Source organism: Desulfitibacter alkalitolerans DSM 16504 (assembly GCF_000620305.1).
In the GTDB taxonomy this organism is placed as follows: domain Bacteria; phylum Bacillota; class DSM-16504; order Desulfitibacterales; family Desulfitibacteraceae; genus Desulfitibacter; species Desulfitibacter alkalitolerans.
Genome location: NZ_KK211104.1, coordinates 1 through 57671, shown reverse-complemented (window position 1 = coordinate 57671; position 57671 = coordinate 1). Strand labels below are relative to the sequence as shown.

General features: G+C 38.6%; 56 protein-coding genes, 1 pseudogene and 1 other annotated feature. Of the genes and pseudogenes, 47 read left to right on the top strand and 10 right to left on the bottom strand.

The genetic code is table 11. From position 1 onward, the window contains the following. Positions 1-587: 587 nt before the first annotated feature. The 12 genes from K364_RS0118320 to K364_RS0118265 all read left to right on the top strand — a co-directional run bounded on the left by K364_RS0118320 (position 588) and on the right by K364_RS0118265 (position 14458). Positions 588-1262, top strand: a complete 675-nt coding sequence (locus K364_RS0118320) for a FadR/GntR family transcriptional regulator (protein WP_028309233.1) — start codon at positions 588-590, stop codon at positions 1260-1262. 155 nt (positions 1263-1417) lie between these two features. Continuing rightward, positions 1418-2482: a uroporphyrinogen decarboxylase family protein gene (locus tag K364_RS0118315; protein WP_028309232.1), complete on the top strand. Its 1065-nt coding sequence runs from the start codon at positions 1418-1420 to the stop codon at positions 2480-2482. 48 nt (positions 2483-2530) lie between these two features. Further along, on the top strand, positions 2531-4258 hold the full coding sequence (gene ilvD, locus K364_RS0118310) for a dihydroxy-acid dehydratase (protein ID WP_035270215.1): 1728 nt from the start codon (positions 2531-2533) through the stop codon (positions 4256-4258). Between the two features lie 34 nt (positions 4259-4292). Then, positions 4293-5594 carry a nickel pincer cofactor-dependent isomerase, group 22 gene (locus tag K364_RS0118305; protein ID WP_051534209.1) on the top strand — a complete coding sequence of 434 codons (1302 nt, stop codon included), beginning with the start codon at positions 4293-4295 and terminating at the stop codon, positions 5592-5594. A gap of 124 nt (positions 5595-5718) precedes the next feature. Then, positions 5719-6774 carry a TRAP transporter substrate-binding protein gene (locus K364_RS0118300; RefSeq protein WP_028309229.1) on the top strand — a complete coding sequence of 352 codons (1056 nt, stop codon included), beginning with the start codon at positions 5719-5721 and terminating at the stop codon, positions 6772-6774. A gap of 100 nt (positions 6775-6874) precedes the next feature. Further along, the gene (locus K364_RS24705; RefSeq protein ID WP_051534208.1) at positions 6875-7384 is read left to right on the top strand and encodes a TRAP transporter small permease; all 510 of its coding nucleotides are present in this window, start codon (positions 6875-6877) and stop codon (positions 7382-7384) included. Positions 7385-7399: 15 nt separating this feature from the next. Continuing rightward, positions 7400-8680 (top strand): TRAP transporter large permease, encoded by a 1281-nt coding sequence (locus K364_RS0118290; protein WP_028309228.1) that lies wholly within the window; start codon positions 7400-7402, stop codon positions 8678-8680. A gap of 55 nt (positions 8681-8735) precedes the next feature. Next, positions 8736-9824 (top strand): iron-containing alcohol dehydrogenase family protein, encoded by a 1089-nt coding sequence (locus K364_RS0118285; RefSeq protein WP_051534207.1) that lies wholly within the window; start codon positions 8736-8738, stop codon positions 9822-9824. Between the two features lie 189 nt (positions 9825-10013). Next, on the top strand, positions 10014-11687 hold the full coding sequence (ilvD, locus tag K364_RS0118280) for a dihydroxy-acid dehydratase (RefSeq protein ID WP_028309226.1): 1674 nt from the start codon (positions 10014-10016) through the stop codon (positions 11685-11687). A 29-nt stretch (positions 11688-11716) separates the two neighbouring features. Continuing rightward, positions 11717-12487: an HpcH/HpaI aldolase family protein gene (locus K364_RS0118275; protein WP_028309225.1), complete on the top strand. Its 771-nt coding sequence runs from the start codon at positions 11717-11719 to the stop codon at positions 12485-12487. Between the two features lie 15 nt (positions 12488-12502). Further along, positions 12503-13570: a uroporphyrinogen decarboxylase/cobalamine-independent methonine synthase family protein gene (locus tag K364_RS0118270; RefSeq protein ID WP_028309224.1), complete on the top strand. Its 1068-nt coding sequence runs from the start codon at positions 12503-12505 to the stop codon at positions 13568-13570. Positions 13571-13678: 108 nt separating this feature from the next. After that, entirely contained in the window at positions 13679-14458 is a 780-nt protein-coding gene (locus K364_RS0118265) for an IclR family transcriptional regulator (protein ID WP_028309223.1), read from the top strand. Here the strand turns inward: K364_RS0118265 and K364_RS24700 are convergent. Continuing rightward, complete coding sequence (locus K364_RS24700; RefSeq protein WP_051534206.1) at positions 14451-15764, bottom strand: spore germination protein; 1314 nt, start codon at positions 15762-15764, stop codon at positions 14451-14453. The two genes, K364_RS0118265 and K364_RS24700, sit on opposite strands and share 8 nt — an antisense overlap. 400 nt (positions 15765-16164) lie before the next feature. Here K364_RS24700 and K364_RS0118255 point away from each other — a divergent pair, with 400 nt between their 5' ends. The 8 genes from K364_RS0118255 (at position 16165) to K364_RS0118220 (ending at position 23358) form a co-directional block, all read left to right on the top strand. Next, on the top strand, positions 16165-16488 hold the full coding sequence (locus K364_RS0118255) for a UxaA family hydrolase (RefSeq protein WP_028309222.1): 324 nt from the start codon (positions 16165-16167) through the stop codon (positions 16486-16488). Continuing rightward, entirely contained in the window at positions 16488-17660 is a 1173-nt protein-coding gene (locus K364_RS0118250) for a UxaA family hydrolase (RefSeq protein WP_051534205.1), read from the top strand. Before K364_RS0118255 ends, K364_RS0118250 begins: the two co-directional genes overlap by 1 nt. Positions 17661-17746: 86 nt before the next feature. Then, positions 17747-18487, top strand: coding sequence for a FadR/GntR family transcriptional regulator (locus K364_RS24695; RefSeq protein ID WP_051534204.1), 741 nt, complete (start codon positions 17747-17749; stop codon positions 18485-18487). Between the two features lie 95 nt (positions 18488-18582). Continuing rightward, on the top strand, positions 18583-19602 hold the full coding sequence (locus K364_RS24690) for a tripartite tricarboxylate transporter substrate binding protein (RefSeq protein ID WP_051534203.1): 1020 nt from the start codon (positions 18583-18585) through the stop codon (positions 19600-19602). 70 nt (positions 19603-19672) lie between these two features. After that, the gene (locus K364_RS0118235; protein WP_028309220.1) at positions 19673-21211 is read left to right on the top strand and encodes a tripartite tricarboxylate transporter permease; all 1539 of its coding nucleotides are present in this window, start codon (positions 19673-19675) and stop codon (positions 21209-21211) included. Beyond that, positions 21201-21638 carry a tripartite tricarboxylate transporter TctB family protein gene (locus tag K364_RS0118230; protein ID WP_028309219.1) on the top strand — a complete coding sequence of 146 codons (438 nt, stop codon included), beginning with the start codon at positions 21201-21203 and terminating at the stop codon, positions 21636-21638. The genes K364_RS0118235 and K364_RS0118230 overlap by 11 nt, the downstream gene beginning before the upstream one ends. A 148-nt stretch (positions 21639-21786) precedes the next feature. Then, the gene (locus tag K364_RS0118225) at positions 21787-22317 is read left to right on the top strand and encodes a cysteine hydrolase family protein (RefSeq protein WP_028309218.1); all 531 of its coding nucleotides are present in this window, start codon (positions 21787-21789) and stop codon (positions 22315-22317) included. Between the two features lie 30 nt (positions 22318-22347). Continuing rightward, on the top strand, positions 22348-23358 hold the full coding sequence (locus tag K364_RS0118220; RefSeq protein ID WP_028309217.1) for a DUF3048 domain-containing protein: 1011 nt from the start codon (positions 22348-22350) through the stop codon (positions 23356-23358). A 173-nt stretch (positions 23359-23531) separates the two neighbouring features. Here the strand turns inward: K364_RS0118220 and K364_RS0118215 are convergent, their stop codons facing one another. The 3 genes from K364_RS0118215 to K364_RS0118205 form a co-directional block, all read right to left on the bottom strand. Next, positions 23532-23912: a DUF4363 family protein gene (locus tag K364_RS0118215; RefSeq protein ID WP_028309216.1), complete on the bottom strand. Its 381-nt coding sequence runs from the start codon at positions 23910-23912 to the stop codon at positions 23532-23534. A 43-nt stretch (positions 23913-23955) separates the two neighbouring features. Beyond that, a complete protein-coding gene (locus K364_RS0118210) occupies positions 23956-24654 on the bottom strand; it encodes a DUF421 domain-containing protein (protein ID WP_028309215.1) in 699 nt (232 codons plus the stop codon). A gap of 99 nt (positions 24655-24753) precedes the next feature. Next, positions 24754-25503, bottom strand: a complete 750-nt coding sequence (locus tag K364_RS0118205) for an MBL fold metallo-hydrolase (protein WP_156946527.1) — start codon at positions 25501-25503, stop codon at positions 24754-24756. Between the two features lie 220 nt (positions 25504-25723). Between K364_RS0118205 and K364_RS0118200 the strand changes: the two genes are divergently transcribed. The 3 genes from K364_RS0118200 to K364_RS0118190 all read left to right on the top strand — a co-directional run bounded on the left by K364_RS0118200 (position 25724) and on the right by K364_RS0118190 (position 27011). Beyond that, positions 25724-26083 carry a hypothetical protein gene (locus tag K364_RS0118200; RefSeq protein WP_028309213.1) on the top strand — a complete coding sequence of 120 codons (360 nt, stop codon included), beginning with the start codon at positions 25724-25726 and terminating at the stop codon, positions 26081-26083. Continuing rightward, positions 26068-26496, top strand: a complete 429-nt coding sequence (locus tag K364_RS0118195; RefSeq protein WP_028309212.1) for a HEPN domain-containing protein — start codon at positions 26068-26070, stop codon at positions 26494-26496. Before K364_RS0118200 ends, K364_RS0118195 begins: the two co-directional genes overlap by 16 nt. A 110-nt stretch (positions 26497-26606) precedes the next feature. After that, entirely contained in the window at positions 26607-27011 is a 405-nt protein-coding gene (locus K364_RS0118190) for a DUF4342 domain-containing protein (RefSeq protein ID WP_028309211.1), read from the top strand. Between the two features lie 65 nt (positions 27012-27076). Here the strand turns inward: K364_RS0118190 and K364_RS26825 are convergent, their stop codons facing one another. After that, positions 27077-27232, bottom strand: a complete 156-nt coding sequence (locus tag K364_RS26825; RefSeq protein WP_156946526.1) for a hypothetical protein — start codon at positions 27230-27232, stop codon at positions 27077-27079. Positions 27233-27498: 266 nt separating this feature from the next. Between K364_RS26825 and K364_RS0118180 the strand changes: the two genes are divergently transcribed. From K364_RS0118180 to K364_RS0118145, 8 genes are all read left to right on the top strand, one after another. Further along, a complete protein-coding gene (locus K364_RS0118180) occupies positions 27499-28410 on the top strand; it encodes an MBL fold metallo-hydrolase (RefSeq protein ID WP_028309210.1) in 912 nt (303 codons plus the stop codon). Positions 28411-28449: 39 nt separating this feature from the next. Further along, entirely contained in the window at positions 28450-29817 is a 1368-nt protein-coding gene (locus tag K364_RS0118175; protein ID WP_028309209.1) for a sigma-54-dependent Fis family transcriptional regulator, read from the top strand. Between the two features lie 14 nt (positions 29818-29831). Next, positions 29832-30431: a molybdenum cofactor guanylyltransferase gene (gene mobA, locus K364_RS0118170; protein WP_035270182.1), complete on the top strand. Its 600-nt coding sequence runs from the start codon at positions 29832-29834 to the stop codon at positions 30429-30431. A 78-nt stretch (positions 30432-30509) separates the two neighbouring features. Beyond that, a complete protein-coding gene (locus K364_RS0118165; RefSeq protein ID WP_028309207.1) occupies positions 30510-30731 on the top strand; it encodes a NifU family protein in 222 nt (73 codons plus the stop codon). 141 nt (positions 30732-30872) lie between these two features. Continuing rightward, entirely contained in the window at positions 30873-32057 is a 1185-nt protein-coding gene (locus K364_RS0118160) for an HD-GYP domain-containing protein (RefSeq protein WP_084296049.1), read from the top strand. Positions 32058-32107: 50 nt separating this feature from the next. Further along, positions 32108-32326 (top strand): FmdB family zinc ribbon protein, encoded by a 219-nt coding sequence (locus K364_RS0118155; RefSeq protein ID WP_028309205.1) that lies wholly within the window; start codon positions 32108-32110, stop codon positions 32324-32326. Next, a complete protein-coding gene (locus K364_RS0118150; protein WP_035270178.1) occupies positions 32320-32940 on the top strand; it encodes a nucleotidyltransferase family protein in 621 nt (206 codons plus the stop codon). Before K364_RS0118155 ends, K364_RS0118150 begins: the two co-directional genes overlap by 7 nt. A gap of 5 nt (positions 32941-32945) precedes the next feature. Beyond that, complete coding sequence (locus K364_RS0118145; RefSeq protein WP_035270173.1) at positions 32946-33575, top strand: DUF3786 domain-containing protein; 630 nt, start codon at positions 32946-32948, stop codon at positions 33573-33575. Positions 33576-33616: 41 nt separating this feature from the next. Here K364_RS0118145 and K364_RS27665 read toward each other — a convergent pair whose 3' ends face one another. Next, positions 33617-33748 (bottom strand): hypothetical protein, encoded by a 132-nt coding sequence (locus K364_RS27665; protein WP_277995615.1) that lies wholly within the window; start codon positions 33746-33748, stop codon positions 33617-33619. A 186-nt stretch (positions 33749-33934) separates the two neighbouring features. Then, positions 33935-34175: a binding site (T-box leader), on the top strand. Between the two features lie 101 nt (positions 34176-34276). Between K364_RS27665 and ilvD (K364_RS0118135) the strand changes: the two genes are divergently transcribed. The 8 genes from ilvD (K364_RS0118135) to cimA all read left to right on the top strand — a co-directional run bounded on the left by ilvD (K364_RS0118135) (position 34277) and on the right by cimA (position 44568). Further along, positions 34277-35935: a dihydroxy-acid dehydratase gene (gene ilvD, locus K364_RS0118135; RefSeq protein ID WP_028309202.1), complete on the top strand. Its 1659-nt coding sequence runs from the start codon at positions 34277-34279 to the stop codon at positions 35933-35935. 187 nt (positions 35936-36122) lie between these two features. Next, the gene (ilvB, locus tag K364_RS0118130) at positions 36123-37841 is read left to right on the top strand and encodes a biosynthetic-type acetolactate synthase large subunit (protein WP_207640888.1); all 1719 of its coding nucleotides are present in this window, start codon (positions 36123-36125) and stop codon (positions 37839-37841) included. A gap of 4 nt (positions 37842-37845) precedes the next feature. Next, positions 37846-38349, top strand: a complete 504-nt coding sequence (gene ilvN, locus K364_RS0118125; protein WP_028309200.1) for an acetolactate synthase small subunit — start codon at positions 37846-37848, stop codon at positions 38347-38349. Positions 38350-38369: 20 nt separating this feature from the next. Then, the gene (gene ilvB, locus K364_RS0118120) at positions 38370-40034 is read left to right on the top strand and encodes a biosynthetic-type acetolactate synthase large subunit (RefSeq protein WP_028309199.1); all 1665 of its coding nucleotides are present in this window, start codon (positions 38370-38372) and stop codon (positions 40032-40034) included. Positions 40035-40156: 122 nt separating this feature from the next. Continuing rightward, positions 40157-41428: a 3-isopropylmalate dehydratase large subunit gene (gene leuC, locus K364_RS0118115; protein WP_028309198.1), complete on the top strand. Its 1272-nt coding sequence runs from the start codon at positions 40157-40159 to the stop codon at positions 41426-41428. Further along, positions 41419-41919, top strand: a complete 501-nt coding sequence (gene leuD, locus K364_RS0118110; RefSeq protein ID WP_028309197.1) for a 3-isopropylmalate dehydratase small subunit — start codon at positions 41419-41421, stop codon at positions 41917-41919. Before leuC ends, leuD begins: the two co-directional genes overlap by 10 nt. Then, a complete protein-coding gene (leuB, locus tag K364_RS0118105) occupies positions 41912-42982 on the top strand; it encodes a 3-isopropylmalate dehydrogenase (RefSeq protein WP_028309196.1) in 1071 nt (356 codons plus the stop codon). Before leuD ends, leuB begins: the two co-directional genes overlap by 8 nt. 5 nt (positions 42983-42987) lie before the next feature. Further along, positions 42988-44568 (top strand): citramalate synthase, encoded by a 1581-nt coding sequence (gene cimA / locus K364_RS0118100; RefSeq protein WP_028309195.1) that lies wholly within the window; start codon positions 42988-42990, stop codon positions 44566-44568. A gap of 194 nt (positions 44569-44762) precedes the next feature. On the opposite strand, the gene K364_RS0118095 is transcribed toward cimA, so the two are convergent. Both K364_RS0118095 and K364_RS0118090 read right to left on the bottom strand, forming a co-directional pair. After that, entirely contained in the window at positions 44763-45422 is a 660-nt protein-coding gene (locus K364_RS0118095; RefSeq protein ID WP_028309194.1) for a DUF881 domain-containing protein, read from the bottom strand. A gap of 2 nt (positions 45423-45424) precedes the next feature. Further along, a complete protein-coding gene (locus K364_RS0118090) occupies positions 45425-46150 on the bottom strand; it encodes a DUF881 domain-containing protein (protein WP_028309193.1) in 726 nt (241 codons plus the stop codon). Between the two features lie 144 nt (positions 46151-46294). On the opposite strand from K364_RS0118090, the gene cdaA reads away from it, so the two are divergent. The 7 genes and pseudogenes from cdaA to K364_RS0118050 all read left to right on the top strand — a co-directional run bounded on the left by cdaA (position 46295) and on the right by K364_RS0118050 (position 54113). Then, positions 46295-47128, top strand: coding sequence for a diadenylate cyclase CdaA (cdaA, locus tag K364_RS0118085; protein WP_156946525.1), 834 nt, complete (start codon positions 46295-46297; stop codon positions 47126-47128). Between the two features lie 19 nt (positions 47129-47147). Next, the gene (locus K364_RS0118080; protein WP_028309191.1) at positions 47148-48071 is read left to right on the top strand and encodes a CdaR family protein; all 924 of its coding nucleotides are present in this window, start codon (positions 47148-47150) and stop codon (positions 48069-48071) included. Continuing rightward, complete coding sequence (locus K364_RS0118075; protein ID WP_028309190.1) at positions 48061-49728, top strand: NAD(P)/FAD-dependent oxidoreductase; 1668 nt, start codon at positions 48061-48063, stop codon at positions 49726-49728. The genes K364_RS0118080 and K364_RS0118075 overlap by 11 nt, the downstream gene beginning before the upstream one ends. Positions 49729-49730: 2 nt before the next feature. Beyond that, complete coding sequence (gene glmM / locus K364_RS0118070; RefSeq protein WP_028309189.1) at positions 49731-51080, top strand: phosphoglucosamine mutase; 1350 nt, start codon at positions 49731-49733, stop codon at positions 51078-51080. Between the two features lie 362 nt (positions 51081-51442). Further along, the gene (glmS, locus tag K364_RS0118060; RefSeq protein WP_028309188.1) at positions 51443-53278 is read left to right on the top strand and encodes a glutamine--fructose-6-phosphate transaminase (isomerizing); all 1836 of its coding nucleotides are present in this window, start codon (positions 51443-51445) and stop codon (positions 53276-53278) included. A gap of 266 nt (positions 53279-53544) precedes the next feature. Continuing rightward, positions 53545-53804, top strand: a pseudogene (locus tag K364_RS28000) (DUF4160 domain-containing protein). 15 nt (positions 53805-53819) lie between these two features. Next, a complete protein-coding gene (locus K364_RS0118050) occupies positions 53820-54113 on the top strand; it encodes a DUF2442 domain-containing protein (RefSeq protein WP_028309187.1) in 294 nt (97 codons plus the stop codon). A 150-nt stretch (positions 54114-54263) separates the two neighbouring features. Here K364_RS0118050 and K364_RS0118045 read toward each other — a convergent pair whose 3' ends face one another. Together K364_RS0118045 and K364_RS0118040 are read right to left on the bottom strand one after the other, a co-directional pair. Next, entirely contained in the window at positions 54264-55853 is a 1590-nt protein-coding gene (locus K364_RS0118045; protein WP_051534201.1) for a sigma-54 interaction domain-containing protein, read from the bottom strand. Between the two features lie 135 nt (positions 55854-55988). Further along, on the bottom strand, positions 55989-56432 hold the full coding sequence (locus K364_RS0118040; protein ID WP_028309185.1) for a hypothetical protein: 444 nt from the start codon (positions 56430-56432) through the stop codon (positions 55989-55991). Positions 56433-56699: 267 nt separating this feature from the next. On the opposite strand from K364_RS0118040, the gene K364_RS0118035 reads away from it, so the two are divergent. After that, complete coding sequence (locus tag K364_RS0118035; RefSeq protein WP_028307233.1) at positions 56700-57224, top strand: hypothetical protein; 525 nt, start codon at positions 56700-56702, stop codon at positions 57222-57224. The last annotated feature ends 447 nt before the right edge of the window (positions 57225-57671 follow it).

The following is a 57671-nucleotide window of genomic DNA, read 5'->3' as shown; positions in this document are numbered from 1 at the left end:
TTACTAACAGTACAATATCCTCGTCTGATAATCTGTGGGTGCGCATCGCTTCTAGCAGGTTTGAGGATGTTTCTTTTTTCTTATGAATAGTCTTTTGTAGGGATGTTTTATTGTCTGCAAAATGGGGTTAAAACCCTCGGCTTTTGCCAGAATCTTTAGGTCAACAAATTAATTGCAAGTATTGTCATCCTAGAAATACTTAAACTAGAGGTGATAAAATTGCAAAGGATACAGGAAGTCATCGTATGCAATATTTGACCTGAAATACCATTTGATCTGGATACAACAATATATTTCGTGTCACCATTTTGTATGTTATCATCTAAAAGTAATTTAGTTGAACATAGCAGCTTCCAGTAGATTATAGCAACTTGTATGACAACATAGGCTAGAGTATATATAGCATTGTTGAAAAAATACAAAAGAAAAACGGGATTTTACATAATAAAAACTATATATTAAGCACCTTTTCCTTTAAAAATTTAATATTGACAAACTATTTTGAAATAAATATAATCAAAATTGACAAGCATGTCATACAACTTTTTATGTCAGACAGAATATGTAAGCAAGAAAGGAGGGTAATAATGGAAAACAATTTGCAGGCTAGTGAAAAAGTCTACAAAAGTATTGTTAGCAAAATATTAAATGAGGACTGGACTCCTGGAGCTAAAATAACTTCAGAAAATCAATTGTCCAAGGAATTAGGGGTCAGCAGGATGTCTGTTAGGGAAGCTCTGGAAAAACTGGTGGCCTTAAATGTTTTACAGAAAAAAAAGGGCGGGGGCACATATGTCAATGATTTAAAGCCTTCCATGTATTTAAATGGACTAATTCCCATGATTCTTTTAAATAAAGATAATTTGCAGGATATACTTGAGTTTAGAATGATTATTGAGGTTGATAGTGCAAGTCTTTGTGCTGAAAGATGTGATATGGAACATATAAACTTAATGAAAAAATATTATGAAGAAATGCATCAATACAAGGAACGGCCTGAAAGCTTTTACGAAGCAGATTTTAATTTTCACATGGCTATTGCAAAGGGAACAAAAAATTCACTGATAATAAAAGTAAATGATATAATGACTGATTTACTAATGTTTCATCACAAACAGATTCACCAGTACCTAGGACCTCATGGAGGGCTTAAGGAACATATAAATATTATTAATGCCATAGAAAATCGAGATGGAGAACTAGCTTCCATTTTTATGAAGCGCCATATTAAAAGAACACTAGATGAAATAAGACAAATATAAAAGATTAGCAGCCAATATTTATATAATAGACCATTTAATTTCAATTAAAAAATTTTTTTATAATAATAGAAGGATTTTAAATTCACAGATAGAATACTAGGGTTTAATATAATGAATGTGAGTTTCGCAATATGGAACAAAAGGGAGGTCATGTCTTGAATAATCTAACTTCATATGACCGTGTATTAAAAGCCATAAAACTGGAAAAACCTGATGTAGTACCTGTTGCCCCATATATGGGCAATTATGGTGCCAAAATAGCAGACATTCCAATTTCTATATATTGTACTGACGGACATAAAATGGCTGAAGCCCAGTATAAGGCCTGGGAAATCCTGGGTCAGGATATGCTGGTTGTCCAAAGTGACAACTACTATATAGCTGAAGGATTTGGCATTACAGTAGATTTTCACTATGACTCCACACCCACCCTAAAAAAACCTGTTATTAATGATTTAGAAGATATTAACAAGCTAAAAGTACCGAACCCTTTAACGGATGGGAGAATGCCGGTATATTTACAGGCTATCGGTATTCTAGCGAAAAAAATAAATGGCAAAGCAGCCATACGTGGTACTGGTACGGGTCCTTTTTCGTTAGCTTCTCATTTGATGGGTACTGAAAGGTTTTTACTTGAACTTGCCATGGTGCAGCATGATCCTGACGGAAAGAATGCCAAACTTTTAAGAAAATTGATGGAACTAACCACTGAAGCTTTGATAAAGTTTGCTAAAGCTGAACTTGACGCTGGGGCACATATAGTTCAATGTGGAGACTCCTTGGCTTCAATAGATGTAATTTCACCTAAAATGTATGAAGAATGGGCATATCCCTATGAACAGCAGTTTTTTAATGAAATAAACCAATATGCAAAGCAATATGACGGATCCGCAATCTTACATATTTGCGGTAATACAACAAAAGTTATAGAACTTATGGCTAGTACAGGTGCTCCCATATTAGAAATCGATTATAAAGTGGATATACAAGCTGCCAAGGAGGCTGTCGGTCATAAAGTATGCTTATTAGGAAATATTCATCCTACCCAAGTTTTATTGCAAGGTAGTCCTGAGCTTGTAAAACTGGAAGCAGAAAGATGTATAGATAAGGCTGGCAGAAATGGTGGATTTATTCTGGGCTCAGGTTGTGAGGTTGCAATAGATACACCAGTTGAAAACATGAAAGCTATGATACAGGCTGCTAGGGACTATAAGTACTAAGTTTAAACTAAATTGATGAGCATGCCTTATATAATTAGGAGGTAGATCATGAAACTAAATTCCCAAGAGCTTAGAAAAAAAGGCTGGGAAATTGACCCTTTAAGATTAGGTATGGATTGGACTGAAGAAGATCTTGATAAACCTCAAGTTCTGATAGAGTCAACCTATGGACATAGTCATCCAGGCAGTTTTCACCTTGACAAGCTTGTAGAATACGCTTCAGCAGGTGTTTTAGAAAGCGGAGGCAAACCTTCGGCCTTTTATGTTACAGATATTTGTGACGGTATAGCTCAAGGCCATGATGGAATGAATTATTCACTCCTATCAAGAGAATTAATAGCTGGAATGGTTGAGGTTCATGTTAAAGCAAACGTTCTAGATGGCTGTATCTTTATCTCATCCTGTGATAAGTCTGTCCCTGCACACCTTATAGCTGCAGCCAGATTAGATAAGCCTATAATCCATATGCCAGGAGGCACCATGGTGGCTGGTCCTGACAATCTGACTTTAGAACAGACGGCGACCTATGGCGTTTTAAGGGAGAAGAATAAAATTTCTGAAGAGGAATATAAGTATTACAAAAAAGAAGCATGTCCAACATGTGGTGCATGTCAATTCATGGGTACAGCTAGTACCATGCAGGTGATGTCAGAGGCTTTAGGGTTAGCTTTGCCAGGTACAGCCTTGATACCAGTTTATTTAAATGCCCAAAAATATGCAGTTAGACAAGCAGCCCGTCAGATTATGGAACTTATAAAAAATAATATAACCACTAGAATGATTTTAACTGAAAAGGCTTTCCATAATGCTTTAATAATGCATGCAGCCATTGGGGGCTCAACCAATGCCTTTTTGCATATACCTGCAATAGCAAGAGAGGTAGGCATTACAATTAAACCTGAAACCTTTAATGAGATTAATAAAATAACTCCCTATCTAGTAAACGTACGTCCATCAGGTCAATTTGCTACTGAGTATTTTTGGTATGCTGGAGGAGCCCCTGCGGTAATGCTTCAGCTGCGTGATTTTTTGCATTTGGATACCCTCACTGTAACAGGCAAGACATTAGGTGAAAACCTTGAAAATCTTGAAAAAAATGGCTTTATTAAAAGAAATAATGCATTTCTAAGAAAATATAATTTAAAGCCAGAAGATGTAATAAGCTCTATTGAAAAACCTATTAATGATAAGGGCGCAGTAGCAGTTTTAACAGGGAACCTGGCACCAGATGGTTCAGTAGTTAAGCATATTGCCATTGCTCCAGAAATGAAGAAGCATACAGGACCAGCAAAACCTTTTGATTCTGAGGAGGCTGCACAAGAAGCAATTAGGGCAGGAAGGATTAACCCTGGTGATGTATTAATAATTAGATATGAAGGTCCACAAGGTGCTGGGATGCCAGAAATGTTCTATACTACTGAGGCTTTGGCTGCAGATGAAAAGTTGGTTTCAACCACAGCTTTAATTACAGATGGGCGTTTTTCTGGTGCTACTAGAGGACCTGCCATAGGTCATGTATCACCCGAAGCTCTTGCTGGTGGGCCTATTGCTCTTGTTGAGGAAAATGATCTTATAGAAATAGACATTGAGAATTATTCATTAAATATTGTAGGTGTGTCAGGTCAACTTAAGACGTTAGAAGAAATTGAAGGTATACTTATGGATCGTAAAGCAAAGTGGCAGGCCCCAGAAATAAAACATACGGGTATCCTAGATGTTTTTAGAAAACTAGCAGCATCTCCAATGAGTGGAGCATATTTGGATACGGATAGGTAATAAAAATATAATTTACCATGGAGGAGCTTTTGATATGCATGATCATTTGGATATAAAAATTGAGGGAGGCTACGATTTAAAATTACCCCAACTTGTCCCAATAAAACAAAAGTTCAAAGTTAATAAAATAGAAGATATTTCTCAGGCAGTTGGTAAGGAGTTTGCCAAAGAAGCAGTAAAAAAAACCATAATACCGGGCAGCAAAGTTGCCATTGCTGTAGGAAGCCGTGGCATAGTAAACCTGGAGCATATTGTAAGAGAAACAGTAACTAATATTAAGGAGCTTGGTGCCCATCCTATAATTGTTCCAGCCATGGGAAGTCACGGCGGTGCTACTTCCGAAGGGCAAAAAAAAGTCCTTCAAGAGTATGGCATTACTGAGGAAAAAGTAGGAGCTCCAGTAGTATCTTCCATGGAAACAATTAAGGTTGGGGAAACCAACCAGGGAGTCCCTGTATACTTTGATAAAAATGCTTATGAAAGTGATGGGGTTATTGTAATTAATCGTGTTAAGCCGCATACAGACTACAAAGGTCTATATGAAAGTGGAATAATGAAAATGATTGTAATAGGTTTGGGTAAGCATAAGGGGGCTTCTTATATTCATAGTATGGGGTTTAACCAGTTCAATAGCATTATTCCAGAAGCAGGAAAGCTCATCTTGACCAAGACAAATATCTTGTTTGGAATTGCTATATTAGAGAATGCATTAGATGAAACAGCAAGAATTGAAGCTGTACCTGGAAATGACATATTATTAAGAGAACCGGAGTTGCTAGCTGAAGCAAAATCATACATGGCTTACTTGATACCTCGATGTTTTGACGTTCTTATTATAGAGGAAATAGGCAAGGATATTAGCGGTGCCGGCATGGATCCAAACATAATAGGCAGACCGGGATCTGGCCTTTCTGGATTTGATGGTCCATTATATCAAAAGCTTGTTGTACTGGACTTAACAAAGAAAACCAAAGGTAATGCCTGTGGCATTGGCATGGCAGATATTACTACAAAAGCCCTTGTGGATAAAATAGATTTTAATTACCTTTATACCAATTCAATAACATCAACAGTATTAGACCCTGCTAAAATACCGGTTACCATGAATACTGAAAAGGAAGCAGTAGTTGTTGCACTTAGGACAAGTAACATGGTAAATATACAGGATGCTAAAATAGTATTTATTAAAAACACCTTGGAATTAAACAAAATTTTTGTCTCTAAGCCACTTTTAGATGACATAGAAATTAAGGATGATATTGAAATTATAGGGGAGGCACAAGATATGCTCTTTGATAACAAGGGGCGTTTGCAAATAAGACCTTCTATGCTTTAATAGTCAGAACTATACCTATAAATATCAAGGGGGTGATAGTAGCTATTATTGACGCTGGGTTTATTGAAATGTTTTATGTAAACATGAGTAAATTTTTTAAAAATTGAGGAGGTTTGTAGAGTAAATGAAATTTAAATTTAAAGGATTATTATTGGTTGTTGCTATGTTGATTCTGGCAGTTGCTTTAGTTGGCTGCGGAGGAGCAAAGGATTCTGGTGGAGGAAGTGCTCAGCCACAAGAAGAACCAAAGAAAGTAAAAACTATAAGAATTAGTAATGGTGTTAATGATAAACACCCAGCTTACTTATCAGGGCTAGAATTTGGAAAATATCTTGAATCAAAAACAGATGCATTTAAAGTAGAGGTTTATCATAGTGGACAATTAGGTGATGACAGGACAGCTATGGAAGCTCTACAATTAGGAACCTTAGAAATGGTTTTAACTTCAACCTCACCTTTAGCAAACTTTATTCCAGAATATATGATTTTCGACTTTCCCTTTATATTTGAAAATGGAGAAATTGCTGATTTCGTGTTGGATGGTCCTTTTGGACAGCAAATGCTAGATAAGCTGCCAGCTCAAGGCTTAATTGGTCTTGGATTTAATGAAAATGGTTTCCGCAACTTGACCAACAGCAGACGTGCAGTAGCTAGTGTTAAAGACCTGGAAGGTTTGAAAATCAGAACAATGGAAAACAAGGTGCATTTGGATGCTTGGAGAGCATTAGGTGCCAACCCAACCCCAATGGCCTTTACAGAGTTATTTACAGCCATGCAGCAAAGAACTGTGGATGGACAGGAAAATCCTCTAATCACAATTGAGCTTTCCAAGTTTTACGAGGTTCAGGATCATGTCTCTATAACCAATCACGTATATACACCTTTTGTTTATTTGATGAGTAAAGTATTCTGGGATGGACTAACAGCTGAAGAGCAAGCCCTAATAAAAGAAGCAGCAGCCCATGCAAATGATTGGCAGAGAAAGGAAATTAGGAAACAAGAACAAAACAGTTTAGCTTCACTGGAAGCTAACGGCATGACAATAACCTATCTAAGTGATGAGGCTAGAGCTGAATTTCAAGATGCTGTTAAGCCTGTTATAGAAAAGTATACAGCAGAGGTTGGAGAAGAATTGGTTGCCCAGTTATTTGAACAAATTGAAAAAGCCCGCCAGCAGTAAGTAATGAATTGTTAATTTCAGAGGGGTCTTATTATAAGATCCCTCTTTTTTAAAAAACCATATCAGCAGGTATAATCAATGTGAACAGAGGTGATTTTAATTGACTGCATTAAAGCTGCTTGATAAGTACTTGGAGGAAGTATCCTGTGTATTGATCTTTATTACAATGACAGCATTAACCTTCTTTCAGGTACTATCTAGGTTTGTTTTAAATTATTCTCTTTCTTGGAGTGAGGAGTTGGCAAGGTACTGCTTCGTATGGCTTGTTTACCTGGCTGCTAGTATGGCAATAAAGCATAGGAAGCACATTAGAGTCCAGGTAGCAGAAATCTTTCTTCCAGTTAAAGCAGCGGCCTGGTTAGGGTTAATATCTGATGGCATTTGGCTATTTCTTACAGCTGTTATGACAGTTCAGGGCCAAAAAGTTGCAGCCATGATTTTAAGCCATGGGCAAACCTCCCCAGCTGTGGGACTAACCATGGGGTATGTTTATGCTGCTATTCCTATTGGATTTGCATTAATGTCCTTTAGATTAGTTCAACAGCTTATTATCAGAATTAAAGAAATTAAAAGTGGAGATTTTGAAGAGAGAAAAATTGCAATTGATTAGAGGAGGGAAGAAAAGTTGTCCGCACCATTAGTTTTAGCGTTGACCTTCATTGTGTGTTTACTTATGGGAGTTCCCATTGCTTTTACAATTGGAGTTGCAACAATGGCAGCTCTATGGGTAGGGGGAATACCTTTTACATTTCTATCGCAAAACCTCTTTTCTGCTGTAGACTCATTTGCTATAATGGCAGTTCCCTTTTTCATTTTGGCAGGTGCTCTTATGGAGACTGGAGGTCTTTCAAGAAGATTAATTGATGTGGCAAATGCCCTTGTAGGAAGATATGTTGGTGGCCTTGGTATGGTTACAATTTTAGCATGTGCCTTTTTTGCTGCTATTTCCGGCTCAAGTCCTGCAACAGTTGCAGCTATAGGCTGCATGATGATACCAGCCATGATTAAAAAGGGATATAACAAAACATTTTCTGCATCAGTTGCCGCCTCAGGTGGTGGATTAGGGATTCTTATTCCCCCATCCATTCCAATGATTATTTATGGAGTAGTTGGCAGTGTTTCAATAGGACAAATGTTTTTAGCAGGAATTATACCAGGAATAATTATATCTGTAATATTACTTTCCACTGCATATTTTATAGCTAGAAAAAATGGCTACAAGGGTTCCAATGAACCTTTTATATTTAAAGATTTTCTCAAGGTAACACGAGATGCTGTTTGGGCCCTTTTAGCACCTGTCATAATCTTAGGCGGCATTTACGGTGGCATATTTACCCCAACGGAATCTGCGGTAGTGGCAGTTGTATATGGCTTAATAGTAGGTTTATTTGTGTATAAGGAACTTAAGTGGAAGGATATACCTGAGGTTTTTATTAGAGCAGCCATGGTAACCGGAAGTGTAATAATAATTGTTGGGATGGCTGCAGCTTTTAGTAAACTGATAACAATGTATCAGATACCTACCATGTTAGCTCAGGTTCTATTGGGCATTTCAGAGCATAAGCTGGTGGTTTTAGCTTTGATTAATATTGTTATCCTATTTGCTGGTATGTTCATGGAAACCTTGTCCTTAATTATTATCTTTACACCGTTATTCCTGCCTATTGTAATGGATTTGGGAGTAAATCCTATTCACTTTGGAATAATTCTTGTGATAGGTGCAGAAATTGGTCTCATGTCACCTCCAGTAGGTGTAAATCTGTTTGTTGCCTCGGGAATATCGGGAGTTTCCATGGAAAAAATGTCACGGGGTATCTTACCATTTATTCTTATGATGATAATAGGTTTGTTTGTCATAACTTATATTCCAAAAATATCCTTATTCTTACCTCAGCTTCTTAGATAAAGGAGTTATTAAAAATATTTTTATTGAATTATAAATAAATGAAGGGAGTATGGAGATGGATACTACATTTGTACCACCAAAATATTTTAGAGGAAAAGAAGTTTTAGAACAAATTGGAGATGTTTGTAAACCAATAGGAGATAAGGTAATTTTGATTTCTGGGGAAAAGTCACTGGCAGCTGTAAAAGATAGGTTGGTCAAAAGCTTGGAGCAATCCGGTATGGAGATTATTGACACCTTCTGGTACGGAGGAGAGTGTTCATGGGACAATATTAACGGATTGTCAGAAAAGATATCATCCTCAAGGGCTAATTTAATTATTAGCATTGGAGGAGGAAAATCTTTAGATACAGGCAAGGCTGTGGCTTATAAGGCCGGGCTGCCGGTTGTAACTGTTCCCACTATTGCAGCTACATGTGCACCCTTTACACCTCTATCAATTATCCATACGCCAGAGGGTTTCTATTTAGAGAATTGCCTAGATTCAGCCATTCCTCAGGCTATTTTTGCTGATACTGAAATTATAGCTAATGCTCCTGATAGACTATTATTTGCCGGCATGGGAGATACGTTAGCAAAATGGTATGAACTGCGTGCAACAACAAGCAGGATACCCAAAACCAGCTGGACTATTGCAGCTGTTGGTCTTGCAAAGTCTTGCTATGATGTCATAGTTGAGTTTGGGCCAGATGCTAAGGTGTCCGTTGAAAGAAACGAATCATCTCATGCACTAGAACAGGTTGTTGATGCAATTATATGGCATGCGGGGATGTCTAGTGTATTAGGCGGTGATAAATGCAGGGGAGCTGCAGCCCATGCCATCTATTTTGGATTTACTAATATAGATGAGGCACATAAAAAATACCATGGGGAACTTGTGGGCTATGGTAATCTATGTCTATTAGAATTGGAAGGCAGACCAGAGGAAGAGATAATAGAAGCGGTAAATCTGGCAAAGGCCATAGGAGTGCCAATAACATTAGATGAAATATGTTCGTTAAGTGATGAAGACATTCAAATTGTTGCTAAAGTCGCTGTCGCCTCAAATGAGATGGGCTATATGCCTGTAAAAGTTGAGGCAGCAGATGCTGTTAAAGCCATATATGCAATTAATGAAAAGGGTAAAGTTAATTTCAACAAATAACGGGGTTATAGCTTGTAGGAAACCATAGAATTTTGCTACAACAGCTTCATTTTTGAAAGCTTAGCATTAATGGAGGTATCCGAGCATTAATCTAATATACTTTGATGATGTTAATACCCTCGAAATTGAAATGGTCTGGAAGGGGCTAGCGTTGATTTAGAAACTTGATATTAAATGGGGGATTATGCTATGGATTGGAGAAGTAGAGAATTCAGGAACAGCCCGGCTGGTGCACTTACAAGAGCATTATATAAAGGAATGGGCTATTCGGATAACGATCTGAAAAAGCCAATAATAGCTGTTGCAAATTCATGGAATACAGTTTGTCCGGGTCAATTTAACCTGAACCAGGTAGCTCAAGCTGTTAGAGAAGGAATTAATGAAGCCGGAGGTATGCCGGTAGAGTTTGGAACCATTGGGCCTTGTGATGGTATTGCCCAGGGCCATAATGGCATGAAATTTATTCTGCCATGCAGAGATGTTATTGCCAGCAGTGTAGAACTGATGATTGAGGCTCATCAGATAGATGGAATGGTTCTTCTAGGCTCTTGTGACAAGATTGTTCCTGGTATGCTGATGGCAGCAGCAAGGTTAAATCTGCCCACTATTATTGTTACTGGCGGACCAATGGAAACAGGAAGATACAAGGGTCAAAATGTAGATGTAAATACAATAGAAGTTGCAACAGGTGCATTTAAGGCTGGAAGGATTACCGAAGAAGAATTTAAAGAGATTGAGAATAGTGTTTGCCCTGGTCCAGGCTCTTGTCAAATGATGGGAACGGCCAATACCATGTGTTGTTTAACTGAAGCTATAGGTTTATCCCTGCCAGGAAGTGCTGCTGTACCGGCAGTTGCAGCTAAACGATTGGTAATTGCCAGAGAATCTGGAAGACAGATTATATCACTGGTGGAAAAAGGTATTACTGCTGGGCAGATTATAACTAAAGAATCAATAGAAAATGCAATCAAAGTTGGACTTGCCATTGGTGGTTCTACAAATCTTGTACTGCATATTTTAGCACTAGCCCATGAAGCAGGAATTCAATTAGACATAGAAGAGTTTGACAGTCTAAGTTTAAAAACACCCTATATTGCTTCATTAGTCACTGCCAGTAAATATGATATGGTTGATTTTTTTAGAGTGGGTGGAATACCTGTCGTCATGAAAGAGCTGATGCCGCTTTTAAACAAGCATTGTGTTACGGTAACCGGACATTCGCTTGAAACTAATATCAATATTCTTAATCCTCCCGATCCAGATGGCAAAGTGATTAGAAGTTTAGAAAACCCATTTAAACCCACAGGAGGGTTAGCAGTGTTAAAAGGGAATCTGGCTCCAGGGACCGCTATAGCAAAACCAGCTGCTATACCAGAAGATAGACTTGTTTGTTCTGGCCCTGCAAAAGTATTTGATGCAGAAGAGGACTTAATTGCAGCAATCCATGATGGAAAAATTAAACCTGGAGATATTATAGTAGTTCGTTATGAAGGACCTAAAGGTGGACCAGGAATGAGAGAAATGTATACTCCACTAAAATTACTAGATGGATATGAACTGGCGGAAAGTGTATTTTTGATTACTGACGGAAGATTTAGTGGATCTAACAAGGGTGGATTCATTGGCCATATATGTCCTGAAGCAGCTGAAGGTGGTCCAATAGCTCTGGTTAAGGATGGAGATATAATATCCATAGATATTAACCGGAGGAATATTACTCTTGAGGTGCCTGATGATGAAATAGAAATACGCAGAGCCGGATGGACAAAGAAAGAACCTAAAGTAAAAAAAGGATATCTCGCATTATATGCAAAAATAGTTAGTTCAGCAAATAAGGGTGCTATTTTAAGTTCAGCAGAATAAGGAAATGTATTAAGAAAGTGGTGAATTAAATGCTTTTTGATTTAATAAAAAGTTTCAAAAATAAACTTGAAACACAAACAGTTTATGGGCCGTTTTCAAAAACCAGTGACCCTGGTATAGTTGAAGCTGCTGGTTATGGTGGATTTGATTTTATAATTATTGATCTAGAACATGGACCAAATAATATACAATCAGCCCAAAATCTTATTAGGGCAGCTCAGGTATCAGGTATTTTACCTATTATCAGGGTAAAAGAAAATTGCAATAATATTATTGGAGAAGCCCTTGACATTGGTGCGGCAGGAATTCAGGTTCCTCAAGTATCAAAGCCTGAAGATGTGCAAAGGATTATTAAATTGGCCAAATTTGCACCACAAGGAATGAGAGGGGTTTGTCGATTTGTGCGGGCTGCAAAATATTCTTCTATGACAAGATTTGAGTATTTTGCTAACTCAAATGAAACATTAATAATAATTCAGTTGGAGGGCCAGGAAGCAATTGATAATTTGAGAGACATAATGGATGTGCCAGGTATAGACATCATATTCATAGGACCTTATGACTTATCACAATCTTTAGGTCTATCTGGGCAGATAGACCATCCATTAGTAGAAGAAAAGATGAGCCAAATTATTGACCTATGCAAAACAAAGGGTATTCATATAGGTACCTTTGTGGATAACTTAGAAAATGCCAAGAAATGGCGAATTGCTGGGGTTAAATATATTGCTTATTCGGTAGATATGGGTATATTTTATGAACAATGTAAAAATATTGTTGACGAATTAAAAGTGAATTGATTAGGAGCTTTACTAATGAATAATAATAAAAAACTGAGGCATATAGAATTCTGGTCTGGAGAAAAAATGAACAGACCTTTATTTGGATTTAGTCTGGGTTCATATTTTCCTGCAAAAAGATATTTAGGTGCAAAAAAAATCTTGGTTGATGGCTTGCATATTACTCCTGAAATGATAATAGTAGAAGATTTTTTGGACGATTATGAGAGAATGTATAAAGAAACTATAGATGTGGAGCAGGATTTAACCCTGGTAGCCAGCCCATATACCGGCATACCCTGGATGGAAGCCATATTAGGGTGTGAAATTATTGGTGGACAAAGTTCTTTTATTGCTGAACCAATGAATTTAAGTTGGGAGCGAATAGGAGATATAACATTTGATCCTGATAATTTGTGGGTTAAAAAATATATGGAGTATATTGAAAAACTTATTATCTTATCTAACGGAAGATTTCCAATAGGGCAGCCCATATTGAGGGGAATTTCTGACATGATGTCCTGTCTTAGAGGGCATGAGCAATTTGCTATAGACTATATTCTATATCCTGACGAAAGCATAGCACTTCAAAACAAACTAACTAAATTCTACATTCAATTTATTAAATATCAGCAGGAAAGGCTTAATGAATTTTCTGGCGGAACAGGTTTTGGCTTTTACAGCCTCTGGACTCCTGATAAAGCCATATGGTTTCAGGAAGATGCATGTGCTCTTCTTTCTCCTAAACTTTATGCCAAATATTTAAGAAAAGCAAATGAAGAAATTTCAAGGGTATATCCATTCAATTTAATTCATTTACATCCAGCCTCACTATTTGCCCTTGATGAAATACTTACAATTGAAGAACTTAAGGTAATACAGATAAATAAAGATGTGGGTGGACCAACAATAGAAGAATTGATACCATATTTCATTAAGGTAGTAGAAAAAGAGAAAAGATTTTTGGTATGGGGAGATCTATCCTTGGATGAAGTGAAATTAATTTGCAGAAAAGTACCCATGAAGGGTGTATGTCTGCATATAGTTGCAGAAGATACAAACATTGCTTTAAATATAAGTAGTTTTCTAAATCAATATCAATAAATATGTAGAAATTATGCCAAAAATATGTACAATTGTATATAAGAAAAAGAACTAATTATGACTTGTAAGGAATGATATGGTCGGTTTAGTTAAAGGAGAACACTATAAATGGATGCAAAAAACCAAATTAATTCTGTAGCCAAGGCTTTATCAGTATTAGAAATAATAGGCAAGTCTGAGAAAGAACTTACACTCACGGAAATTGCAAGAATTCTTGACATGCACAAAAGTACGGTTTTTCGTTTGCTTTCAACTTTAGAGAATAACGGTTTCATTACAAGAGATAACATTTCAGGTAAGTACAAATTAGGTCTAAAAATTTTACAACTTGCAGGAGAACTATTAGAAAATATAGACTTGCGTAAAATTGCCAGACCAGTACTGGAAAGGCTTGTTGAAGATTGTAACGAGACAGTCCATCTAGTTGTATTGGATAAAAATTATATAATTTATATTGATAAGGTTGAAAGTTGTAATACAATCCGGTTATATTCTCGTATTGGTGTCCAAGGTTTTGCCCATTCCACTTCGGCTGGTAAAATAATGTTAGCTTTTTTACCGGAGAGAAGATTAAAAAACCTGATTTTAGAAGCTGAGCTGCCCAAGAGAACTCCCAATACTATAATTGACTACGAAGTATTAATGGAACACCTAGCAATGGTAAGAAAGAAAGGATACGCTGTAGATGATATAGAAAATGAAGCAGGAGTAAGGTGTGTTGCAGCACCAGTTAGAAACCATCTCGGTCAGGTTGTTGCAGCAGTAAGCATTGCTGGTCCTAGTGAAAGAATGACCATTGATAGAATTGAAAATTCTTTGTGTCATAAGGTTATGGAAGCTACAGAAAAAATTTCTCGGCTCCTTGGCTATAGCGTTCCCACTAATTAATCACCCCGAAACGGGGAATATTTACCCTGACATCAATGTTTAAATCAGCATAGGGGTAATGTTCCCTCCAGTCTATTTCCTGGAAAACTTGAAAGTATTTAGCCCGAAATCTTTTGCCCAGTGCCAGGGGGTCTGAATTGGCCTCCTGCATTTTTTTTATCATCTTCATAAATTCCATTGCTCCCACAATACCTATGGTCTGGCCCAAGGCTCCTGGAAGTCGGATTCCTGCTTCTCGCAGAATCTCTATGGTTACCTCCATAAGCACTGCTTCAATCAAGGGAGGAAAGGGAACCTTGGAACGGGATTCAGAGATAACTACCAGCATTTCAAGGGGTAATATTTCATAGTTTACAGAAATTATGGCAATATAAAAGCCAGGTAAAAACATGGCCACTATAAAACTGAACCATCTGATAAGCCTTAACAGGGAGCCAAATATCCAGGGAGTGTTATACTCATCAAGGGTTTGAAAAAATAAGGGCAGGGGGGCAGGCAAAATAATGGCATCAGGATGTCCGTCTACAATAATCCCAACTCTGCCCTCCAACAAATTAGCAGCTACCTTGTCAGGCCTTTCAGTACGCAATGTTTGTGGAAAAGGGGAGGAAGGGTGATCAGTAATAAATTCCACAAGCTGTCCTGTGCCAGTAACTACATCAGTTTTTATAGTTTCAAGACGATCTATAATCTCTTTTAAAACATCTTGCTCTACCAGGGATTCAATATAAGCAACCTCTACTATTGTCCTAGATTTAGTTCCAATGATAAAGGTTTTAAATTTTAGTTCGCTGGACTTAATACTTCGCCTTATAAGTGCAGTATTCTCACCAATTACCTCAGTAAAACCAAGTTTGGGCCCCCTGGCCTGAACCTCTGACTCTGGTTCTTGAACTGACCTCTGGGGAAACTTTCTTAATTCCATAACCCAGGCCTTTTCCGAACCTTCTGCAAAGAAGACCACAAAACCCTGTACTAAAAAATCCATTGCTTCATCAAGGGTGTCCACAGCAATGATGTTAGCAATGGAATCCTCCAGCTCTGAAATTACCAGTGCACGTGATGACCCCTTTGACACATGGCTTCTAATTAGCTTAAGCACATCTCTGTTAAGCAGGTTAATATCGACGGAGTTGTCCAGATAAGCTACTCCATAGAGGACTTTTTTTTTGGAAGTGTCTGTTATCTTTTTGGTTACAACCTCACTGTCTGCAAAGAAGAAATCTATAACTTCCAGATTGTTTTCTACCCTTTTGTCTATATAGGCAAGTTTCTCCTTGTGCTCCTCCTGTTTAGCGGAATCCATTTATGAACCTCCTAAACCCATCCAGGCCATAAAACTGGCATGTTTCTAGTTGGCAAGTTTCACTCTATATTTTTTGTATATGGTGGGGGTTTTATGCGTAGTTGGTTAAAGGTGATAAATCTAGCTTTTAATATAAACAAAGGAAATAAGCCTATAATATTTTGTTATTAAATTTACTTATAGCAGCAGGAAAATGAAAAAACATGTAGAAATATAGCAAATGTAAAAGTGGTTGGACCACTGACCACAGACTTCTTACCAGTTCAAGTAGGTATCTTTTGAAATAGATGGTAAGCAGTAAAAAAACTACAAACTTTTATAAGTTGGGGACATTCCATAGCTACAGAGCAGAACTCTAAAAGAGGTGTGTCCCTGTACAATTAAAAAAGGAGGAGTATTAATGACTACAAAAATTGCCTGGGTAGTTGACGAAGCGAAAGACAATGTAGCAAATATTTTAAGTAACGATGTAAAAAAAGGTATGGTTATTCCTGTAACTGTCATGGGCGAGGAGCTGCAAATTAAGGTTTCTGCTGATATTCCCTATGGACACAAGGTTGCAATTAAGCCAATTAAAGCAGGGGACATTATTCTTAAGTATGGATTAAGTATTGGAAGAGCGACAGCAGACATAGCTGTTGGTGAGCACGTTCATATTCATAACATAGAACCACTAAGGGGCAGAGGAGACTTAGCAGCAAAACAGAAAGGATGTGCATGTTAATGACTAAATGGTATGGATACTATAGACCAGACGGACAAGTAGGAGCAAGAAACTATGTTTTAATACTTTCTGCAACAGTTTATGCAAATAGTGTAGTAGAAAGAGTTGCCAACACAATAGAAGGATCAATTCCTATTACACATGACTTGGGAAGATGTCAAACCATGTCTGACCTTAAAATGACCTTTGACATTTTATGTGGTTTAGCAAAGAACCCTAACGTAGGTGCAGTAGTTATAGTAGATCACTTTAGAGAAGCATTCTGCAACATTGATGAAATGGGAGAAGAAATATCAAAATCCGGAAAACCAGTTTTTGGAGTTAACATAAGAGAAGTTGGTGGAGCTATAGAAGCTACAGCAGTAGCTACACGTCAAGCTATGTATTTTGCTCAAGAACTGTCAAAAATGAAGAGAGAAGAAGTGGAAATGAGCCAATTCTTATTAGGCTTGAATTGTGGAACATCAGACACCACCCAGGGCCTTTCGGCTAATCCTGCTTTAGGATTTTGTTCTGATAGGATAGTAAGAGAAGGTGGAAGATCAATACTTGCTGAATTTCCTGAACTCATGGGAGCAGAAGAATGGTTGACTTCCAAGGCAGTTTCACCCCAAATAGCCCAAAAAATTATAGATGAAATTGCTTCTTATGAACAAAAAATTCTTGCTACAGGAGAAGATATTAGAGGTTCCCAGCCTACAGGAGACAACATAGTTGGGGGATTAAGCACCATAGAAGAAAAATCCCTGGGTGGAGCAAAGAAGAGTGGTTCCGCACCTATTATTGATGTTATAAGTAATGGACAGCCTGTATTGAACAAACAAGCGGGAGTTTATCTAATGAATACCCCTGGCCATGGAGCTGAGTCTATCACTTCCATTGCTGCTGGAGGAGCCCAGGCCATGGTATTTTGTACCGGCGGTGGCCACACAATTGCCCAACCAATTATGCCTACAATCAAAATTACTGGTAACGCTAATTCCTGGAGGCAAATGAAAGACACAATGGATCTTGACTTAAGCGGCATTCTTGCTGGTGAAATTACCTTAGAACAAGCTGGTGATTTAATATACAATGAACTAGTTGAAGTGCTATCAGGCAAATTAACTAAATGTGAAATATTAAAAGAACGTAGTGGATTTGGTATCAGTAGGGCTGGTTTAAGCATCTAAATCAAATAGAGCAAGAATGGAATAAACCATGCCAGGAGTTAATAGGGTTGGCTTAAGTATATAGTGTTGCAAAGTGAGGGTTTATTATGAGGGTCGAGGCAAAGGTAATGTTTCAGCCAGTAAATGAAAAATCTGCCAACGTCTACGAGAAGGTTATTGCCGAATTAAAGAAGGGCATAATGCATGGAGAATTAAGGCCAGGTGACAAGCTGCCTTCAGAAAGAGAATTGGCAGGCATGCTAGGTGTAAGCAGAACATCTCTTCGGGAAGCTTTGAGGCTCCTTGAAGTATCAGGAGTAGTAACTATAAAGCATGGGCAAGGAGTTTTCATAGCAAATAATGACCCTGATGAATATATGAAGAAGTTTATATCCCATATTTTTGTAGATGAAAAAAAAATTGAAGAGCTTTTTCAAATAAGAAAGCTGATAGAAACTGAAGCAGCTGTATGGGCTTGTCAAAATGGGACAGATGAGCAGTTAAAAAAGATATATAACCTGGTCCAGGAGACTATATATATCCTAGATAATAGTTCCAAGGGAGATTTTTTAGCTGTTCTAGCCAAACAGGATGGAAAGTTTCATCATCTTCTAGCAGAAGCAGCAAACAATAGTGTTTTAGGAAATATAATGGACAATCTACTGGATTTACTAGCAGATTCAAGGGCCAGGGCTGCAAGTGTTAAAGGCAGGCCCCAAAAATCCCTGCAAGAACACATGAAGATTGCAGAGGCCCTGCTAGAACGAGATGGAGAAAAAGCTAGAAGGGCCATGCTGGACCATCTAGACGCTGTTGAAAAAGATGTTATTTTGGGTCAAAAAAGATAATACAAAAAGATAATCATTTAAGTCCTAACCATGTTTTAAAGGGTTAACCCTTTAAAAATAAAAAAATAAAAAGAGTATTAGGAGGAGGTTCATTAATGCGTAAGGTTAAATTGTTAGGTTTATGTTTATTAGTTTTACTGTTGTCAATGGCTTTAGTTGTTGGTTGTAGTGGAACTAAAGATGAAGGTAAGGCCCCTGAAGAGGGCAAGGATGCCCCAAAGGAAGTTACTGTAGATCCTAATTATCCGAGCAGCCCAATAACTTACTTGATTCCCTTTGATCCAGGTGGACAGTCAGACGTTGAGGCAAGAAGACAGCAGCCATTACTTGAAAAAATCCTTGGAACCAGTGTTATTGTAACTTACAAGGCTGGCGGTGGTGGAGCAGTAGGCTGGTCAGAGCTGGTTAACCACAAGCCAGATGGTTACTTCATGGCTGGTATCAACGTTCCACACATTATTCTGCAGCCACTATCCAGAGATAATGCAGGCTACAAAACTGAGCAGATAGAACCAGTAGCTTTCTTCCAAAGAACACCTGTAGGTCTTGCTGTACAAAAGGATAGTCCCTTTGACACATTGGAAGAATTCATTGAGTACGCAAAGGCAAACCCTGGTGCTGTAACAGTTGGTGGTTCAGGTACATTTAGTGGACACCATATTGCAGCTATTGAATTTGAAGCTTTGACTGGAGTAACATTGACATACGTTCCCTTTACAGGAGCTGCTCCACAAATGCAGGCCTTCCTCGGCAAACACGTTGCAGCCGTTATGGCTAACTCTGATGCCCTGGTTCAATATGAAGACAGTATGAAAATATTAGCTTTTGGTGGAACTGAAAGATTTGAAGCTCTACCAGATGTTCCAACCTTTATTGAAAAGGGATATGACATGATCCCAAGTATTGACAGGGGTGTAGCAGTGCCTCCTGGAACACCTGAAGAGTACAAGAAAAAACTTTCTGATGCATTCATGGAAGTAGCAAATGATGAAAACCTTAGAAAGCAAATGATTGAGCAGGGCTTTGTTCCTGTTGCAATGGACATGAATGAAGCACAGGCATATCTAGATGAAATGACTAAAACCTATACTGAACTGTTGGAAAGCTTAAAATAATAGGCAAGCATTTTCCCGGGCTTAATGCCCGGGAAAATTAACTATTCTTGAAAGGAGATGACTTAAAGACATGCTGGAGAATTTCGTCGTAGCACTAGGGAATGTTTTTGATCCAGTAAGCTTCATACTAATGCTTGTAGGAGTTTCCGCAGGGATTCTAGTTGGCGCATTACCAGGTCTTACAGCTACCATGGCCCTTGCCATACTAGTTCCCTTTACCTTTACAATGCCAGCCACTACTGCTTTGATGGTTTTGGGTGGAGTTTATGTTGGCGCCATCTATGGTGGATGTATTGCTGCAATTCTTGTAAATACACCTGGAACGCCATCTGCAATTGCAACAACCTTTGATGGTTATCCCCTTACTAAAAAGGGCAAGGCAGAGCATGCCTTGGTTGCAGCAGCATATAGTTCAAGTGTAGGTGGTCTTATTGGAGCAATTATATTACTTTTATTCTCACCTTTATTGGCAAATGTGGCTTTAAAATTTGGACATCCAGAATATTTTTGGCTTGCTATATTTGGATTAACCATAATAGCAACCCTGGCATCTAAATCAATTATTAAGGGCCTCATGGGTGGAGCCCTGGGTCTTTTACTTGGAACTATTGGTATTTCTCCAATTGGTGGGGATATGCGTTTTACCTTTGGTTTCTGGCAGCTTCAGGCAGGTTTGCAGCTAATAGTAGCTTTAATAGGCTTCTTTTGTATTCCAGAGATTTTCAACATGGTTGAACGAACAATGGAAAAAACAAAAATTAATCTATTTAAACATCAAAAGGGTGTAGCCTGGTCTGTCATCAAGGAATTAAACAGAAAGCCCATGCTTTTATTCAGATCAGCTATCATTGGAGCCTTTGTAGGTATTGTTCCTGGTGCCGGTGGTAACATTGCAGCATTGGTATCCTATAATGAGGCAATTAGGTTTTCCAAGACCCCAGAGGAATTTGGAAAGGGAACCATTGATGGCGTTGCAGCTGCGGAAGCATCAAACAACTCAGAAGTTTGTGGTTCACTTGTACCCCTATTAACACTAGGTATACCTGGTGCAGCACCTGCCGCAGTTCTTTTGGGTGCCTTAATGCTCCAGGGATTAAGACCTGGTCCAGAGTTATATACTGTGTTTGGTGAGATAACCTATACATTCTTAATCTCATTAATCTTTGCCAACATTGCCTTGTTCTTCCTTGGTTTCTATGGATCTAGGTTTGTAGCAAGAGTCATTAATATCTCACCGGCTTATCTGGCACCCATTGTTGTATTTATGTGCGTAATTGGTTCCTATAGTATTCGTAATAATATGCTTGACGTATATATTATGGTTCTATTTGGTCTTATAGGCTATGTAACTAGAAAGCTAGGATATCACCCTGGACCTATAGTATTAGGTTTAATCCTTGGTTCAATTGCCGAAAATGGCCTTGTTCAATCAATGTTAATGGGTAAAGCACAGGGCAACATGATAGCAATGTTCTTTACAAGGCCCATATCTATAGTATTAATTATTTTATGTTTGATTTCTGCTGCATGGCCCTTTATTTCCGATAAGCGGCAGAGAAAAATCGAGGAAATGAAAAAGAGATTGGAGGGAGAAACCCATGCTAACTAGTGACAATATATTTTCCGTATTCTTGCTCATTGTATGTGGGGTTGCCTGGAATGCCTTGGAAAAGGTTACCTACTATGGAGCTTTCTTCCCTAAAGTTATAATTGTTGTGCTGGCATTTTTTACGATAATCAACCTGATTATGGGTATTAAAAATCCCAAGCAAATTAAGATTTTTGATGGTGACAAACAGATTTATATGTTTATCATGCTCCTTGGTATGGTTGCTTATGTTTGGTTAATGACCGTACTAGGATTCCTTGTTTCCAGTATGCTGTTTATGGCTGTATTCTTCTGGTTCCTGGGAGAAGATCGGTCACCCAAGACTGCTTTTAAGACAACTCTTCTAGCAGTGGTTGTGTCCTCTGGGTTTTATACCCTTTTTGCAAAAGTGTTTTTGGTACCACTGCCAAAGGGAATATTCTTCTAAAAAATTAAATAGCTTTAATGCGAAGGAGACCGGATATAGGTCTCTTTTTGCTTTCTTTATTTCTGTATATAGGGAGGAATATTTTATTGTCCCATAGAATTAAATACAGTGGAATATGCCTGTAATCCATAGAGGAAGGATGCTGATTATGCAAAAAAAACTGCTATTAGTAATTGACGTGCTAAATGATTTTGTGCATTCTGAAGGAAAACTAAACTGCGGTGAAGATGCAGAAAAGATTATTCCCTTTATAGTTGAAAAAGTTAATGATTTTGTGCGGGAAAAACACCCCATTGTTTTGGTAAAGGATGCTCACATTATAGATGATCTGGAGTTTGAAAGATTTCCAACCCACTGCATAAAGGAAACCTGGGGTGCAGAGGTTATTGAAGAATTAGCTTTTTTAGAAGTATATCCCAAGGTATACTGTGTTGAAAAGCAGCGCTACAGTGCCTTTTATAATACAAACCTGGATAAAATACTAGAAACTGAAAAACCCGAGGAAATATATATTTTAGGTGTGTGTACCAATATCTGTGTGCTCTATACAGTTGAAGAACTTTGTAACAGGGATTACAAGGTGTTTGTATATAAAGATGGAGTGGCAAGCTTTGATGCCCAGGCCCACGAATTTGCCCTTCAACAAATGGAAAATGTTCTAGGTGCTGAAATCATATAGAGATAAAACTGAAGGGATGATATAAAGCCTATGAAGAACAAGTTAGTTGTATTAGTGATGATATTTTTACTTGCAATAACCATTCTTTCAGCATGTGGGGGCAAAGAAAGCTCTATTAATAGTGAAGATGAAAGAAATAAGGAAGAAGAAGCAGCAGAAATTCCAGAGTCCACAGGTATATACAACCCACTAACCGGCCTTTATGTAGAAAATATACAGAACTTAACAGCGGTAATGATTGACAATCTAGCACCTGCAAGACCCCAGTCGGGGTTAATTCATGCGGATATAGTTTATGAGATAGAGGCAGAAGGTTTGCTAACAAGGCTCATGGCCTTATTTTATGGGAATCCCCCAGAATTTGCAGGTCCTGTCCGCAGTGCAAGACCTTATTATATGCAGCTTGCAAAGGAATGGGACGCCTACTACGTACATGTTGGGGGGTGCAACGAATCCTTTGCAAAGATTGGGGAATGGAAGATCAGAGATATAGATGATGTGAAAGGGCACAGGGGTTTCTTCTTAGATAAGAATCGGAAGAGGCCCCACAGTACATATATAAATTTTGCTGAAGCTTTAAATGGGAAACCCGAAAATGGCAATTTCAAAAACTGGGTTTTTGTAGATACTCCTGAAAAAGAGCCTGCATATACAGAAATTAGTTTTCGCTACAACAGCTCCAACAGGGTTACATACAAATGGGATATGAACAAAAAAGCCTATATGAGGTTTCTAAACGATAAATTATATGATGATCGGGAGTCTGGTGAACAGGTGTATACCAACAACATAATTATTCAGTATGCTGGCCATCGCAATTTGCAAACAGAGCTGCAGCATATCTGGGTAGATGTGGTTGGCAAGGGTGAAGCTGAATACTTTTTAGGCGGCCAGTACTATCAAGGTACCTGGGAAAAAAAGAGTATGACCGAACCAACCATCTACTATGACCAGCAGGGCCAGCCAATCAGCCTGGTCAGGGGAAAAACATGGATCCAAATTCTTCGACCAGGGGTCAGGCTTGACAAATTGACAAATTGACAGATTAACGGCTAACCAACAATTCCGTTAAACAATCCATAAAAAATAAAGCTGCTGCATTCAAAATACACCATATGTTGGTGTATTATTCTTATAACTATAACACGTTATATTGATAGATGCCTGTTTTATAGACATATGCTTATAAGATAATGGTTTAACTGGAGTTTCTATTAGAATATATTAAGTATTCTTAGTGACTCCTTCTTGGCAATATGGAGAACCATATGCTGTATTACTGCTACTTCAGCCAGGGCTAAATCGAAACTCTCAGCTTCTATAAACTTCATGGCCCTTGTTAGGGCCAAATCTATTTCATCCATCTCTCTATGATCCACTATTATATCCCAGCGCTCTTCAATACTAGACCAATTCTTATGTATGGTTTTAATTAACTCGGCTGCCTCATCCCACTTTTTGTTTTTAATAGTTTGCTCCAGCTTGGCAACCTCAACAGAAATCTCCTGTGCGGTATTAGAAAGCCATATTTCACTGTATATTCCTATGCCTAAAAAAACTACTAGAGCAATCACTATTATTACAACTAGACGCACTATAAATCAGTCCTTATATGAAATTTCTCTGTTATTATAGGTATTAGAGGGTACCCGCTTTGTTAGCTTTTGTACCCTTTTTCTGTATATAGAGCTCTCCCTTTGTATCAAGGGAAGCTAATAAAACTTCTGTCGTACTTTTTATGCCAAATTTATTTAATTCAGCGTTTAGCCACTTGGTATCAAGGTTGAGCTTTTGTAAATTGTTTAGCTTAACATGTCCATCCATTATTAATGGGAGTGTTAGTCCTTCATAAGCAGTATGGATATTTAAATCCTCGGGCGTAACAGGTCTTTTTTGTGATTTTGGTATTATACTTAATTCACCACTTGTCTCTAAGATTGCATATTCAATGTCGGCAATGTTAGGAAAGTTTTTTAGGCGCAGTTGTTCAAGCAAATCAGTTAAATTATAACGGAGCTTTCTTAATTCACTTTCAATAATTTTGCCATTTTCAATTAATACACTTGGTGTGCCGCTTATCAGCCCTCGCAGCTTATCACTTTTTAATGAAATGAAGGTGATTATAACCTGAAGCAGCAGGAGTGTTAAGATGGGGATAATGCCATTAATTAAGGGGATTTCCTTATCCTCCATGGGAACTGTAGCTAGTTCTGCAATCATAATAGCAAGAACCAGTTCAAATGGCTGCAGCTCTCCAATCTGCCTTTTGCCCATGACACGAATTACAATCATTACCAGGAGAAATAAAATAATTGTCCTGGCAAAAATAATTAGCACAATAAAATCTTCCCTTCTACCTGTAAGCTTCTCCTAATAATTTTAACCTAATGCCATGAGCTTTATTCCAAAGCTTTAGTTCCAAAGCTTTATTCCAGTCTAAAAATCTATTTCCAGCCCGTCAGCAGCAGCAATTACCGATTGACCAGTTTTTTCTGTCAGGTAGTCAGCTATTTTATCTGGGCCTTTTTGATAGATTTGATAACCAAAATGGGTCAATATGGTTACCTTCGGTCTTATAGACTTTATGATTAGCTCCACATCATCTACAGACAAATGTAAGACATTGCTTTTTTCTAGGCGAAGCATGGAAACAATTAAGACGTCTGCCTTGTAAAAATCTAATAGCTCTGGGAAAAATGCAGTATCAGGTATATAACCTAATATGGTGTTCCTGCCATGAAAAAGAAAGCCATAAGTCTCTTCGCTACCATGCTGGTGAGGCATGGAGGTAGTGAAGGGAAGGTTGTTAATTATGTAATTTGATAAGGGTCGTAAATATGTAACTTCCCTGAGATACTTTCGCAGATATTTGAGGATAACTGGGTCAATATCAAGAGCATCGGAAGGGGCAAACACCTGGCCGCTTTTAACTGAACCACTTTTGGTCATTGCTTCAATCATTACATTTACGTCTGCCGAATGATCCAGGTGTCTGTGAGAAATTATTATCCCGTGCAGGTCAGTTGGATTAATATTGTATTTGAAAATATTTACCAGGGCTCCTGGACCTGGGTCCAGGCTGAAGTGGGTATCATCCAAGCTAATTATCATTCCTCCAGTAGCAAGGACCTGCGTGGATAACATTATTCTAGCCCCGCCGCTTCCTAAAAAAGTGATATGGTTCAAAACAATCCCTCAGTTCAATGAAATATACTATAAGTATACCTCTTATTAATAAAAATTGTTATATATCTTAAAGAAAGAATATAATTTTCCATAAATCGCCATTAGTAGTTAAACCTTCTCACAATTCGAAGTATTGTGCTAAAGGAATTATAGGGCTTGTACGCGAATAGCCTAAAAGATATAAAAGATATTAGAAAAAATTGTTAAAGGGGTGTCTAAGTTGTCTTCCAGGAGAAAAGCATGTTTAAGAATTCTTGATGAGGTAAAAAAATCTATAGAGGAAGAGTTTGGAAACAGAATAGCAGCAATATCCTGTGGGGATATTTCTAACCAATGGGTTTCCTCCCATTCAGTCATGGAGGTGAGGGTTGCTGTAAGAAGAATAAATCCGGATATAATTAATAGTATTTATGATGTAGCTTACAAAATTATGTCAAAAAATAATTTTAACAATCTTATTTCTTTAAGAGTTGTTGGCTACTGTGAAGAAAATACCCATCGAGCACATAGAATCATTAAAGGTAAGCTGTTATCTGACATTGGAATGCATAAGGAGGCAGCAATATGGAAAGCAGTATAAATAAGTGTGCCTTGTGGCTGCATAAATCCCATTCTTCTCTTCAGGCAGCATCTGTATTATTCAGAATGGGACATTATGGTGATTCAATTTCTAGAGCATATTATGCAGTCTTCTATAGTATTAGAGCACTTTTTTCTCAGGATGATGTTAGTGCGTATAAACCTACTACAATGCTCACGGCTTTAGGCAAGCATTATGTTAATACTGGTAAAATGGAGCCATGCTACCATAAAGCAATTTTTCAGATTTTTGATTTAAGGTTCCAAACAGAATATGAGTGTTTATCCATAGCAGATATGGATAACGCAAAATATGCTTTAGAAACAGCATTCACAATAGTTAACGAGATTAAAAACAGCCTGATTAATGAAAAGGAAGATAGCACAAAAGCAGAAGCCAAAATAACCACCTAGGAATGATTCCGGTGGTTATTTTTTTATCTGCATGTTGCATTAAATAGTAAAGACAGGGTAAACTTAAATTAAAGAATTACTTGAAATAAGGTTACCAGGAGGTAAAGACCATGGAAAAATTAGACAAGGTAGAATTAGTCAGAGATAGGACAGGAGCTTCATATGAAAAAGCAAGAGATTATTTGGAAGCAAACGGCTGGGATGTGGTTGAAGCAATTGTAGCCATTGAAAAAGAGAAGAGTACATTTGAAACAGAGCTAAATACAATTAAGGTCAAGGGACAAGATTTATTAAAGAAAATTAAAGAGCTTATTAGACAGGGGAACGTTGCAAAAATAATTGTGAAAAAAGATGGCAATAAGGTCATAAGCATACCAGTTAATGGCGGGATAATACTAGCCCTGTTTTTCCCATACTTTGTGGCTCTAAGTGCAGTAATAGTACTCATGGCTGAATATGAGTTAGAGGTTGAAAAAATTGCCAAGAATAATGAAGCTGACGATGATGCAGTTTAGATGAACACTAATAAAAAAGAAAAGGTTCGCTCGGGGGAAACGAACCTAAAACGGGGGCCTAGCATCTAGCATTTAGCTTCAAAACAGTCAACACAATCTGAAGTGCCTTCTTTTAAACAAGCCACACTATTTTTTACATTTTTCATTTGTTCATTGGCACAAATACCGTTGTCAAAGTGTTTACAGTTTGTTAGTGGGCAGTTTTCAGGCATATAAGTCATCACCTCCCTTTCTATTGTTATTGTTTCCTTTCAAAAAAGCATAATGCCATGTAGTATAAGCCGAATGAGTTAAGACTTTACATTATAACCAAAGGATTTTCTCGAAAAAAGGAATTAAAATAATAATGTTGAAAATTAATTAAAGGCTTTTGGGTAAACCGGAAGTCTTTTGTGTTTTTATTTATTAAAAAAGGAGTTTTCATAACTGCGGAAATTGGATAAAGTATAGTTAATTAATTTCCAACTAGCGCCATGGAGGTCAATAAATGCATTTAAAGCAAATAAATGAAAATGTATTTGTCATCCAAAGCAGAACCATAAACCTTGGATTGATTGTGCAGGACAAGGAATGTATTGTAATTGATACAGGTCTTGATAAAACATCAGGTCAAATGGTGTATAATCTTATTAATGAAATGGGTCTTCAACTTCAAGCCATAATAAATACCCATGGACATGCAGATCACTTTGGAGGTAATCAAAGGCTGGTAAAGCTTACTAATGCACCAGTTTATTCATCAGCCTGGGAAATAAACTTTTTAAAATCACCCATGCTTGAGCCTTTTAGTCTTTTTTGTGGCGTAAATCCTCCCCAAATATTAAAGAATAAATTTTATATGGCACCATCCAGCCCAGGAGAAGATATTTTTTGTAATAAAGATTTTATAAATACCTGGGGGCTTGAAATTGTACCTTTACCAGGACATACCCTGGGAATGATAGGCATTATAAAAAATGACGTCTTTTTTGTTGGTGATGCATACTTCTGTAAAAACGTCTTAGACAAGCATCCTGTACCATTTCTAGTGGATGTAGATGCTTTAATAGAAACATTAGCTATGTTAAAAGACAAATATGATTGCTATTATCAGATAAACTCCCACCAAGGTATATACTCTACTTCACAAAATGCAAGACAGATAATTGATTTCAACATTAATCGAATAGAGGAAATTTATAATGTCCTTGAAAAAAACCTGGATAAGGGTCTTAAAACCTCAGAAGAACTGGTTAAGGCTGCCTTGGAGTATGTTAAGGTGGAATGTAGAACATATCTTGTTTACCATTTAATAATTGTTACTGTAAATGCCTATTTAGCTTCACTTTTGGACAAGGATATAGTAGAACCGGTTATAAGAAACAATATTTTGTATTGGTCCAAGGTGTCCAAAATGTAACAAAAAATAGATGTTCATGACTGATAGGAGATGGAAGATGTGAAAGCACACAAGGATTTGGATATCATTACCAGAGCATGGCAAAGATTTGTAGACAAGGGAGAATTATATGGAGGTATTTCTCCTGTAATCCTACGATCCTGGATTCGTTCTAAAAACAACCAGATAAGCCGCTGTCAAGGGCCAGATAAACTGCACATTGTCAAGGACCATGGATTAAAGAATCTAAAAAAAGCCCATGCAGACTCATTGGAAGCTTCAGAAACTAGTATTTTAGCACTGACTGAAGCATTGTATAATAGAGACATGGCAATTCTATTATCGGACCCTGAAGGAAATATTCTGCAAGTGACCTATACCAGAGACGGAAGTGATATTTTAAAGGGCTTTAAACCGGGGCAGTGTCTTGCAGAGGGTATTGCAGGAACCAATTGTATTGGTTTGGCTTCATTAGAAAAAAAGCCTGTTTCCGTCTGGGGGGCGGAGCATTATAACAGCTTATGGCATAGGCTTTTTGGTGAAGCAGCTCCCATATTTACTAAACAAGGAGAACTAAAGGGAATTATTGCCTTAATGGGAGATATAGCTGATAAGCAACCCGGGTATAATCATTTAGTGTATATGCTGGCCCGTAGAATAGAGGATCAGCTTGAAATCTGGGAATATAAAAAAATGTGGCGTTTAGGCAGTTCAGTTTTGAGATTGACAGCCAAAACATCCTTTATGGATTTAAAAGGGGAAAGTAAAAAGTGGAAAGACGTGATTAAGTCTGCAAAAAGGGCTGCTGAAGGCTCAGCTAACCTGCATCTTACCGGAGGACAGGGAGTTGGCAAGGAAACTTTAGCCCGTGCCATACATTTTGAAAACTCCAAGGGTCCCTTTGTGCAATTTGATTGTATGAAAAACAGCACTAACGGCCGTTTATTTCTAAATTCCTTACAGCTTGCACAGCATGGTGTTCTTTTTATCAAGAATATAAATTACCTGCCTAAAAAAATGCAGTTGGCACTTTTGAAGGCCTGCAGACAAAAAACCTTTGTAGATGTTTATGGGAAAACAAAAGAAAGAGAATTTAGAATCTTTTCTTCTTCCACAGAAAATTTAGAGAAAATGGTTAATCAAAAGCTTTTTGATGAGGATTTATACTACAGGCTGTCAGGACATCATATTTTTATAGCCCCCTTACAGGAAAGAATCCAGGACATAGAATGCCTGTTGGCCCATAGATTAGAAACACTGGTTGGCAAAAAAAAATCATTGACTTTTGATGTATCAGAAGAGGCTTGGATTAAATTAAAGGCCCATTCCTGGCCCGGGAATGTTAGTGAATTATTTAATGTAATTAACCAGGCAGTTGAAAGGTTAGGGGATAATACTGTGATAGCTGCCAAACATATAATAATTTGAGGATGTTAGAGCAGATGGAGGTTAAAATGAAGTTTTCTGCAGTGATTTTGGCCGGAGGAAAAAGCTCTAGAATGAAAATGAACAAGGCTTTACTGCCAGCAGGGGATAAAACCTTCATTGAAACAATTGCCGGGCAGCTAGCAAAATACTTTAACGAGGTTATTATTATAACTAATACTATCCAAACCTATGAATTTTTACCATATAAAAAGTATCCTGATATTATTATTAATAAGGGACCGCTAGGAGGAATTCATTCGGGGTTGACCCATGCGAGTAATGAGTATTCCTTTGTAACCGCTTGTGACATGCCATTTATAGACGGTGCAGCAGCCCGAAAACTATGTGAGATGGCAAATGGCTATGATGGTGTGGTACCAAAAAAGGGAGAATACTTACAGCCTTTGTTTGCAGTTTACTCAAAGAACTGTATTCCATATATAGAGAAATGTCTTGATGAAGAGCACTATAAAATAATCTCCTTTTACCCATGTGTGAAGATATTATATCCGGACTGGAGTCAACTTCTAGGCGATGAAAAGGCTGCAAAAACCTTTTTCAACATCAATACTCCCGAAGATCTAAAAATATATAGAAAGTATGAAGAAAGTTAGTTTTCTAAGATTTACTGCACATATAAATTACATACTGTGGTATAATGTTAGTAAATTTTTCTAAGGAGTGATAAACATATGAAAGAAAAAGTTGAAGCTGCTTTAAATAAAGTTCGTCCATATCTTCAAAGAGATGGTGGAGATGTAGAATTAGTTAGTATTGAAGATGATGGTACTGTAAAAGTAAAGCTAAAGGGAGCTTGTGGAGGGTGCCCAATGGCTAATCAAACTTTAAAAAATGGGATTGAAAGGGTTTTAAAAGAGGAAGTCAAGGAAGTAAAAGAGGTAGTCTCAGTCTAAAGTGTAGTCTCAGTATAAAGTATTGTTATACATGTGAGCCTCATTCCCTTATGGGTTTGAGGCTTTATTAATTAAAAACTAATTAGTCCATGTCAAGGAATTTTACCCATAGATTTCTAAAATAAAGGATTTTAGGAATTTATGTCGAAAGATGAAAAATGTATTCCCGTTAAGGAAATTGGAGGAAATGTTATGCGCAAGGTACCTGTTCACTATTTACGGCCAGGAATGAAAATAGGCAGCTCTGTATTTTCAAGTGAAGGTATACTGCTTTTGCGGTCAGGAACTTTCCTTACCAAAAATACTGTTAACCGTTTAAAGCTCATGGATATTCCAGCTGTATTTATAGATGATGGGTTTATTAAAGATGTGGAAGTAGTAGATGTTATATCAGATGAAACAAGAAATGATGCTATCAAGAAGGTAAGGAATATCTTTGGCCAGGTGGAGATTGCCAAGAAAGCACAAAGATTATGCCTTGTTATTGATGAGTCTAAAATTACTGATGTTGTTGAAAAAATTCTTGAAAACCTTCTTTTGCGAAATGATGTATTAGTTTCATTATCTGATATTCGTACTTTTGATGATTATACCTATGGACATTCTGTAAATGTATGTACTCTAGCTTTACTAACAGGTAATGCCTTAAAACTTTCTCATAATTCCTTGGTGCAGTTGGGGACAGGGGCTATACTCCATGACCTGGGCAAAATATTAACCCCAAAGGATATTCTAAACAAGCCAGGTGCATTATCGGAAGAAGAGTTTAATACAATTAAAAGGCACTGTGAAGATGGATACATGCTGCTTCGAGAAAAGGGCAAAGTAGGCAGCCTGGCAGCTTCTGTGGTTCGTGAGCATCATGAAAGAATAGATGGAAGCGGTTACCCAAGAGGGCTTAAGGGTGATAAAATACATATACTAAGCAAAATCGTTGGGTTAGTTGATGTATATGACGCATTAACTGCTGATAGGGTATACAGGAAAGGGTATATGCCCCATGAAGCCTATGAAATGTTAGCAGCTGCAGTGGATATTAGCTTTGACTTTCAAGTAGTCAAAGCCTTCCTTGACAACATAGCCATGTATCCAATAGGGAGCTTTGTTGAGTTAGATACAGGTCAGGTGGGTGCAGTTGTAAAGGCCATTAAAGGCTTAACACACCGTCCGGTAATCAGAGTATTTTTTGAGGATAAAAGCATTCCGGTAGTTAAGCCCTACGAGGTCGACCTTTCAACAAAATTGAATGTAATGATTAACAGGGTGTTAGATTTTCTAGAAGTGGATAAACTATCCTTAAAATTAAAGCAATATCATGAAGGGTGATTTTAAGTAGAGGTTAATGATAAATAGACTTAAGAAAGGAAGACCATATTATGCCCACATATGATTATAGATGCCAAGAATGCTCTGAGAAATTTTCAAAATTTGTATCCATAAGCGAAAAAGATCAAGTTAAATGTCAAAAGTGTGGCGGACAATGTCAGCAGCTTTTTACAGGCTTTTTATATAATAAAAAAACTGGTGGTGGTATAAGCAATGGTTCATCTTCAAGCTGTACCAAGAGCTCATGCTCAGGGTGCAAGGGATGTTAATTGCTGACGGAAGCAAGCTTTCATGTATTGTACTGGCTGCTGGAAGATCCAAAAGAATGGGCAGCAATAATAAGCTGCTGCTGCCATTTCATGGCAAGGAGCTTATCCTCCACACTATTGAAAAAATTATCGGACAGGATTTTTTCGAAATAGTAATTGTTACTGGCTGGCAATCCCATGAATTGGAGAAAATATTGATGAATTACCCAGTAAAGCTCATAAATCATCCTGGATATCTGGAAGGACAGTCCACTTCATTGAAAAAAGGCTTAAGTGTTATTTCGGAAAAAACATTAGGTGCTTTTTTTGTTTTAGGAGATCAGCCAATGGTTCAGGAAGAGACTATTAAAAGGCTAATAGCTGGTTTTTTACAAAAACCTAGCTTTCTAACTGCACCTTATTATAAAGATAAAAGGGGAAACCCAGTTATTATTCCCAGGCAGTTTTTTTCCTGGCTAAACCAGCTGCAGGGGGACCAGGGTGCAAGAGATTTATTCTTGCGGGAGGAAATAATTAATAAGATTCATGTACATGATCCAGGTGTAGTGGAGGATATTGATACCCCTGAAGACTATGAAAAATTAAAAACAAAACAAAATATTTTAAGGGGGTAAGCATTATGGAAGAATATATTCCAGGAAATTACAGAGGAGCTATTACAAGGGCCCACGAAATATTTAAAACTGCCAACCCAGATGATATGGTTTTAGGAAGTGGGGCCAAATTTGACAGGGATAAATCATGCTTTTACCTAAAATACTGCAATTTACCCATTGAGGTTCATTATCCATCTGGAACAGCCCATTGGCTGGATTCAGAAAAGAAAATCATAAATGTAAGTGATAGATACCTTATTCTATTATATTTAGCCCAAAGCAGCGGCCTGCCTTTAAGAAATAATTGGCTTACCTTTCTTGAGCTGCCTGGCGGTCCTCATCATTATGCTCCCTTTTTAAAAGAAGGAGTGGAGCCCCTTGTTGAAGCATTCGGCAAAAATCCTGAAGAAGCCTGGACTGTTGCTAAACACTTTGGAGCTACTCGTGTTACAATGGGCAGCGTTGGGTTTATTATGCCAGTTTTCCCCAAGCTCCCCCTGGCCTTTGTATTTTGGGAAGGTGATGAGGAGTTTCCCACAAAGGCAAATATTCTCTTTGACCAAATCTCACCAGATTATCTGGACACAGCTTCTTTATATATGCTGGGAATAAATGCAGCACGTAAATTAATCAGACGAAATATCCACCAGTAGCTGAAAAGGCCTCTTAATGAGGCCTCCGCAGCTACTGGTTACTATTCTTTTCTATATGCAATAACATAGACTGGATCAGTAGTTTCTTGATTAATATTGTCCTCTGCACTCAATAATTCTTTTAATTGCTGCTGGTTTAAATGGGCAAATTTAAAATCATTGTGGTCAGTCACTTTTTCACCTCCAAAGACTACTTGTATTTTAAAAAAACTTCTGTAAATATTAGTATTCTTCACTAATTACCAGCCTATACTGCTGTCCAAGAAAATTAATTTTTTCACAAGGATATTTACTATTGACAGGTTGTTACTTTCTTATATATACTTATTTTTAATAATTATGGATACAAATAAATAAATATAAAAGCGATGACAAAAGACATGCTATCTATCTGTCACTAGGGTAACAGAGAGCCGGGATTAAGGTGAAAGCCGGAGCCTATACAGTATTTAGTGTCACTTTTTAGTTCTTTGTCGAAAGGTCTTTTCTTAGTAGGCAGAGACGGAGCCGACCGTTATTTGGCAGGTGTCCAGGAAATAAGAGGCTGCAGATGCAGCAATTAGGGTGGTACCGCGGGAAGATAAACTTCTCGTCCCTGTAGGTGGGATGAGGGGTTTTTTGTTTTAAGACCAAAAAACCAGGGGGACGGTTCTTCTGGCTAGTTTTACACATTAAAATCATTATATCAAGGGGGATAAAAAATGAGAAGTACAGCAATGAAGCAGGGTTTAGAAAAGGCACCTCATAGGTCTTTATTCAAGGCCTTGGGTTTAACTGATTGGGAACTGGAAAAACCTATTATTGGTATTGTAAATAGCCATAATGAAATAGTTCCTGGACACATGCACCTGGACCAAATTGCCAGTGCAGTTAAATCAGGAATACAGCTTGCAGGGGGTGTACCCCTGGAGTTTCCAACTATAGGTGTTTGTGATGGTATTGCAATGAACCACGAGGGAATGAAATATTCACTGGCAAGTAGAGAGATAATTGCAGATTCAATAGAAATTATGGCCAAGGGACACCCCTTTGATGCTCTAGTATTTATTCCAAACTGTGACAAGATAGTGCCAGGCATGCTCATGGCTGCAGCTCGATTAGACATTCCTTCCATATTTGTCAGCGGAGGCCCAATGATGGCCGGCAATTTTAAAGGAAAGAAAATAAGCCTTTCTAACATGTTTGAAATGGTTGGTTCAGTTAAGGCTAACAAGATGACCGAAGAAGAGCTTGCGGAAGCAGAAAATGTTGCATGTCCAGGCTGTGGATCCTGTTCAGGAATGTTTACAGCCAATTCAATGAACTGTTTGACAGAGGCCCTGGGAATGGCTCTCCCTGGTAATGGTACAGTGCTGGCAGTAGAAGCTGCAAGGATAAGACTTGCCAAGGAAACCGGCCGCAAGGTCATGGAGCTTCTGGAAAAGGATATTAGACCATCCCAGATAATGACCAGGGAAGGCTTTATGAATGCCCTTATTGCTGATATGGCTTTGGGCTGCTCAACAAATACAGCCTTACATTTGCCGGCTATCTCCCATGAAGCTGGTATTGAGTTGGACTTCAATATTTTCGATGAAATAAGTAAAAAAACCCCCCAACTGTGCAAGTTGGCTCCGGCCGGCGGTCATCATATGGAAGACTTAGGTGCTGCAGGAGGCATCCAGGCAGTTTTAGCAGAACTAACCAAGCTTAATCTTCTTAATCTAGATGTAATGACAACTACTGGAAAGACCGTTGGTGAGAATATAAAGGATGCTATTGTTTTAGACTATGATGTAATCAGGCCTGTTAATAACCCCTATAGTGTTGATGGCGGAATTGCAATACTCTGGGGAAGCCTGGCACCTGATGGAGCTGTTGTTAAAAAGGGTGCAGTTGCTGAGAAAATGCTTGTTCATAAGGGACCAGCTAGGGTCTTTAATAGTGAAGAAGAAACGGTGGAGGCAATTCTTGGCGGCAATATAAAGTCTGGTGATGTAATTATAGTTCGATATGAGGGTCCCAAGGGCGGCCCTGGCATGAGGGAAATGCTCACTCCAACTAGTGCAGTTGCCGGAATGGGGCTTGATGAAACTGTGGCCCTTATTACAGATGGAAGATTTTCCGGTGCTACCAGGGGAGCATCCATTGGCCACGTATCCCCAGAGGCAGCAGAGGGTGGACCCATTGGCCTCATTGAAGAAGGAGACATTATATCCATAGATATCCCAAATAGAAAATTAGATATTATGGTAAGTGATGAAGAATTAGAAAAACGGAGAAATAAATGGCAAAAACCGGAACCTAAAGTTAAAACAGGTTATCTGGCCAGATATCAGAGACTAGTTAGTTCAGCCAGTTCTGGTGCGATAATTAAGTAATAATACTATTGAATACAGAATTCAGAAGACAGAATAAAGAATAAACCTTAAGATCTTAACACTCATATTCCGGCTTCTGACTACTGGCTCCTGTATTCTGCATTTCGCATGTATGGACAATTGATAGATTAACTAACAATAAGCATATACGTAGGAGGTAGATGTTGGGATGAATGATTTAAAAACCATGGAGGTGAATAAAATTGGGAATTGCTTAGAAAATTATGGAAAAGGGGAAGTATTAACAGGTGCGGAAGTTTTGTTAAGGGCACTAGAAATGGAGGGTGTTGATACCATTTTTGGGTATCCAGGAGGTACGGTACTTCACATCTACGATGCCCTGTACAACTGTACGGCAATTAAGCATATTTTGCCAAGGCATGAACAAGGTGGAGTTCATGCTGCAGATGGATATGCTCGCTCTACTGGCAGGCCTGGAGTTGTATTGGCTACTTCAGGGCCAGGAGCAGCAAATCTAGTAACTGGAATTGCTACAGCCTACATGGACAGCATTCCAATGGTGGTTATCACAGGACAGGTGGCAATCCCTGCCATTGGAAGGGATTCCTTTCAGGAAGCAGATATTACAGGCATAACCTTACCAATTACAAAATATGGGTTTCTAGTAAAGGATATTAAGGATCTGGCACGCTGCATCCATGAGGCTTTTTATATAGCTACCACAGGCAGACCAGGGCCGGTTATTGTGGATATACCAAAGGATATAACAGTAAAAACCTGTGAGTTCTTTTATCCTCCAGAGTATAATCTGCCAGGTTACAAATTAAAGCCTAACGGTATTGAAAAAGAACTTGAGGAAACAGTTAAACTTATCAAAGCAGCAAAAAGACCAGTACTTTATGCAGGGGGCGGGGTTATAGCCTCTGGTGCTGAAAAGCAATTGGTAGAACTGGCTGAAAAGTTGGATATTCCTGTAACCTGCACACTAATGGCCAAGGGTGCTATTCCTGATACCCACCCATTAGCCCTGGGAATGCCGGGAATGCACGGTACAGTCTATGCAAACTATGCAATTACCGAATCTGATCTTTTACTGGCGGTAGGTGCAAGATTTGACGATAGGGTTACTGGTAACGTAAAGACCTTTGCACCCAATGCAAAGAAGGTGCATATAGAAATTGATCCTGCTGAGATTAATAAGAATGTTGCAGTTGATGTCGCTGTTTTAGGAGATACGAAAGAAATTTTAGAGAAGCTTATAAATAGGCTGGAACCACAAAAAAGACCAGATTGGATTGTCCAGATAAATGAGTGGAAGGAAAAATACCCTCTAAGGTTTGTTCAAGGGGAAGGAACATTAAAACCCCAATATGTCATATCATCCATCAATGAAATACTCGAAGACAGCTCCTTTGTGGTAGCTGATACTGGACAGCACCAGATGTGGTCGGCCCAGTATATTAAAACCAGAAGAGGCAGAGGATTTTTTACTTCAGGTGGTCTAGGAACCATGGGATATGGTTTCCCAGGAGCAATAGGAGCCCAGGTTGCAAACCCAGAATCCCTGGTTGTGGCCGTAGTTGGGGATGGCGGTTTTCAAATGAACTGTCAGGAACTGGCAACAGCTGCCATATATAATTTGCCGGTTAAGATCTGCATCATTAATAATGGATATTTAGGAATGGTCAGGCAATGGCAGGATTTATTCCTGGACAAAAGATACTCTCACACAAATATAAATCAAGGTCCTGACTTTGTTAAACTGGCTGAAGCATTTGGTGTTAAGGCTTTAAGGGTTACAAAACCGGAAGAAGTACTGCCGGCTCTTCAAGAAGCAAAAGATTATCCGGGTCCTGTATTAATGGACTTTATAGTGGAAAAAGAAGAGAATGTATTTCCAATGGTGCCGGCTGGCGGTTCAATTTATGAAATGCTAGGGAGGTAATCAGATGAAACATACCTTAGCTGTATTAGTGGAAAATAAACCAGGGGTTTTGACTAGAATTGCAGGATTGTTTGCCCGCAGGGGCTACAATATTGATAGTTTGGCCGTAGGAGAAACTGAAGACCCTTCAATTTCAAGAATGACAATTGTGGTAGAGGGTGATGAAAAGGTTATAGAGCAGGTTACCAAGCAGCTTCATAAGCTGATAGAGGTAATAAAACTTACTGATATTACACAGGAAGAAAATGTTGACAGGGAGCTAGTCCTTATCAAAGTAAATGCTGAACCAACTGTAAGGGCGGAAATAATGCAGATTGTAGACATATTCAGGGCGAGAATTGTTGACATAGGAAGAGACTCACTGATAATTGAAGCCACTGGTGATACAGGAAAAATAAAGGCAATTGAAACATCATTAAAGCCATTTGGGATCAGGGAGCTGGTTAGAACGGGGAAGGTTGCCATGGTCAGGGGTGCCAAGGGCAAAAATGGTAAAAAACAGTCCTAGTCTATAGGAGGTGCTTTGATATGGAGATTACTGGAGCACAATGTTTGATAAAAGCTCTAGAGGAGCAGGAAGTTGAAGTTATATATGGATATCCTGGAGGAGCAGTTCTCCCAATATATGATGTTTTATTGGAAAGCTCAATAAAGCATGTTCTGGTAAGGCAGGAGCAGGCTGCAGTACATGCAGCAAGCGGCTATGCAAGAACCACAGGTAAAGTAGGAGTGTGCATGGCAACCTCAGGGCCAGGGGCTACAAACCTTGTTACGGGCATCGCTACTGCTTATATGGACTCTATTCCCCTGGTAATCATTACAGGCCAGGTTTCAACCCAGATGGTGGGAACAGATGCCTTTCAGGAGGTTGATATAACTGGTATTACCATGCCAATTACCAAGCATAATTACCTGGTGAAAGATGTTAAGGATTTGAGCAAAACTGTAAAAGAGGCATTTCATATAGCTTCTACAGGAAGACCAGGGCCTGTTCTCATTGATATTCCCAAAAATGTTAGTGACAGCAAGGTCAAATGGGTTTCCCAAAAAAATGTTGATTTAAGAGGGTATAAGCCTACCTATTATGGACACCCATCTCAGATAAAAAATGCTGCCCTGCTCATTAACAACAGTGCTAGGCCTGTTATTTTATCAGGCGGAGGCGTTATTAATTCTAACTCATCTGAGTTGGTTAAGCTTTTGGCTGAAAGGATACAGGCTCCAGTTGCGACAACATTAATGGGACTTGGCTCCTTTCCTGCAGACCATGAATCCTTTGTAGGAATGCTTGGAATGCATGGAACTGCAGCTGCTAACTATACCATGAGCCATGCAGATTTAATAATTGGCCTGGGAGTTAGATTTGATGACAGGGCTACTGGTGCAGTTGATAAATTTGCTCCCAAGGCCAAGGTAATTCATATAGATATTGATCCTGCTGAAATTGGCAAAAATGTACGGGTTAATCTGCCAATAGTGGGTGATGTAAAGCTCATACTTGAAGATCTTGTACCCAAGATTAATGAAAATACTAATCCCTTGTGGCTTGAACAAATAAAACAGTGGAAACAGGACCATGCATTAAAATATCCAGAAAACGTACTTACTCCCCAATATGTCATAAGCATTTTAAGTGAGCTAGCTGGTGGTGATACAATTGTTACTACTGATGTTGGCCAGCATCAAATGTGGACTGCCTTGTATTATAAATTTAATAAACCAAGAACCCTTATATCATCTGGAGGCCTGGGTACTATGGGATACGGTTTTCCAGCAGCTATTGGTGCCCAGTATGGAAACCGTGATAAGAGAGTAATTGCTGTTACAGGAGATGGAAGCTTTCAGATGCATATGGCAGAGATGGGAACAGCCATGGAACACAACTTGCCCATAAAGATTCTTTTGTTCAATAATAGCTGCCTTGGACTTGTAAGACAGCTGCAGTATTTTTACTGTGAAAAAAAATATAGTGCCATTGACTTTAGCTGCAATCCTGATTTTATGCAGTTTGCCAGGTGCTATGGAGCAGCAGGTTATAGAATTACCTGTATGGAAGAAGCAAGGAGTGTGCTGGAAGAAGCTTTAAACAATGACAAGCTTACAATAATTGAATGTATGGTACCCAAAGAGAACCTGGTGCACCCCATGGTGTTAAATACAAAGGGACTAGATGAAATGGAACTATATAGATAATTCGGTGACAATAAGTTGGTGACAATAAGTTTGGGGACGTTCCTTCAGGTGGGTCCCTATACATTAAACGGTGTGTCCTACATTAAACGGTGTGTCCCCGTACAATAAAGGAGGAATGCTTAATGGGAATGACCATAACAGAAAAGATACTAGCAGATCACGCAGGACTTGAGCATGTAGAACCAGGACAGCTGATAAATGCCAGGCTGGATATTGTACTAGGAAATGATATTACAGCTCCTGTAGCAATTAAAGAGTTTAAGAAAACAGGCAAGGAAAAGGTATTTGACAGGGATAAAGTAGTTCTAGTACCTGACCATTTTACTCCCAATAAGGATATTAAGTCAGCAGAGCAGGCTAAAATCCTCAAGGACTTTGCCAGGGAGCAGGAACTCACCAATTATTTTGAAATTGGCAGAATGGGCATAGAACACTGCCTGCTGCCTGAACAGGGCCTTGTAGGCCCAGGTGATGTAATTATTGGTGCTGATTCCCATACATGTACCTATGGAGCCCTTGGAGCCTTTGCCACAGGAGTAGGAAGTACAGATATGGCAGCAGGCATGGCCCTGGGTGAAGCCTGGTTTAAAGTGCCGGAGAGCATTAAGTTTATTTATCATGGTAAGAGAAAAGAATGGGTTTCTGGAAAGGATCTTATTCTTTATACAATAGGCAAAATCGGTGTAGATGGAGCTCGATATCAGGCCATGGAGTTTACTGGGGAGGCCATTGAAAATCTTTCCATGGATAGTCGTTTTACCATGGCCAATATGGCTATAGAAGCTGGCGGAAAAAATGGTATCATTGCTCCGGATAAAATTACTGAGGAATACATCAAGGGCAGAGCCAGGCGGAAGTTTAAGTTTTACTTTAGTGACCCAGATGCCAAATATAATCGAATAATTGACATAGACGTGGCTGCCATTGAACCACAGGTGGCTTTCCCACATCTGCCTGAAAATACCAGGGGTATTAGTGAGGCTGGAAATGTAGCCATAGATCAGGTGATCATTGGCTCCTGCACCAATGGCAGGATCGAAGACTTGAGAGAAGCCGCTGCTATCTTAAAGAATCAGAAGGTCCATCCAGAAGTGAGACTAATAATTTTCCCAGGAACCCAGCAGATATATCTACAGGCAATGAAGGAAGGACTCTTGGAAGTATTCATTGAAGCAGAAGCAGTAGTAAGCACTCCCACATGTGGACCATGCCTTGGAGGCCACATGGGTATCCTGGCCAAGGGAGAAAGGGCCCTGGCTACTACCAACAGAAACTTTGTGGGTCGTATGGGTCACCCAGAGAGTGAAGTGTATTTATCAGGGCCAGCTGTAGCTGCTGCAAGCGCTGTTAAAGGAAGATTAGCATCACCCCAGGAGGTGGTAAAATGTTGTTAAAGGGAAAAACATGGAAATTTGGTGATGATATTGATACTGATGCCATTATTCCGGCGAGATATTTAAATACTTCTGAGCCAGAAGAGCTTGCCAAACATTGTATGGAAGATGCAGATCCAGAATTTCCAAACAAAGTTAATAAGGGTGATATTATAGTTGCAGGCAAAAACTTTGGCTGTGGCAGCTCGCGAGAGCACGCCCCTATAGCCATAAAGGCTGCAGGAGTATCATGTGTAATAGCAAAGTCTTTTGCCAGGATTTTTTATAGAAATTCAATTAACATAGGACTTCCTATACTTGAGTCACCTGAAGCTGCTGAGGCAATTAAAGAGGGAAATGAAGTTGAAGTTGACGTGGCAAAGGGAGAAATCAAGGACTTAACTACAGGGACAACATACATGGCAGCTCCCTTTCCGGATTTTATTCAGCAAATTATTGCAGCTGGCGGATTAATAAACTATGTAGCTGAAAGGGTGAAGAAAGATGGCTAGGATAGCAGTTTTACCGGGAGATGGTATAGGTGTAGAAATAGTACCACAAGCAATCAAGGTTCTTAACAAGGTTGCTCCTAAATATGGAATAGAACTAGAATATTCAGAAGGCCTCATCGGTGGTGCAGCTATTGACGCAGAGGGCATTGCTCTTCCAGAAACAACCCTTCAACTGTGTAAGGAGAGTCAGGCTGTTTTACTTGGTGCTATTGGAGGACCAAAGTGGGATACCCTACCTGCCCCCCAGAGACCTGAGGTGGCATCACTTTTGCCATTGAGAAAGCACCTTGGATTATATGCAAATGTAAGGCCAACAGTTTTAAACCCGGCCCTTATAGGTGCATCTCCCCTAAAAGAAGAGTTGGTAAAGGGTACAGACATGGTTGTTATTAGGGAGCTTACCGGTGGAATCTATTTTGGTGAGAAGTATAGGGAGCCTCATCCATCAGGAGAAAAGGCTGTGGATATATTAGTATACACTACAGAGGAAATTGAAAGAATTGCAAAGCTCGCCTTTGACATTGCCAGCAAAAGAAGAAAAAAAGTGACTAGTGTGGATAAGGCCAATGTTCTTGAAAGCTCAAGGCTTTGGAGAGAAACAGTTACCAGGCTTGCCCAGGACTATCCTGAAATTACCCTTGAGCATATGTATGTAGATAACTGCGCCATGCAGTTGATTAGAAATCCTCTCCAATTTGATGTTATCCTTACGGAAAATATGTTTGGTGACATTTTAACTGATGAGGCTTCAATTTTAAGCGGCTCCATTGGCATGCTTGCTTCTGCCAGCTTTGGCGGCAATGTGGCAATGTATGAACCAGCCCATGGATCAGCTCCTGACATCGCTGGTCAGGATAAAGCTAATCCTCTGGCCACCATTCTTTCAGCTGCCATGATGTTAAAGTACAGCTTTAACTGCTCAGAGGGAGCTGAAGAAATTGAAAGGGCTGTTGCTAAAGTACTTGCAGAAGGATACAGAACAGGTGACATTATGGAGCCAGGAAAGAAGCTGGTTGGCACAGAGGAGATGGGAAATTTAGTTTGTGAAAAATTAGGAGAGTAGATACTATGAAAGTAGTTATATTTGATACTACCTTAAGAGATGGCACCCAGGGAGAAGGAGTCAACGTTTCAGTAAAGGATAAGCTAAAAATTGCCAAAAAACTAGATGCTTTTGGCGTGGACTATATAGAAGGGGGCTGGCCCTTCTCCAATCCTAAAGATACAGAATTTTTCCAAAAGGCAGCTGTTGAAAAGTGGCAGGGGAAGATTTGCTCCTTTGGAAGCACATGCAGGGTAGGGGTTAGAGCTGAAGAAGATGTAAATCTCCAGGCTCTTGTAAACAGCCAGGCTCCCGCAGCTGCAATTTTTGGCAAAACCTGGGACTATCAGGTTGCAAAGGCACTAGGCACTACCCTGGAAGAAAACCTGAGAATGATTCATGACAGTGTTGCTTATTTAGTCAGCAAGGGTATTGAAGTAATCTTTGATGCAGAACACTTTTTTGATGGGTATAAAGCTGATTCAGAATATGCCTTGAAGTGTTTGGAAAATGCACAAAAGGCAGGGGCATCCTGGCTTGCACTTTGTGACACCAATGGAGGTACTTTACCCCATGAGGTTTTTGAGATTGTGCAGGCTTGTAAAGAAAGATTTACTATTCCCCTTGGAATACACGCTCATAATGACTGTGAACTTGCTGTGGCAAACAGCATTGCCGCTGTTAAGGCAGGGGCAGCCATGGTCCATGGTACCTTCAATGGTGTGGGTGAAAGGTGTGGAAATGCAAATCTGTGCTCCGTCATTCCAAATCTTGAGTTGAAAATGGGCTATGAAACATCAACCAGAAATAATTTGAACAACCTTACAGAAACAGCTAGATATGTGGCTGAGGTTATAAATATTGCTGTACCAAACCATCAACCCTTTGTAGGGCATAGTGCCTTTACCCATAAAGGGGGAATGCATGCAAGTGCAGTTATGAAACATCCAAAAACCTATGAGCATATTACACCTGAGACCGTTGGAAATGACAGGAGAATCCTAATGTCCGAGCTTGCAGGCACAAGCAACTTGACCCACAAACTTGAAGAAATGGGCATTAAGTTAGCTGACAAAGAAATGCTTAAAAATATTGTGGAGCAGGTTAAGGAACTAGAGCATAAGGGGTACCAATTTGAAGGAGCCGAGGCCTCTTTAGAGCTGCTCCTTTATAAAGTCATGGGCTTATACAAGGAACATTTCCACCTGGAAAATTTTAAAGTGCTGGTAGAGAAAAGAGGAGAAGAGGATTATTATTCTGAAGCCATTATTAAGCTAAAAATCGGTGAGGAAATTGTCCATACTGCTGCAGAAGGAAATGGTCCTGTAAATGCTCTGGATAATGCCCTGAGGAAGTCTCTTGATAAAACTTATCCATGCATTAATGAAATGCACTTATCAGATTACAAGGTAAGGGTGCTTGAAGGAAGTCAGGCAACGGCTGCCAAGGTCCGTGTTCTGATAGAATCCAAGGATGCTAATGATAACTGGAGCACTGTGGGTGTTTCCTCAAACATCATAGAAGCAAGCTGGGAAGCATTACTTGACAGTATGGACTATATTCTGCTCAAGAAGCATCTTAAAGAGCTAGGTAGGATGGGGAATTAAAGATTGGTCTCACTAACGGTCATAGTATTAGCTTTTACAAAAATCAGATGGGTTTGCTTGAACGGTTAGTTCCATGATGGCAGTTTAGGGGCAGGATTTTCCCAAGGCTGCCATAATTTTTTTAGGTGAGAAGGAATTTAAAAAGGGTCTGCCAACTCATGGCAGCACCCTTTTAAGGATAGTTTTTTAAAAATCTATGATCTGGTTTCTTGTATTTTAACAGCAGGTATAGTTATTCTTTCCCTGGCAGTAATTGATGGATAAATACCATATAGAATTCTCCAATTTTCCACTAAACCACCAGTAAAGGTTAATCCCTTTTCCAATGTGTGCGGGTCACCTATTGCTTTTACAACAACTGGAAATAGCAAACTTTCGTTATTTATCAAAATTTCATTCGGTGAATATTGCTGTATATGAGTATTGATTGTAACCCTATGGTCATTGATGGCAATTGCTTCAGCACCTGTGGCCCAGAGTTCATTAACAAGATCTATCAAATCATAATGCAATAGCGGGGCATCCCTTGTAATTGTTACTGTAATGCCTGGACCACTAACAGGCACCTCACCACTTAGAATTTTTAACTGCTCAATTTCCTTTTGCGTTTGATTAATTCGTTCCTCTCCCCTGGATACTTGAGAAACAAGATCGTTTCTTCTCTGGCGCAGCTCCTGGAGAGTTGCTGTAAGCTCTTCTTCCTTGGCTTTCATTGTATGGTATATTGTGATTAAGTCTCTAGCGTCCTGGTAAGCAAGGGAGTTAATCAATTGCTGCTGAGTCTTAAACTGCATGCTGATAACCATGCCAAGTATTAGAAGTACAATGGTAAATGATACTGTAGTTTTGTTCATAGTTATTGATCCCCTCTTTCCAGGTGGGATTGTCTAAAGCTGCCTCTATATTCAGGTATTTCAACTTCACCAATTTCTATTTTCACGGGAAAATTACGAGCTTTTAAATATGGCACTTCATCACCTAATAGGATTCTTTCTCTAAGTTCTTCAGGATTACCCAGGGCTTTAATCTGATAGGGAGGTGCCATGGGAATAGTATTTACAAGAATAACTGTACCCACACACCTGATATCTGAGCTTGCAACAAGCCTTTGATTGTTGATGGAAATTGCCCTGGCACCAGCAGCCTTTAGTTCATTAACAAGATATAATACGGTTTTGTCGTGGATTATATAATCCTCTGGTCTAAAGGTTGCAAAATCGGAACTAGCAGCTGCAGCACCCTGAACATTATCATCCAAGGTTATTATTATCCCTGGGCCGATAGCTGTGGTTTGAGATGTTAAAGACCTTTGAAAGTGCAGATAATCCTGCAAAAATTTTAAAGTGCCTGCATCCTGGCTTTCATCCTCTTGGAACTGGGATAATTGATTTCTCAGGTTACCTATTTCTTCTTCAATACCTTGTAAATCAGTTTCCAATTCAGTAATCATGTCAACTATATTTTGATGAAGTATAGAAGTTGAATTGCTTGCTTCGGCACGAAAAGATTTATACTGCCACGACAAAAGCAGACCCAAAATTGTGCATACTATAGTTATATTGATTATCCAATTTTTTTTCATAGATATTCACCTCGATTTTTAGGAATTTAAAAGGTTAACAAATTATTTATGTCGAAAGAATTATGGTGTTATATATAAAAGTTATATAGTATGATATAAGCAGTTACAGGTCATTACTGAAGTAAAAAGGTGGTTTCCCTTACTATGTTTTCTCAGTTTAATTTTCTCATATATTTAACTCCATGGGAAATATTTTTAATAATATTAGATATAACAGTTGTTTCCTTTGTGATTTATAAAGCCATTATGCTTATAAAGGGCACAAGGGCAGTGCAGCTAATTAAAGGCTTGTTTGTACTTATTATAGCATTTTTTATTAGTGATTTGCTACAGCTTACCACGGTTAATTGGTTTCTGCAACAGATACAATTGTTAATAGTGGTAGCATTACCCATTGTCTTTCAGCCTGAGTTGAGAAGGGCTCTGGAACAGCTGGGCAGGGGTAAAATATTTAGTGGCTCAATGACTTATCTTGGTGTTGAAGACCGCTCAAGGTTAATTAATGAGCTGGTACGTTCAGTACAGGCACTAAGCAAAAATAAATTTGGGGCTCTGATAGTAATAGAAAATGAAACAGGTTTGTCAGATTTTATTGAAACAGGTGTTAATGTGGATGGTGCTGTCTCTGCAGAACTGCTGGTGAATATATTTGTTCCTAATACTCCCCTGCATGACGGTGCTGTTATTGTAAGGGGTGACAGAATTGCAGCGGCGGGATGCTTTTTGCCCTTGACTGACAGCCCTTATCTGAGTAAACAATTAGGAACAAGGCATAGGGCTGCCCTGGGTGTTACTGAGACCTCAGACTGTGTGGTAATAGTTGTATCTGAAGAAACTGGAACCATCTCTGTGGCCCATGATGGTGAATTAACAAGATATTTAGAAGAGAAAAACCTTAAAGAAATGCTAGAAGATGTTTTGTTAACCAAGCAAAACAATAACACATCTGTTTTCAACATATTTAGGAGATCATCTTAACGAGTAGTGAGGGGTTATTATGCTAGGACACTTTCGCAACAATCTGGGATATAGGCTAATATCTATTTTTGCTGCCATAGTAATTTGGTTTTTTGTCTTCTCTGAAAGAAACCCTACAACAGAAAATGTGGTAACTGTACCCCTTGAAGCTACTGGTTTGGCACGGGATCTGGTAGTAGCTGAAAAACCAAATACGGTTAATATTCGTTTTCAAGGAAAGGCTAATGTAGTAGACAAGATTTCATCCAGAGATTTTAGAGCATATATTCCCCTTGAACAGATAGATGTTGGTGTTAGATCTATTCAAGTGGCTACAGAAGTTCCTGCAGGAGTGAGAATTGTTAGTGTGCAGCCATCCTGGGTCCAGGTCCAAATTGACCAGGTTAGTTCCATTCAGGTACCTGTTGAAATTGTAGTAAAGGGTGAAGCTGCAAGGGGATACATTTTAGAAAGGCCTCGGTTGACTCCCGGTCAGGTATTAATAAATGGACCTGAAAATTACCTTGATAATATTGGAAAAGTCTATGTAAATGCAACTTTTAACAGTCTATCTAGAGACTACTTTCAGTCCCTGCCTGTACTGGTAGAGGATACAGCTGGTAATCTAATTATGGAATGGGTTGAGGTTATTCCCAGAAATGTGGATGTCTTAATACCAGTTGTGGAAGACATACCCAACAGGACAGTGCCCATATTAATTGACTTAATTGGAGAGCTTAAGCCTGGGCTAAAAGTAGACAAGGTATTGGTATATCCCTCTACTGTGAAAATTTATGGTTCAAGGGATATAATCAATGAAATAGGATATTTAACTCTGGAAATAGATGTTACTGAAATTGAAGAAAGTATTAATTTTGAAGTTGATTTAGAATTTCCCACGGGAATAACTGATGCAAGTGATGATAGGGTTCAAGTGATGTTGGAGGTAGGCAATGAAAATTAGGGTATCTGAGCTGCGTATAGGAATTGATGAGGATACTAATATACTTAAGCAGCTAGCCTGTCAAAAGCTAAAGGTATCCGCAAGCCAGGTAAAGAACTGGTGGATTGAAAGACAATCCCTAGACGCAAGACGAAAAAAGGAAATTGCTTTCGTATATACTATTGTGCTGGATTTAGAAGAGCAAATAACAGGCAAAATAAAGGAGCCCCTACCGCCTAAAAGCAGTATAGTTGACCAGGAAGAGGAGTATTTAAATATTAGGCGGGGAGTCGAGTATTTGAAATATCCTCCTCTAGTAGTTGGGACCGGCCCATCCGGTCTTTTTGCCGCGTGGCTTCTGGCAAAGTGGGGGTATAAGCCAATTGTGCTGGAAAGGGGCAAGAGTGTTTTTGCACGGCAAAGGGATGTGGCGAGGTTTTGGGATGAGGGTGAACTGGATCCTGAATCTAATGTTCAGTTTGGTGAAGGTGGGGCTGGAACCTTTAGTGATGGTAAGCTTACTACCAGAATCAAGGACAAAAGAGTTAACCTTATTTTACAGGCATTAACAGCTGCAGGAGCACCAGAAGAAATTCTTTACCAGGCCAAGCCTCACCTTGGTACTGACAGGCTTAGAAACATTGTTGCCAATATAAGAAAGGAAATAATTTCTCTGGGAGGAAAAGTACTATTTCAGGCAAGGGTTACAGACTTTATGATCAAAAAAGGTGTCTTAGAGGCTGTAGAAGTAAACCATAAACATGAGCTTCCTGTATCAAGGTGCATTCTTGCAACCGGCCATAGTGCAAGGGACACATATGAGAAGCTATGGAAAATTAATACTAAATTGGAAGCAAAACCTTTTGCAATTGGGTTACGAGTTGAGCATCCCCAGCATATGATAGATTGTGCTCAATATGGAGAATGGGCAGGTAACCCCAGGCTGGGTGCAGCAGATTATCATCTTACTTATAGAAATACCAATCTCAACAGGGCAGCTTACAGCTTTTGCATGTGCCCTGGAGGATATGTGATTGGGGCCAGCTCAGAGCCAGAGATGCTTGCCGTAAATGGTATGAGCTACCATGATCGCTCATCTGGAACTTCTAATTCAGCTGTGGTGGTTACTGTGGGTGAAAGGGATTATGATTACAAGAATCCATTATCAGGCATTAAGTTTCAGAGGCAGATAGAAGGGGATGCTTATCACCTTGGTGGAGGAAACTATACTGCACCTGTTCAAACTGTAGATGACTTTATAAATGACACAGTAAAAGAAACACCTTCCAGACTAAAACAGGCAACTTACAAGCCTGATGTAAAGGAAGCGAACCTCAGGGATTGTTTGCCCAAAGAGATTGGTGAGGTGCTGGGGGAAGCCCTACAGGACTTTAATAAAAAGATCTGGGGCTTTGGAACTAATAAGGGGATTTTAACAGGTGTTGAAACAAGGACATCTGCTCCGCTAAGGATACCAAGGGATGATAAGTATCAGGCACTTGATATAGAAGGACTATACCCAACTGGCGAAGGGGCAGGGTATGCTGGTGGTATCATGAGTGCCGCAGTAGATGGAATTAGGGTGGCCCAGTCAATTATTGAGGCATATGGACTACCAAAAGAAGAAATACCTACTAAAATAATTGAGGGTTTGAGCTGGATTGAAGGGGAGGAGTAGCCATGGCAAAATTATTTGGAACAGATGGAGTACGTGGAGTAGCCAATAGAGACTTAACAGCAGAGCTAGCATATAGGCTGGGCAGGGCAGGAGCATATATTCTTGCAAAGAATACAGATTATAGAAAACCACTTATTGTAATAGGCCAGGACACCAGGATATCAGGTCATATGCTTGAAGGTGCCATGATTGCAGGTATTTGCTCTGTGGGAGGAAACGTTGTTAAAGCAGGAGTTATTCCTACCCCAGGAGTTTCTTATCTTACAAGGCTGCTTAATGCAACTGCAGGAGTTATGATTTCAGCCTCCCATAATCCTGTTGAGGATAATGGCATAAAATTCTTCTCATCAACAGGCTACAAGCTTCCCGACTCTGTGGAAGAAGAAATAGAGCAGCTTGCCCTGAGTGTGGATAATATGCCCTTTCCAACTGGGGAAATGCTTGGTTCAGTAAAAGAATTAAATGACGCATGTGAAAAGTACATTAGTTTTGCAAAAAATACCATTGACACTAAACTAAATGGTGTTAAAGTAGTAATAGACTGCGCTAATGGTGCAGCCTTCCAGGCAGCACCTCAGGCCTTAAAGGAGCTTGGGGCTGAGGTGATTGTCATTAACAATCAACCCAATGGAATTAACATTAATAAGAACTGCGGTTCAACTCATCCAGAACAATTACAGAAGGAAGTTTTAAAGCAAGGTGCAGACATAGGAATTGCCCATGATGGTGATGCAGATAGAATGATAGCTGTTGATGAAAAAGGGAATATAGTTGACGGTGATCAGATTATGGTGGCCTGTGGCCTATACTTAAAGAAAAAGGGATTATTAAAGGATAATTCCTTAGTGGTAACAGTGATGAGCAATATTGGTTTACATCTGGCTTTAAAGCAGGCAGGTATTACTGTTTATCAGACACAAGTGGGTGATCGTTATGTTCTTGAAAAAATGATAGAAGCAGGTTGTAATCTTGGCGGAGAACAATCAGGGCATATCATATTCCTGGATCATAACACCACAGGTGACGGCCTTGTTACAGCACTTCAACTGCTGCAGGTTATGTCAGATACAGGTAAAACCTTGTCCCAGCTAGCAGCTCAAATGGAGATATTCCCACAAATTCTTTTAAACGCAAGGGTAAAGAATAAGGATAGGGTAATGTCTAATCCAACATTTTTAAAGGCTGTTAAAGAGATTGAAGGAAAACTTAAAGGTGAAGGGAGGGTACTGGTAAGACCTTCAGGTACTGAACCTTTAGTTAGGGTAATGGTAGAAGGTCCAAAGGATGATTTAATCAAGACAATGGCAGAAGAGCTAGCAGATCTAGCATTAAAACTGGATGAGAAGCTTTAATAGTATTCAGAAGACAGAATTCAGAATTCAGAAGGAAAGCTCTTGGGTTTATTCTGACTACTGGCTCCTGACTGCTGGATTGTGTGTTGGTTGGGTTGATGATAAAGCGCCAGGACCTGGCAGCTTAACAAAACATATTTTAGATAGTAATTGGTAGATACGGTTGTTATTACATAGGTGTAATAACTGATAACTTATCTGGTTAAGTGCCTGGTTGACGAGGAGAGGGTTAATCGAGTTTTCGGCGGATTCCCTTCGGTATGGTCACTATCGTAAAGGTATTACAAAACCGTAAAGTAATTTGCGGGACAAAGAATATCTGGTGACAATAGCTTCTAATAACTTCAAGGAGTGATTAGGAGATGTGTGGAATAGTTGGTTATATTGGTAAAGCAAGTGCAGTTCCTGTTCTGGTAGAAGGACTTAAAAAACTAGAGTACAGGGGCTATGATTCGGCTGGTCTGGCAGTTCTGGAGAACAGCCATGTTGAGATTATAAAAACCAAGGGCAAGATGAAGGTCTTAGAAGAAAAGATTAATGGCAGCCTTAATGGATGCCGCATTGGTATTGGGCATACCCGCTGGGCTACCCATGGCAGGCCTTCAGATATTAATTCCCATCCCCACAAGGACTGCAGCGGCACAATCGCGGTAGTTCATAATGGCATTATTGAAAACTATCAGTCTTTAAAGGAATGGCTTCAGGAGATAGGACATAGATTTGTTTCCGAAACTGACACAGAGGTCTTGCCTCATCTTATTGAAGAATTCTATAATAAAACTAATGATTTGTTAAAGGCAATAAAAATGACCATTGCAAAAATTGAGGGTTCTTATGCCGTGGTGGTTCTTTCCAGGGACTATCCTGGAGAGATTTTTGCAGCACGAAAAGACAGTCCATTAATTGTAGGTCTGGGAGATGGAGAGAATTTCTTTGCATCTGACATTCCTGCAATACTAAACCATACAAGAAGGATTTATATCCTGGATGATGGGGACATTGCCAGGATATCTGAAACAGAAGTTGATGTATACGACTCTAATGGAAATAAAAAAGTCAAGGAAGAGACGTATGTTGAGTGGGATGCGGAAGCTGCTGAAAAGGGCGGCTACGACCACTTCATGTTAAAAGAAATCCATGAACAGCCAGAAGCAGTTCGCAAAACCTTATCTGGGAGAATAGATGCATTTACAGGCAAAGTTAATCTAAAAGAAATTTCCCTTACTAAAGAATACTTGGAAGGTATTAGAAATATTGCAATTGTGGCCTGTGGGACAGCATCCTATGCTGGCTTAGTGGGTAAATATGCAATTGAAAAGCTTACAAGGATTCCTGTAATGTGGGATATTGCCAGTGAATTCCGCTACAGGGATCCATTAGTGGATGAAAAGACCTTGATGATAGTTATAAGTCAGTCTGGTGAGACAGCTGACACATTAGCGGCCTTAAGAGAAGCAAAGAAAAAAGGTTCAAGGGTTCTTGCCATTACAAATGTTGTGGGCAGCTCAATATCAAGAGAGGCAGATGAAGTACTATATACACTGGCTGGACCTGAAATTGCAGTAGCTTCAACAAAGGCCTATGTGACCCAGCTAATTGCAATGTATTTATTAGCATATGATATAGCCTGCAAGTTAGGCAAGATTACTGAAGGGGAAGTTGTACAGGGAGTATATGCACTTACAAAACTGTCTGAGCAGATTAAAGAGGTCCTTAAATGCGAAGCTTCCATAAAGGAATGGGCTCAAGAGATTTCCCGGTGGGAGGACGTATATTTCCTTGGCAGGGGCATTGACTACAATGTGGCCCAGGAAGGACAGCTTAAACTAAAAGAGATCTCTTACATTCATGCTGAGGCATTGGCAGCAGGTGAGATGAAACACGGCACCATAGCTTTAATTGAAGAAGGAACCCCTGTAGTGGCCCTGGCAACCCAGGACTTTCTGTTTGATAAAATGCTTAGCAACATCCAGGAGGTTCAGGCAAGGGGAGCAAGGGTTACAGCCTTGACCTTTGAGGGCAATACAGAAATGGAAAAGTCTGCAGAAAGGGTAATCTATATACCAAAAACCCTTCCCATTACAGCACCAGTACTAAGTGTAGTACCCCTGCAGCTGCTGGCCTATTACGCAGCAGTAGCCAGGGGAAGCGATGTGGATATGCCGCGCAACCTGGCCAAATCAGTGACTGTGGAATAAGACATTGGGAAGGTTCCTTTGTTGTAGTGAGGAAATAAAGTTGTTTACTTAGTAAAAAAATTCTTTGCTTTTGCTGTTGTTATGAGACAATCATAGCAACAGCATTTTTCTGTTTTCTGGAATAATTTCCAATGTGTAAAAGTGTTACATGATGACGGCATGATTAAATGAGTAAGATGCTTCATCCTAGTTTGTAATATCCATTTGTTGTAATTTTATATGCTAAGAGTGTATAATAATAGTAGATAATTTTTTTGGAGGATAATATGCCTGTAATTTCTGAGTTTTATGGCATTAAAATTTTGATGTATTGGAATGACCATTTACACCACATTTTCATGCAGAATATGGAGGTAATAAAGTAATTGTAGATATTTTAAATGGTACTGTAATCAAAGGAGTCTTTCCTTTTAAACAGCTTAAACTTGTATTAGCCTGGTGTGAGATTCATAAAGATGAATTAATGACTAACTGGGAAAATGGAAAAAAACATTTAGAGTTTGAAAAAATTAACCCCTTAATATGATTGGAGGTGCTTAATGTGTTTCATAAAGTTGTGCAGGTTTTGCCTACTAGTGATTATAAAGTTTATATTTACTTTGCAGATGGTAAAATTAAACTCTTTGATGCGAAAGATTTGATAACGAAAGGAGTATTTAAGCAGCTTCAAGACATTGACCTTTTTATGAATACTTGTACAGTTATGAATAACACATTGGCATGGGATATTACAGGTAATTATGATCCAGCTAATTGTCTTGACCTTGATCCTGAAGAACTTTACATCTCATGTCCAGAAGTTGAGGAACCTAATGTATTAAATATAAGAAATTAAAGCTATTGAGATTATATAATCTCTTCCAAATCCATACCTACTTAGTCATAAGACTAGATATATTGCAAAGACTCTATAAAACAATATTAAAATTATTGACAAACATGTGCAATTTATGGATAAAAGTTTAAGCCCAGCTATCATTTTTCATTAATCCATTACATCTTGTGAATAATCATGTTCAATTTTAAGTCTTTTCATTTTTCTAGATAAGGTTGATGGGTCAATACCTAAGCTAACAGCTGCTTTTCTTAAAGATGTATGTTTCTTTAGTGAAAAGGTAATTATCTTTTTTTCAAAGATATCCATTAGCAATGCCAACTTCGATTCAACTATGGTATTGTCAGCAAATATATTTTCGGCCAAGAAATGCTCCGGAAGCTGTTCAATACCAATATATCCCTCTTGATTGACGATAAATAAATATTCTATTAAATTTTGCAACTCTCTTACATTACCGGGCCACGAATAATTTATCATTATATCTATTACTTCATTATCAAAAACTATAATTGTATTATGTTCTTTATTAAGTTTGTGAATGAAGTAAGACATTAGTGCAGGAATGTCTTCTTTTCTATCTCTTAGAGGTGGGATGGTAATAGGAAAAACATTAAGTCTGAAAAAGAGGTCTTCTCTAAATTTACCTTTTTTAATCTCTTCTTTAAGTTGCTTATTAGTAGCAGCTACAATACGTATATCAAGTTTTGTAGCTTGAGTAGCACCTACACGGAGAACTTCCCTTTCTTGTAGTATTCGTAATAACTTAGATTGAGCTTCTATGGGTAACTCGCTAATTTCATCTAATAAAATTGTTCCATGGTTAGCTAACTCGAATAAGCCGGGTTTTCCTTCACGAGTGGCTCCAGTAAAAGAGCCGGATACATAACCAAATAACTCAGATTCAAATAACTCGGAAGGTATTGCAGCACAGTTGACTTTAATAAACGGACCGTCCTTTCTTGGGCTGGAATTATGGATATATTTTGCTAAGACTTCTTTACCTGTACCTGATTCCCCTTGAATTAAAATAGAAGTATCAAAACGGGATGCTTTTAGCAATAAGTCTATTATTTGCTTCATCTTTTGACTTTCATATATTAAATCTATGTCTGCTACTAAATCTCTACGCAATTTTTTTAACTCTGCATTGTTTATCTCTACAAGATGCTTTGTTTTTATAAGTTCATTCCTTAATCTAATAAGAGAAGAAATATCACGAGTGTTATTAATAACACCGATTATTTCACCCCTTTCAGAGAAAACAGGACAAGCGGTAGTTAACGCATTTTTCCCCGTAATATATTTATGAATTAGTGAAACAGGTCTTTTTTTCTCTAAGACCATCAAAGATGCAGAGGTATTAAAAAGACCATTTTCACAGAGTTGGGCTAAATTCTTACCTAACATTTTCTCTCTGGTTAAACCTGTTGTTTCCTCATAAGCGTTATTAATATATAGCACTTTAGCTTCAGAGTCTGAAATCAAAATACCATCAGAGGATGCCTCAAGTACAGATATTAAAAAATTTCTATTGAAGGCGTCATGTTCTGAAGATTCACACATTACCTCAAAAGGCAAATTCCAATCTGAATTATTGGTAATAGCTTCTAATAGTTTTTTGGAAGTTGTTTTTGCTAAGAGTTCGCTTGCATTATTTATTAAGTGTATGTCATAATATGGATCCTGGAAAAATTTATGTATTTCACTCCTGTCAGATTTGCAGGACACCAATGTCATTTATACTACCTCCCTATCCTCTGAAATTTATTTTAATCACACTATTCAGAAAAATTAAAGGTTAAAAATGGAAATTTTCCTTCAAGAGTATTATAATATATTTTCAAGTTAAAAATTTACAAATGTGACTATAATTTAGTTCCTTAATTTAGTTTTTACAAGGTTTTCCAGTAACTGTATCAATTCACTAGGTAGAATAGGACAACCTGGTAAAAATAAGTTTACAGATGCTGCCATTGTGCAATTTCCTATAAATAAAACTTTTTCTGATGTTTCATAACGTTTTTCGTCTTTGCCTATAATAAGGGTTATATTAGGTAATTTTTTCAGTGTACCCCTATCTTTTAATTGTTTCAGTGTTAAGTAAAGGTTAGATACACAACCTGAACAAGCGCCTCCCTCCATAATGTTTATTTCAGGGAATAGTTGGTTAAATCCTTTACCATAACCATGAGCAAAGGTAGTTTTTACTTCCTCAATTTTTACACCTTTATTTATGATTTCTGATGATTCCATAAAACCTATTTTGGCTTCTTTGGCCAGACTTAGATATTCAACATCTTCTGGATTTATACCCATTACTGTAAGGGGACAATCTCCCCTACAGTAAAATCAAACTATTAGGACAATTTCACCTTCAGTAAGAAGTTTAGGTGGTTGGAAAGGGCACAGAACCACCCGTACCCTTTTTTATGATATATTAATATCATTATCAACACACAAAAACCAACCACAACCATTGTATTAGACATTGAGCTGCCTTTCAAGTGTTCCGCTGAGGATTTTAATAGAATCTATCAGGAACATTATCAAGGTACAATATCGCATACGTTTATTCGTGAAAGTTTGGGTCTTCCGGATAATATCAGGCTTAAGTTTAATGGTGGGTTTGAAAGATGGCTATTTCTTCTCGATGAAAATGATTGTATATACAAGGTTAGATTTGTAGTACAGACAGCGGTATGGTTTAACAACGAGTCGGACAAATGGCACTATATCAGCATATTTCCTAGTTTCATCAAGAAGTACTGCCAGCCAAGCCTTAATTTACTTGAGTACATTAGCTGCCAGGTAGGAGAGGGTGAGAATATATTTAGTCACATTGATGACCCGGAAGAAATCCTCGACAGCGAAGATCGTATAGTAAGGTCAATAAAACGGATAGAAAAAGATTGCAGAGAGTTTAACTACTTGGCATTACTTAACTCTAGATATGTATCCGTCTATAACAGACCACTTTTGGTATCAGATAAGCAGTATACAGAAACAAGAAGATTTAGTACACTGTTTAGCCTTGTATCAACAGCAAGGCAATTCTTCGGAAAACAGTATGGACTACTTAAACTTGTAAATACTGTAATCGTTGTATAATACCAACAGAGGCAAAGAATGCTTCTTAACTTCCAGTTAACAACAATAATGTAATACAATAGTATATTAGCTTAAAAAACCATTCATACTTTCCTTGTAAGACTGTTCTAAACCCATCCCAAACTTGCTCTTTTTGTCCCTTATCTAGATTAATTCCCCACTGTTTTAGTACTTTTTCTTAATTATTTAGTCCAGCAAGAATTTTACGTATCACGCTCCTGTATTGATGTAAGATATCATACACTCAGAACAAAACCTGGAGGTGTTACAAATGGGGGAACTCCCAATTAAGCGTGAAGATGCAGTTGCCTTTTTTAGATACCAGGTAATATCTGAGATGCTAGATGCAAAGCCTGGATTTATAGAAGCCACTGCTAAAAAACTTGCAAAGCAACAGTTTCATGATGCTCTAAACAAACGCATAGTTACCTTTTGCGAAAGAACGAT

Coding starts and splice junctions, on each gene's coding strand:
- K364_RS0118090 (WP_028309193.1), bottom strand. CDS start 46,150: ATGAAAAAAAATTGGATAATCAATATAACTATAGTATGCACAATTTTG.
- leuB (WP_028309196.1), top strand. CDS start 41,912: ATGGCTAGGATAGCAGTTTTACCGGGAGATGGTATAGGTGTAGAAATA.
- K364_RS0118255 (WP_028309222.1), top strand. CDS start 16,165: ATGACTACAAAAATTGCCTGGGTAGTTGACGAAGCGAAAGACAATGTA.
- mobA (WP_035270182.1), top strand. CDS start 29,832: ATGGAGGTTAAAATGAAGTTTTCTGCAGTGATTTTGGCCGGAGGAAAA.
- ilvB (WP_028309199.1), top strand. CDS start 38,370: ATGGAGATTACTGGAGCACAATGTTTGATAAAAGCTCTAGAGGAGCAG.
- K364_RS24700 (WP_051534206.1), bottom strand. CDS start 15,764: ATGGATTCCGCTAAACAGGAGGAGCACAAGGAGAAACTTGCCTATATA.
- K364_RS26825 (WP_156946526.1), bottom strand. CDS start 27,232: ATGACTTATATGCCTGAAAACTGCCCACTAACAAACTGTAAACACTTT.
- K364_RS0118075 (WP_028309190.1), top strand. CDS start 48,061: ATGAAAATTAGGGTATCTGAGCTGCGTATAGGAATTGATGAGGATACT.
- K364_RS0118265 (WP_028309223.1), top strand. CDS start 13,679: ATGGATGCAAAAAACCAAATTAATTCTGTAGCCAAGGCTTTATCAGTA.
- K364_RS0118150 (WP_035270178.1), top strand. CDS start 32,320: ATGTTAATTGCTGACGGAAGCAAGCTTTCATGTATTGTACTGGCTGCT.
- K364_RS0118040 (WP_028309185.1), bottom strand. CDS start 56,432: ATGGGTATAAATCCAGAAGATGTTGAATATCTAAGTCTGGCCAAAGAA.
- K364_RS0118095 (WP_028309194.1), bottom strand. CDS start 45,422: ATGAACAAAACTACAGTATCATTTACCATTGTACTTCTAATACTTGGC.
- K364_RS0118080 (WP_028309191.1), top strand. CDS start 47,148: ATGCTAGGACACTTTCGCAACAATCTGGGATATAGGCTAATATCTATT.
- K364_RS0118230 (WP_028309219.1), top strand. CDS start 21,201: ATGCTAACTAGTGACAATATATTTTCCGTATTCTTGCTCATTGTATGT.
- K364_RS0118190 (WP_028309211.1), top strand. CDS start 26,607: ATGGAAAAATTAGACAAGGTAGAATTAGTCAGAGATAGGACAGGAGCT.
- K364_RS0118160 (WP_084296049.1), top strand. CDS start 30,873: ATGTCGAAAGATGAAAAATGTATTCCCGTTAAGGAAATTGGAGGAAAT.
- K364_RS0118155 (WP_028309205.1), top strand. CDS start 32,108: ATGCCCACATATGATTATAGATGCCAAGAATGCTCTGAGAAATTTTCA.
- K364_RS0118235 (WP_028309220.1), top strand. CDS start 19,673: ATGCTGGAGAATTTCGTCGTAGCACTAGGGAATGTTTTTGATCCAGTA.
- K364_RS0118225 (WP_028309218.1), top strand. CDS start 21,787: ATGCAAAAAAAACTGCTATTAGTAATTGACGTGCTAAATGATTTTGTG.
- K364_RS0118180 (WP_028309210.1), top strand. CDS start 27,499: ATGCATTTAAAGCAAATAAATGAAAATGTATTTGTCATCCAAAGCAGA.
- K364_RS0118300 (WP_028309229.1), top strand. CDS start 5,719: ATGAAATTTAAATTTAAAGGATTATTATTGGTTGTTGCTATGTTGATT.
- ilvD (WP_028309202.1), top strand. CDS start 34,277: ATGAGAAGTACAGCAATGAAGCAGGGTTTAGAAAAGGCACCTCATAGG.
- K364_RS0118285 (WP_051534207.1), top strand. CDS start 8,736: ATGGATACTACATTTGTACCACCAAAATATTTTAGAGGAAAAGAAGTT.
- ilvD (WP_028309226.1), top strand. CDS start 10,014: ATGGATTGGAGAAGTAGAGAATTCAGGAACAGCCCGGCTGGTGCACTT.
- ilvN (WP_028309200.1), top strand. CDS start 37,846: ATGAAACATACCTTAGCTGTATTAGTGGAAAATAAACCAGGGGTTTTG.
- K364_RS0118275 (WP_028309225.1), top strand. CDS start 11,717: ATGCTTTTTGATTTAATAAAAAGTTTCAAAAATAAACTTGAAACACAA.
- K364_RS0118045 (WP_051534201.1), bottom strand. CDS start 55,853: ATGACATTGGTGTCCTGCAAATCTGACAGGAGTGAAATACATAAATTT.
- K364_RS0118145 (WP_035270173.1), top strand. CDS start 32,946: ATGGAAGAATATATTCCAGGAAATTACAGAGGAGCTATTACAAGGGCC.
- K364_RS0118165 (WP_028309207.1), top strand. CDS start 30,510: ATGAAAGAAAAAGTTGAAGCTGCTTTAAATAAAGTTCGTCCATATCTT.
- ilvD (WP_035270215.1), top strand. CDS start 2,531: ATGAAACTAAATTCCCAAGAGCTTAGAAAAAAAGGCTGGGAAATTGAC.
- cdaA (WP_156946525.1), top strand. CDS start 46,295: ATGTTTTCTCAGTTTAATTTTCTCATATATTTAACTCCATGGGAAATA.
- K364_RS24695 (WP_051534204.1), top strand. CDS start 17,747: ATGAGGGTCGAGGCAAAGGTAATGTTTCAGCCAGTAAATGAAAAATCT.
- ilvB (WP_207640888.1), top strand. CDS start 36,123: ATGGAGGTGAATAAAATTGGGAATTGCTTAGAAAATTATGGAAAAGGG.
- glmM (WP_028309189.1), top strand. CDS start 49,731: ATGGCAAAATTATTTGGAACAGATGGAGTACGTGGAGTAGCCAATAGA.
- K364_RS0118305 (WP_051534209.1), top strand. CDS start 4,293: ATGCATGATCATTTGGATATAAAAATTGAGGGAGGCTACGATTTAAAA.
- leuD (WP_028309197.1), top strand. CDS start 41,419: ATGTTGTTAAAGGGAAAAACATGGAAATTTGGTGATGATATTGATACT.
- leuC (WP_028309198.1), top strand. CDS start 40,157: ATGGGAATGACCATAACAGAAAAGATACTAGCAGATCACGCAGGACTT.
- K364_RS0118270 (WP_028309224.1), top strand. CDS start 12,503: ATGAATAATAATAAAAAACTGAGGCATATAGAATTCTGGTCTGGAGAA.
- K364_RS0118195 (WP_028309212.1), top strand. CDS start 26,068: ATGGAAAGCAGTATAAATAAGTGTGCCTTGTGGCTGCATAAATCCCAT.
- glmS (WP_028309188.1), top strand. CDS start 51,443: ATGTGTGGAATAGTTGGTTATATTGGTAAAGCAAGTGCAGTTCCTGTT.
- K364_RS0118250 (WP_051534205.1), top strand. CDS start 16,488: ATGACTAAATGGTATGGATACTATAGACCAGACGGACAAGTAGGAGCA.
- K364_RS0118220 (WP_028309217.1), top strand. CDS start 22,348: ATGAAGAACAAGTTAGTTGTATTAGTGATGATATTTTTACTTGCAATA.
- K364_RS24690 (WP_051534203.1), top strand. CDS start 18,583: ATGCGTAAGGTTAAATTGTTAGGTTTATGTTTATTAGTTTTACTGTTG.
- cimA (WP_028309195.1), top strand. CDS start 42,988: ATGAAAGTAGTTATATTTGATACTACCTTAAGAGATGGCACCCAGGGA.
- K364_RS0118320 (WP_028309233.1), top strand. CDS start 588: ATGGAAAACAATTTGCAGGCTAGTGAAAAAGTCTACAAAAGTATTGTT.